Here is a 57671-nt window from a genome sequence, read left to right on the forward strand (position 1 = left end):
GAGTGGTCGGATCACATGCGCAACGTGGCTGCTGCGCTCTTTCGATTGGAGCACAATCGCGACGAGCAAGACATGCTGGAGGTGCTGGGCACGTTGGTCGAGTGGCTCAAGGCGCCCGAGCAAACCGGGCTACGACGGGCCTTCGTGGTGTGGATACGCCGCGTACTGCTGCCCAACCGGGCGCCAGGGATGGAACTGCCCGAGTTCAACGAGTTGCAGGATCTACACGAGGTACACGACATGCTGGCAGAACGCATCAAGCAATGGCCTGAACGGTGGGAAGAAAAAGGCCGCCAGGAAGGGCGTCAAGAAGGTCGCCAGGAAGGACTTCAGGAAGGACGTCAAGAAGCTGAGAAGCGCGCTTTGGAAGAAAAGCGTAATACCGCGCGTAATCTGATCGCCCGCACCGAGATGGAAGACCAGTTGATTGCGGAGATTACGGGTTTGGCCGTTGAGGAAGTGAGTCAGCTGCGTCCCGAGAATAAGCACTGACTCCCTCGTTTAATTGACCATGAACTGATGTTTGATGACGGCCTCTTTCGGGGCCGTTTTCGTTGGTGGCCGGGGCATGAGCGCGCCCATGCTGGGATGGCGAGGCTTTTCATCTTCCGGTGGGTGCGCTTTGGCGTCACGATAGGGTGTTGTGCAAAGCGAAATGGGGCTCGGCATTGATGTTCAAACGTATTCTGGTGGTGTGTACGGGCAATATCTGTCGTAGCCCGGTGGCGGCGGCGCTGTTACAGCGGCAGTATCCTGACCGGATGATCGCCACGGCGGGTCTTGGCGCGCGTGTGGGAGAGGGCGTCGAGACGCATTCCCGTGCCTTGGCGGAGGCCGAAAAGCCGGAGCTCGCCAATGCGCTCAAGGCGCATAAGGCACGCCAGATCGATGAAACGATGCTGCGCGAAGCGGACTTGGTCTTGGTAATGACGGAACGCCAACGTAGCGCGGTGGGGGAGCTGTTACCCTCGGCGTTCGGCAAGACCATGCTGTTCGGGCGTTGGCTGGCCAACCCGGAAATTTCCGACCCCTACGGCAAGAGCGATGAAGCGTTCACGCACGTGCATCGGCAATTGGTCAACGCGGCCGAGGCGTGGGCGGGGAAGTTGTAGCCTGGTATTGAGAAATTATACGTACTGAACAGTGCAGTGACGCGTAAATGCTGACGGCCCCTCTTTTGGGGCCGTTTGCGTTTGTGGGGCAAGCTTGTCGCTGCTTTAGCCGTCGGCCATGAGGTCGTCGTCGAGTTCGAAGGCGGTCAGATTGCCGATGGCGGCGTTCTTGCGATTGCCGTACCCGGTCAGCGAGGCTTGCGGTGGGCGCTGGAGGGTGCGTATCGCGGGGGTTTCGGTGGCCTGGCCAGTGTTTTCGAAGGTGCAGTCGCGGAAGGTGAGATAGTTGCTCTCATTGGCCATGAAGACACCGGGCGCTGCGTCCAAGGTGATCATGTAGCCGTGCTGGGCGAGGTCTTTCTTGAAACGGCAGCGTTCGAAGCGCACCACATGCCGCGCATTGCGTTTGTCGCTGTTGTGCAGGTAGAGGTGCCCGCCGCCGGGGGTGAAGTCGAACCGGCAGTGGCGGTAACGGTGATGCTGCGTGGTGTCGAAGATATCGAAGCGCGGTACGCCGTCACCGAGTCGGCAGGCGTCTACATCGAGCGTCTCGAAGGCTTTGATCCAGCCGGCGGATATCTCGCAGTCGTGCAGGCTGATGCGCTCGGCCGGTACATGAAAGAGCCGCGCCTGCGTGGCGCTCAGCGTGAAGTCGCGCAGGTGCGATTGGCCGAGGAGCTTGAAACCTACGAGGGCGGACTCATCGGTGTCGCCGTGTCGGCTCTGGAAGTGGGCGAGATGCAGATCGCCTTTGAAGCCGGCCGCCGAGACGATTGAGGCGTAACTGGCGCGCATGCTGTCATGGCGCGATGCGTTGAACGTCTGCCAGGTTTCGTCGAAATGGCGGATATCGATATGTCCATCGCCTGTGAGCAATAGGGAGCAGCCACTGCGCTGGGAGCCACGTAGTTTTGTACAGAGACGTTGCCCCGTTAGGTGGCTGGCCGCAAGGTCCATCTCGATACAAAAGCCTCTGTCGATGTCGCGTGACAGGCAGCCGTCGACAATGTGACGCACGGGCGTGCCATGTAGGTCTTTGAGGTAAAAGCCGATGTTGGTGGTCTCGGCGATGCAGCCACGTACCGTAAAATGTCCAACACCCAACGACGGGACGCGTCCGGTGGTGGCGACGAAGCCATAATGCGTCGTATCGCTTGAGCGACAATTGATGAAACGTACCGCGTCACTATTTTCGGCCCAGTAACCGGCGTTGAATTCGTCATCTCCGTAATCGATGCTGGCGTGATGGCCGTTTTCGGCAAAGCAGTCGATGAAATCTATGCGCTCGCTGAGTATGTGTTCCGGGCTACTGCCGTAGGTGTCGCTCACGAAACCGATGCGGGTGAAATCTCGGGCCTCGCAACCCTCGATGCTGCCGTCGCGTGAATCGACGACGAAAATACCATCGCCGTGATTGCCACGCGAGTGGTGGGTACGTACGTTCTCAAGTTTGAAGCTACTGGCTTCCACACGTAGGCAGGCCTGATGTGAGTGGCGGCATACGAGGTTGCGCGCGGAGACGTTATGGCCGCGTAGATACAGCGGTAGGCAGCCGGTGAAGGCGTTATAGTTGCGCGGCGTCCAGGTGCGAGGGTCGGCGCTGACATTGCCGTCCAAGGTGAATCCTTCGATCGAGGCGCCGTCTTGGACCTCCACCAGGCTACCCATGTTGTGTCCAGTGTAGCGCAGTGTGGTGTGTGATGGTCCCGCGCCGTTGACGTCGACGCCGTTGAAGACCAACCCCGTGCCTGATAGCGCGTAATCCCCGGCGGGGAACACCACTGCCAATCCCATGGTGGAGGCGGTCTTGGCAAGCTGTGCAAGGGGGGCGTACTGATCGCTGCCACCCCCCATGGCACCGAACATAGCGGGGGTGAGTGTGTCGTCGAGGCGCCGTAGAAAGCGCCCATTGGCCTGGTCGTGGGTGCGAAAACATGTGCCGCCGTCTTCCTCGCGCTGTTCATTGGCGTACCAAGTGAAATGCCCTCCGCCCAGCGTATCCCCCGCGTAATAGCCGACCACTTCGATGCGTTGCCCGTCCTGAAGGCGGGTAACGTCCAGTGCCTGCATCTCGGCGATGGAGTCGGCATGCAGCGTCTCTGCTCCCTCCTGCGTTGTTTTTCCCTCTTTGTCTCTTTTTTCCATACCTGCAGCGTGTTTTTCCATACCGGCCGCGTGAGTCGGCAATAAACCGGAAGCGGTCAGTACAGCGCCGCCCTGGAGTAGTCGAGTCAAGAGCCGTCTTCTCGAAGTGTTCATTTTTCCCTCCGAAATAATTGCCTAGCGTAGATGAAATTTTGTTGAGTAATAAGATGAGTATTTTACTTATTGGTGGCGTATTTTTATCATTTTAGTTGTCTTTCGTTATTCGTAGTGAAGGCGCGTTAAGTGCGTGATGAGTAGCGTTGATATTATTGTGTGGTCTCGTTTGATGTCTGTTTATTACGGCATTGTAAGTGTAAAGTGCGACTGGTTTTTGACGTACGATTTGGGTGCTTTTGCGTATGAATAATATAGGGTTCCTTAATCACTAAAACCGTCTGGCTGTAAAGATGAACACTTTGTAACTTGTTTGGCGAAAACCCGGTTATTTACGTCCTTAAGCGGGCGGCACGGGACACTGAAAAGGTGGCGTCAATCATGTTCAATAAGCATAAAATTTTGGAGAAGATGGATCGTTCGGCATGGGGGGGCGGTGAGTCGTGGGCGGCGAGTGGCCAAGCGCTAGACACGCGTTACGAACGCCGCCACTCACGCTGGTACGAGCAGTGCCTGATGGGTATGCCGTTTCACTTCATCGTAGGCTTGCCGGCGGTCGTGATGGTGCCGTCGCTGGTGGTGCACGGTGAGGGGTTTTGGCGCGACCTTCCACCGGGCCTTGCTACGACGCTATGGGCGGTGGGGGCGGCATTCCTGATCACATTGTTCGTCTTGCATCGCATGACGCGTTTTCCTGGGACGCAGGCGGTGGTCTATGTCGTGCCGCTGGTCAGTGCGGTGTTCGCGTTGACCTGGGCGTTGCTGCTTGGCGTGGCGCCTGTCGACGAACGCGTGCTGTGGGGGGGGTATGTGGCAAGCCTGCTGTGGTTCCTGGTCGGCTATGCGGCGGCACAGCGGTTCAGGCGCCCGCGCTTTGCTTTGGTTCCGCTGGGCGAGGCGCGCCACCTCACCGAGACCGAAGAGAGTCGACTGTACCGACTCGAAGTGCCGCGCCTGGGTGCGCAGCGTATCGACGGCATCATCGCCGACCTGCGCAGCGATGAGCTCAATCAGGAGTGGGTGCGGTTTCTCACCAAGTGCACTTTGCACGGCATTCCCGTGTACCAGATCAAGCAGATCGATGAGTCGCGCACCGGCCGCGTGAAGTACGAACACCTAGCGGATACGGAGCTGGTCTCCTGGTTGCCGTCACCTTTGTATAGCGCCTGCAAGCGGGGGCTTGATATCTGCGGTGCCATGCTGCTGTTGCCGTTGCTGGCGCCCATCATGTTGGCCACGGCATGGGCGATCCGCCGCGACAGTTCGGGGCCGGTGTTTTTCTTGCAATGGCGGATGGGACATCGCGGCCGACCGTTTCGAATCTACAAGTTTCGCAGCATGTATTGCGACATGAAGGGGAAGGAGTTCGCTTCCGGTGAGGATGATCCGCGCATCACGCCGGTGGGCAGGGTGATCCGCAAGTACCGCCTGGATGAGTTACCGCAGCTTCTCAACGTGCTCAAGGGCGACATGAGTTTCATCGGTCCGCGCCCCGAGCCTGTGGATCTCTCACAGTGGTACGAGCAGGACATACCGCTTTTTAGCTACCGGCGTGTCGTCAGGCCGGGCATCTCGGGCTGGGCCCAGGTCGAGCAGGGCTATGCGGCGGAAGTCGATGATATGGCCATCAAGTTGCAGTACGACTTCTATTACATCAAGCATTTTTCGCTGTGGCTCGACGTACTGATTCTACTGCGCACGTTGAAGACGATCGGTACCGGGTTTGGGGCGCGCTGAGGTGTGCCTACGTTGAATTGAGTCATTGTGTGTCGCCCCCGTCTCTGTGCGGGGGCGTTCTGTTTAAAGGATTAGTTTTCTCATTCCTCTTTGTGGTTAATTTTTTGTACTTGATGGATGAGTTTATTGGTTAAAAGGCGCGATTTAGCAACGAGTAAAACCCAATGTAAGCATTGTGTAAATTCAGCCTATGAATCGTTACACAATGCATAGAATGAAATCCGCAAGAAGAAGATTATGTAAGCAAGGTAGGACGGTGCGAAGTTCAAGAGTTTCGTGACTAAAGAGTACGTAACACACGAGATGCGTGCCGCAAGCCAAAAGTAGAGAAAGGGTTTGAAAATTAGTGTTATGGCCCGGGAGATGTGGTGTCGCTCCAGGGCGGTAGCGTGGGTAAAAGAATTTTAGGCCCTAACAACACGACGAGTGAGGGAATCGGCATGATTGCAAGCCGTATGGAATACCGTTCGGGGTGGAGAAAGCCGCTACTGGGGCTTTCTTTCGTGGTGGCGCTCTCGGGTTGTGCATTCGCGCCCGGTGGGAACATCGATTATGAAGCTGATTCGCAGGGAGAGGACATCTCCGACAATATCGAGGTCAAGGCAATTACGCCGAGTCTCGTCAAGGCGCTGGCGGCGACGGAAGACGAGTTACGCGATTCGTTGTTCGAATACACCGAGAATGCGGTGCCCGAATCCGAGATCGATTACGACTACATGATTGGACGCGGCGATGTGCTCAACGTAGTGGTGTATGACCATCCTGAGTTGACGATTCCCGCCGGTAGCGAGCGTAGCGCTGTCGAGTCGGGCAACGTAGTGCACTCGGACGGCACTATCTTCTATCCCTACATCGGCACGGTGGAGGTGGCGGGGCGCACGGTGCGTGATGTCCGCGGGGAGATCCAGCGCCGCCTGCAGGGCTACATCGCGCAACCCCAGGTGGATGTGAAAGTCGCTGCCTTCAACGCCCAGAAAGCGTATGTCACCGGCCAGGTCGACAGTCCGGGAGCGCAGCCGATCACCAATGTGCCGCTGACAGTGCTGGATGCGCTCAGCAGCGTCGGCGGTTTGACCCTGGGCGGCGACTGGCATGACGTGGTGCTGACCCGCGGTGGTGTCGAGCGGCACTTGTCAGTGTACGACATGCTAGTTAATGGCGATCTCGATCAGAACCTGTTGCTGCAGGATGGCGACGTGCTGCATGTGCCAGTGGTCGGTAACCAGCAGGTATACGTGATGGGCGAGGTCAACACACCGACCGCCGTGCCGATGCCGAATGCGCGCTTCTCGCTGACCAATGCCTTGTCACAGGCCGGGGGTATCAACGAGAGCAGCGCCGATGCTTCGGGCATCTTCGTGATTCGCCGCAATCACGATGTCGACAGCGATACCTTCGCAACCGTCTACCAGCTCAACGCCAAGAATGCGGTCTCATTCGTGCTGGGGTCGGAGTTCATCCTGCAGCCCACCGATGTGGTGTATGTCACTGCCGCGCCGATCGCGCGCTGGAACCGCGTCATCACCCAGATCCTGCCCAGTATAACGGCGATCTACCAGGTGACACAGGCCACGCGTGACATCCAGGACCTCAACGACGACTTTTAAGCCGTCATTGTCTCAAGGCCCGCCGTCGCTGCCGCCTAATGCGTTGATATGACACGGCGTCGGGCCTCGAGCCCACATTCTCTTGGAGTGGGAATTCTATGAATTTAAACGTGCCTGCCCCGCAGGCGAATAAAACCTCCGATGATATGGAACTGGGCCGCATGCTGGGCCTGTTGTTCGATGCCAAGGGGCTGGTGGTGAGCTTGATCGTGTTGTTTGCGCTGACCGGCGCAGCCTACGCATTCTTCGCCACGCCTATCTATCGAGCGGATTCCCTGGTTCAGGTGGAAACAAAAACCCCGACGAACCCCCTGGCGGATACCTCGGCCACCTCCGCCATGTTGTCGCAATTGCCACCATCGCGCACCGAGATGCAGATCATCCAGTCACGTATGGTGCTTGGGCGCGCGGTGGACCTTCTCAATCTGGATCTTAGTGTGGAACCGGTGCGCGTGCCGGTCATCGGCGGGTTCCTTCACCGCGAAAAGATTCCTGCGCCACAGTTCGCCGCCGACTGGGGGTACGCCTGGGCGGACGATAGCATCGAGTTGGACGCGATGCCGGTCGACAAAGCCTATCTAGGGCGCACCTTTACTCTCGAAGTGCTCGATGACCAGCGCTATGCCTTGCATTATCGCGGTGAGCGGTTGGGCGAAGGGCGTGTCGGCGAGGAGTCTCATTTTCTAGGCGATGCGGTGGGCGTCGAGGTGGCGTCGATTTCGGCCTCGCCAGGGTCGACCTTCAAGCTCACTCATGAACAGAGTGTCGTCGCCATCGACAGGCTGCGCGATAACTTCGGCGTAGGCGAGAGAGGCAGCGGCACAGGCATCCTGGGATGGTCTTTGACAGATCCGTCGCCGGCATTGGCTGAGCGGATATTGGCAACCATCGGTGATATCTATGTCACGCAGAATATCCAGCGTCAGTCCGAGGAGGCGCGCAAGAGCCTGGAGTTTCTGAATAAGCAAGTGCCTGAGGTGCGTGGTGAGCTTTCTAGTGCCGAGCAACAACTCAACGCCTATCGCTCCGAAAACGACAGCGTAGATATTTCTATGGAGACCCAGTCGGTGCTCGACCGTGTGGTCAACCTGGAAAGTCAGCTCAATGAGTTGGAGTTTTCTGAAGCGGAAATCTCGCGACGCTTCACGCCCAGCCACCCGACCTATGCTGCCTTGCTGGAGAAGAAAGCGCAGCTGAAGAAGGAACTGGCGTCCCTGGAAGAGCGCATCGACGGTATGCCGGAAACCCAGCAAGAAGTGCTGCGCATGCAGCGTGATGTAACGGTCAATCAGGCGATTTATGTCCAGCTTCGCAACAAGGTGCAGGAGATGCAGATCGCCGAGGCGAGCACGGTAGGCAACGTACGGGTGCTCGATGAATCAGAGTCGTTTCCGCAGCCGGTGGCGCCCGACAAGATGATGATCATCGCGTTGGCGACGGTGCTAGGGGCGGCCTTCGCCGTGGCGGTGGTAATGCTACGGGCGATGTTCAATCGAGGCCTGGAAAGCCCCGACCAGCTCGAGCAACTGGGTTTGCCAGTCTATGCCATCGTGCCCAAGTCGGACGATCAAAACAAACTCAATCGGCGCATTCGTCGTGGCAGCCGTTCGCAGAGTGTGCCGGCGGGATTGCTGGCGTGGCATCGGCCACTGGATGTCTCCATCGAGGCATTGCGCAGCCTGCGCACCAGCTTGCACTTCGCGATGCTGGATAGCACTGACAATCGCTTGATGATCACCGGGCCCAGTCCGGGCGTGGGCAAGAGCTTCATTGCCGCCAACCTGGCAGCGGTGTGCGCCCAGAACGGTCAGCGCGTGTTGGTGATCGACGGCGACATGCGCAAGGGCCAGATGCATAAGATCTTCAAGGGACCTTCCGAAGATGGCTTGAGCGAAGTGCTGGCGGGGCGTCACACCTTGGCGGAAATGGCGCGCTCCGTGGAAAGCGTCGAGGGGCTCGAGTACCTGGCGCGTGGTGTCGTCCCGCCGAATGCCTCGGAACTGCTGGCGTCGTCGCGCTTCACTGAGTTGTTGGCTACGGCTAGCGAGCATTACGACTTGGTGATCGTCGACTCGCCGCCGGTGCTGGCGGTAACTGATGCCACGGTGATCGGCAAATGCGTGGGCACAACCCTGATGGTGGCACGCTTCCAGGTCAATCCGCCCAAGGAAGTTGAGCTGGCTATGCGGCGCCTGGATACCAGTGGGGTGCGCGTCAAGGGCGCGATACTCAATGGGCTCGAGCGCAAGGCAGCTACGGCGTATACCTACGGCTATTACAACTATTCCTATCGCTGAGGGATGCCTTTCGGTGATGACGCCCGGCATTGGCTGGGCGCCTTCCGCGCGCTACCTCGCCTTGGTTGCAGGTGGTGCGCGAGAGGACAAAACGTTGCCGATTTTCTTGAGGGCTGCACTTTGCTAATTCGCTATACCGCTTATTACGGCTTGGCGCGCGGTGTGCCGGGCTTGCTGAATTTTCTCGCCATTGCGATCTATACGCGCTTGTTGTCACCCAGCGACTATGGGATCTATGCCCTGGTCGTGGTTTGGGTGGGGCTGATCAATGTGGTGTGCTTTCAATGGATTCGCTTGTCGTTGCTGCGGTTCTTCCCAGCCCACCTGGACGACCCGCGGCGTTTGTTGAGCACGCTATTGCTGGCATATACCAGCGTGGCGTCGCTGACAGGGGGCGCGGGTGTGGCCGTGTGGTTCGCGGTGGCGGACGAATCGCTGAGAACCCTGGTGCTGATCGCAGTGCCATTGATCTGGGTGCAAGCGGGGTTCGAACTGAGCCTCGAGTTGATGCGTAGTCAGCTCAACCCGCTGCGCTACGGCCTGATGGCGGGAACCCGGGCGGTCATCGCGCTGGGGCTCGGCATGCTGTTGATCACTTGGGGGTTCGGGGCGCTGGGCCCCTTGCTAGCCATGTTGTTGGGCATGCTAGTGGCGGTAGTGATGCTCGGTTCTTCATTGTGGCGTGGGGCGCGTCCCTCGTTGTCGTTGTGCCCGGATTTGAAGCCGCTTCTGGCCTATGGTTTGCCGCTGACTGCGACCTTCGCCTTGGGGTTTGTGGTCTCGAGTTCCGACCGTCTGTTGGTGGCGAGGTTGTTGAGCCACGACGCAGTTGGGATTTATACGGCGGGCTACGATTTGGTCGCGCAGGTCATCGATATGCTGTTGATGACGGTCAACCTGGCGGCGTATCCGCTGGTGGTACGGGCGCTCGAGAAGAACGGGCGTGAGGCCGCCCGGGAGCAGTTGGATCGTAACGGCGGCTTGTTATTGATGATCGCTGTGCCGGTGACGTTGGGGTTCATTACCTTGGCACCGCAAATTGTCTCGCTGATGCTTGGCGAGTCCTTCCGCGCAGGGGCGACGCAACTGGTGCCGTGGGTTGCCGTGGCCATTTTCATGAGCTGTATCCGCGCCTTTCATTTTGATCTGGCTTTCCAGTTGAGTGAAAAGACGTTCTACCAGGTATGGATTAACGGAAGCGCGGCAGTGGTCAATGTGGCACTCAATCTGATGTTCATTCCAGCCTTCGGCCTAGTGGGCGCGGCGTACGCCACGCTGATTGCATATGGCGTGGCGCTGGCGCTGAGCATACTGCTGGGGCGGCGTTTGTTCGCGATCTCGCTGATCACGCGTGACAACCTCAAGGTACTGCTGTGCGGCGCCATTATGGTGGCGTGCCTGTGGCCACTGCGTGAGGCAAGCGGGACATGGGCCTTGGTTGAGCAAGTGCTGTGGGGCGCGGCGGTTTATACCGTTAGCGTATTTCTTCTGAACGTGGCAAATGTGCGTGGGATGGTATTTGCCAAGCGACGGACGGCGAAATGAGAGACGACAATAAACGGATTGCGGTGTTCCTGCCTTCGCTGGCGGGCGGTGGCGCTGAGCGTGTGATGGTGACGCTCGCCAATGGAATTGCGAATCGTGGCGTGCCGGTGGATCTTGTCGTGGTCATTGCCGAGGGCGCGTATCTGGCGGATGTCTCGCCACGAGTGCGTTTGGTGGATCTCGGCGCTTCTCGGATGCTATTCAGTTTACCGGCGCTAGTGCGCTACCTGCGCCGCGAACGCCCGTATGCCTTACTTTCGGCGCTAAAGCACGCCAACATCATTGCGCTTTGGGCACGCAAGTTAGCGCGGTCGCAGACGCGGATAGTGATCTCAGAGCGCAATACGCTGCCGCGCGATGGGTCGAGCGAGCGTTTCGAGCGGATAGTGCCGTGGCTGATGCGCCTAAGTTACCCATCGGCGGATGCCATAATCGCGATCTCTGGTGGTTTGGCGGACGACCTGGCGCGCAGGGTGGGGCTGTCACGCGAGAGTATCGAGGTCGTCTACAACCCCATCAACCCGAGGCTCGCGCAGTTGTGCGAAGCGCCGTTGACGCACCCTTGGCTGAAAAGCGGCCAACCACCGGTAATTTTGGCCGTTGGTCGGCTTACCGTTCAGAAAGATTACCCCACCTTGATCGAGGCCTTCGCCGAGGTGCGTAAGACGCAAGCGGCGCGCCTAGTTATTCTCGGCGAAGGCGAACTACGAGAGAAATTGGAGGCGATGGTAGCGTCGCTGGGGTTGAGCGCAGATGTCATGTTCCTTGGCTTTGTTGACAACCCCTATGCCTGGATGCGCCACGCGTCATTGTTCGTGTTGTCTTCGGCGTGGGAAGGATTTGGCAACGTGCTTGCTGAGGCGATGGCCTGCGGGACGCCGGTAGTAAGCACGAATTGCCCCAATGGACCGGCGGAGATTCTTGACAATGGTGCTTGGGGACAGCTGGTGCCGGTTGGCGATGCGTCAGCGCTAGCCCAGGCGATGGTCGCAGCGCTCAGTGACGAAACGCCCCCCGATGTGCGCCACCGTGCCCGTCACTTCAATTTGCAGCAGGCGCTTTCCGGCTATCTGCATGCGCTGAAGGTGTCGCTGCCGAAGGAGCATCGCTGTGAATGATGTTCAACGCATGCTGGTACTCGGGCTCGGCCAGGCATTCAAGCTTATTTACACGGCATGTGGCGCCAGCCCGTATGAGTTCAGGCGCGTCAGTACTCCCGTAAGTTGAGGCGAACGATGAAACTATTGATACCCACCGAAGGTTCATACGGTTACAAGGTCATGTGTTTGGTACTGGCCGGCATCTATGCTTGGTTCTTGATGGGTTTGGATGTCGACGGCTATGTCGATCGCGCTAATTATCTCATCTATGCCCAGTATTCCGACGAGATATTTGTAAAGTATGCTGCTGGTAGTCTCAAGACGGTTCTCACTAACGAACCGGTATGGTTGCTTTACAATATATGGGCATCAAAGCATTTTACTCCGGAAGATACACTGCGGGTAATCATATTTTTTTCGTCTTTTTTCGTATCATTTTTGGTGTTGAGGAGTTATCCAAAGTACGCTTTGTTGCTGGTGCTTTTTATTCTCATGCCGCAGGTCTTGAAGAATAATATAGTCCACCTGCGACAGGGCGTGGGGATTACGCTTTTCTTTATCGGCTGGTGGTGTCGTTACTTGCCGCTACGCATGTTTTTCATCGGGCTGGCACCATTGGTGCATGCATCCTTTTTCTTCATTGATGCTTTGTTTCTACTCAATATTGCTTTCTCGACGTTCAGGATTTCGACCATCTGGCGGATGATATATACCCTGGGTATGGGCGTCCTGCTAGGGGCTTTAGGAATCTGGCTTGCAGATGCATTGGGGGCGAGGCAAGGCTCGAGCGCGGAATATAACGCCATGGGCTCGGAAGGGTCGGGGCTGGCGTTTATCTTCTGGGGCGTGTTCGCCGTGATCTTCTCCATGGAAGGCAAGGAGTTTCTCAAAAACAATTTCTTTCCGGCCTCTATCCTAGTCTTCTACTTGTCGACCTATTTTCTACTCCCGGTCACAGCACGTGTATTTGAAAGCGGCATGTTGATAGTACTTCTGGCGTCCTTAGGGTTGAGTGACTGGCGACGTTACGCAGCCTATTCATTATACATCTTTTACTTTTGCATGCAGTGGTATGAGGCTTTTGGCCTGCCAGGTTATGGGTGGGCTGTCGAAAGTGCAGTTTAAGTTTTTATGGCCACGATGATTATACGGCAGGTTTTTATATTTCAGGGAGAGGTGAGATGCAGCGTAATATTCCGTTGGATATTTTGAAGTTGATACTGGCCGTCATCGTAGTGATTACACATGCAGGGGTATTGTTGGGGTATAGCGAATTGGGCTATCAGTTGACGGTGCGGGGGCTCTTTCGCATCGTAGTACCGATCTTCATGATCGTCAGCGGTTATTTCTTCATTAGTGTGGTCCGCTACGGGTCGCTTGCTAGCTGGCTGAAAAAAGTAGTATCGATGTATCTCTTCTGGATGCTGGTATATGTGTTTTTTTGGCTGGATATCCCAGAGATTACAGCATATGAGATTCTGAGAATGCTGCGCGTGATGATCATGGGCTACCACCATCTGTGGTTTCTTTCCGCACTTATTGGGGCCGCCATCCTGCTGTACATGCTGCGTAACCTTTCCCTAAAAGCCCTATTGGGACTGGCATTGACACTCTATGGCATGGGGTTGTTCATCATTTATACCGGTCATTATCACTTGTTCGCCGGCACGCCATTGGATGTGCTCTTCAACGAGGTCTGGTTTTACCGCAACTTCCTGTTTTTCGGCTTCCCTTTCTTTTGTACCGGCTATCTGCTGCGTCACTGGGAAGGTTTTCGCCAATGGGATCGACGTTATTACATGCTGTGGAGCCTAGTCGGTGCGCTGCTGCTGCTGGGGGAGTCGTACCTTAATTATCTGGGACTCAACGGCCAACGGGGGTTCGACATGTACTTGAGCCTGTTGATCGTTTGTCCGGGCCTGTTCCTTTGGGTCTCGTCGATGCAGGTGCCCGGTGACAGTACGACCGTGGCGTATTACGCGACGGCGCTGTATTTCATCCATCCGCTTTTCATCTCGCTGTTCGAGGCATTTTCGTATCGGCAGGGCAACACACTGGCGCTATTGGCGCTCGTGTCGTCGCTACTGGCTGTGGCGTTGCTCAAGGGAAGTCGCAGGCGTTTGCGGTTTGCGTTCGGTGGATGAGGAGCCACCGGGCCGCTGACGTTTATTCAAGGTCATGTCCACCGATGCTTGGTCGTCACCACGCGTTGGCCAATCGAAAGGATGTAATCGCTTATGCTACCCAAACCATTGAATGTCCTACATATCATTACCGGCTTGACCGATGGAGGTGCAGAGAATTCGCTGTACCAGCTTTGCCATAACGATCGTCATAACATGCATCGCGTGGTGAGTTTGATGGACGCTGGGCAATACGGCCCGCGGCTCGAGGCAGCGGGGATCGAGGTCGTGTATCTGCATATGCCGCCTGGCCGTGTGACGCTGGGGGGGCTGTGGCGCTTGTGGCGGACCATCCGCACGTTTCGGCCGGACGTGGTGCAGACATGGATGTACCACGCTGACCTGGTAGGCGGTGTCATGGCAAGGCTGGCGGGAGTCAAGGCCATCTGCTGGGGAGTGCGTAACAGCAACTTGATGCCTGGGGTCACCAAACGCAGCACGATCTGGGTGGCCAAGGCGTGCGGAGTCTTGTCTAGCGTAGTGCCGAGCAGCATCGTGAGCTGTTCGCAGAACGCAGTAGAGGTACATCGAAAGCTGCGTTATGCGGGCATGAAGTTTGTGGTCGTGCCGAATGGGTGCAATTTATCGCTGCTAATGCCAGACCCCGAGGCTAGGGCGCACGTGCGTGCGGAGTGGGGGCTAGACGACGCCATGCCTCTGATTGGCATGGTGGCGCGATTCGACCCGCAGAAGGACCATGCCAATCTGATCGCTGCCTTGGCGCAACTCAAAGGCCTTGGGTGGAACTTCCACTGCGCGCTGATCGGTGCCGAAATGGATGCCAACAATCTCGAGTTGACCGAGTTGTTGGAAGATCATGGCGTGCGCGACCGGGTGCTGCTGGTCGGGCGGCGCAGCGATATCCCGGCAGTGATGAACGCGCTCGATATTCATGTGCTGTCGTCGCGCTTCGGTGAAGCTTTCCCAAATGTGCTGTCCGAGGCGATGGCCTGCGGTACGCCGTGTGTATCCACCGATGTCGGTGATGCGGCCTTCATTGTTGGTGATACGGGCTGGATCGTCCCACACAGTGATCCTAGAGCCTTGGCGGATCATCTGGCTTTGGCGCTCGACGAGTACGCGGATGCGCCAGCATGGCAGGCGCGTAAGCAGCGTGCGCATCAACGTGTCGTCGATTCCTTTAGCGTGCAACGCATGATCGACGGCTATAACACTTCCTGGCATCAGGCATGTCTCGCATGAATGCTAACTGGATGACTCAATTGGCGCGCGCCGAGGGTGAGCCGCTGCGTCCGTCGGCTTTTGTGATCTCCCTGGATTTCGAATTGCACTGGGGTATGTCGGATATCGTGACTACGCCCGAGCACCCATATGTGCGTCGTTTGCTCGGCGCGCGGCGTGCGGTACCGGCGATGCTGGATCTTTTTCGCGAGCGCCATATTCGTGCGACCTGGGCCACGGTGGGCTATCTGTTTGCTGAGGACCGCGAGACGCTGACGCGCTTCTCTCCTGTGCGGCGCCCGCGCTATTCCAACCCGGCGCGTGATAATTATCGGCTGGAGATCGGTGACGATGAGGCCAACGATCCTCTGCATTACGCTCGTTCGCTGGTCGATCTGATCGCGCAGACGCCGGGCCAAGAGATCGCCTCGCATACCTTTTCTCATTACTACTGTCATGAAGAAGGTCAGACGCCGGCGGACTTTAAGGCCGATCTTGAGGCAGCTATGGCTATTGCCAAGCATACCGGACACCAACCTGGTTCATTGGTCTTGCCGCGTAATCAGACCGATGAGGCCTATTTGGCACCGATGCGCGAGGCGGGCTTTCGTTGCTATCGCGGCAATCCACGACGTGCGGGGTTTCAGCGTCAGTTTTACGATGCTGCGCCTACGCGTGCACTGCGGCTGCTGGATAGCTACGTCAACCTGACCGGGCACCACGGCATCAAATGGCGTGATCTCAAGGGCGACCCGCTGAATATTCCGGCCAGCATGTTCTTGCGTCCACGCCGTTGGCTGCCGCAGTTGGATGCGTTGCGTATACGGCGCATCAAGAAAGCGATGCGCCGTGCTGCCAAGCGCGGAGAGATATTCCACCTGTGGTGGCACCCGCATAACTTCGGTGGCGATACTGATGCTAATCTGCGCGACCTTGCCGTCATCATCGGCTATTTCCAGGTTCTTTCTGTCGAATATGGCATGCGCTCGATGTCGATGCACGATGTGCTGGTACGGCATGAGCAGGTCACGACAGCCCCCTCGACGACCTAGTCCCTAGGCGCCCGCCGTACACACGGCCTGCGCCTTCACAACGATTAACCATTGCCAACGCGCTTTAGTGCGATGGCCAGGGGCCTTTTGTCTTTACGAACAGGTCTTCACGAACGCGTCTTCGAAACGTGCCTAACAAACGATCTCCACTGTAGAGGAGTTGTTTCCATGAACGATAAAACGATTGTGCTGGTTTCCAACACGTCTTGGTCTCTCTACAACTTCTGCCAGGGGTTTTTGAGGGCGCTAGAGAGACGCGGCTTTCGTGTGGTGTGTTTGGTGCCCGATGACGACTATTCGCAACGTTTGCTCGATGAATTCGACGTCACCCTTCACAGCATGCCCATGGACGGCAAGAGCACTTCTCCTACGCGGGAGGGAAAGTGTCTGTTCTGGTTGTATGGGCAGTTGCGCGAGCTGCGGCCCGCCTTTGTTTTCAACTTCACGATCAAGGCCAATCTCTATGCGGGATTAGCGTGCCGCGCCCTGAGAATTCCGTATGCCAACACCATCACCGGACTTGGGACGGCTTTCCTGCATGACAGCCACTTGTTTCGCCAAGTGCGACGGCTTTATGGCTTCGCCAATGCCGGGGCGAGGCGGGTGTTTTTCCTCAATCCGGATGACAGAGAGGTCTTCGAGCGCCAAGGCATGTTGCAAAAAGTCGACTGGGGGATGTTGCCGGGCGCGGGGGTTGATGTAACGCGCTTTGCATTCACGCCGTTGCCCCTGGATGGGCCCTTCACCTTTGTTTTGATCGCACGGCTACTAGGCGACAAGGGCGTGCGCGAGTACACCGCGGCGGCCGAGCAAGTGCGTTTGGACAATCCCGAGACGCGTTTTTTGATCGTTGGGCCCAAGGGCGTCAGCAATCGCACGGCGATCGAGGACGACGAGATTGAAGCTTGGCGCGAGCGGGGTGTCGTCGAATACGTCGGTGCTCAGGACGATGTGCGGCCCTGGCTTGCCCAATCTCATGTGCTGGTGCTGCCGTCCTACCGCGAGGGCTTGCCGACCACCGTATTGGAGGCGGGCGCGATGGGGCGGCCGACCATCGCCACTGATGTGCCGGGGTGTCGCCATGCCGTGACCGACGGCGAAACCGGTTGGCTGTGTCGCGTCAAGGACGTTGAGTCGCTGGCGGCGCGTATGCGCGCGTGTCTGGTGATGACGCCGTGGACGCTTTCCCGCGTGGGCGTGGCGGCACGTCGGCGCGCTGAAAAGGAATTCTCGCAGGACATCGTCGTGGCGGGATATCTGGCCTGTCTCGAGGTCGATCTGATGAATCACCAACACATGAAAATGGAGGCGTAATGACGATTTTAGTGACGGGTGGTGCGGGCTACATCGGTTCACATATGGCGCTGCGGCTCATGGAGGCCGGCCACGACGTGGCCGTGATCGACAACCTCTGTAATGCCTCGCGTGAGTCGCTGGAGCGCGTCTCACAGTTAACCGGCAAAGAAGTTGTCTTCATCGAGGGCGACATACGCGATCGTTCGCTATTGGATTACGTCTTTGCGGACTTCGAGATCAGCGATGTGTTGCACTTTGCTGGGCTCAAATCCGTGGGAGAAAGTGTCAACGAGCCATTGGCGTATTTCGAGAACAATGTAGCGGGAACCATCACGCTGTGTCAGGCCATGACGGCGGCGGGGGTCTTCCGTCTGGTGTTCAGTTCTTCGGCGACGGTGTACGGCGATGCCACGCGCATGCCGTTGAGCGAAAGCGCGCCCACCGGACAGCCGACCAATGCCTACGGACATTCCAAGCTGATGGTCGAAGAGGTGCTACGCAAGCTGGCGCGGTCTGACCCACGCTGGTCGATCGCACTGCTGCGCTACTTCAATCCTGTGGGTGCGCATCCCAGCGGGCTCATCGGCGAGGACCCATCGGGCAAGCCCAATAACCTGCTGCCGTTTATCTCCCAAGTGGCAATCGGGCGACTACCGGCGCTATCGGTCTTCGGCGATGACTATCCGACGCCGGACGGTACCGGCGTGCGCGACTATATCCATGTCATGGATCTGGTCGAGGGGCATCTGGCGGCGATGCGCGTATTGACAGACCGTTCAGGGGCGAATGTCTGGAACTTGGGAACCGGTCAGGGGTATTCCGTGCTCGAAATGGTGCGCGCTTTCGAGATGATTTCGCAGCGCGATGTGGCGTATCGCATCGTGCCGCGCCGCGATGGGGATATCGCCGAATGCTGGGCCGATGCCTCGCTGGCAGCAAATGAGTTGGGCTGGAAGGCTCAGCGCGGTCTGACCGAGATGATCACCGATACCTGGCGCTGGCAGTCGAACAATCCCGAAGGCTATCCAAGCAAACGCGTGGTGAGACGAGACGGTCTCAGTAAACCCGGCGGCATGGCCAACGCCTTGCCGAAGATCTACCTCATTGATACCGCACGCGCCAACCGGGTGGCCTCGTGACAATCCGACAAGTGAAAGAGGGGCGCGGCCACGCCGCCGCGCTCTAATACCTGGTAATTGTCAATTTCAGTACCAAGGGGGCGTCCCATGTCCAAGGTTTTATATGCTTGTAGTCGAAACTCTAGTTTCAGTTCTAGTACAAAGGAAAAGTTAAATAGAATTTGTAACCAGCTTGTCCCAGACAATATCGATGTCCCGAAACCTCATATAGTACGTGTCGAAGATGACTTGGCATATGCTGTATGCATGGATAGTGGTGCCCTCCAAGAGTCGGGAGGGAGCTTGCTTCTGGGGTTTCTGTATGAAAAAAACAAAGTGAGTTGGGATAAGCCTAAAACATGCTATCCAGATGGTAATTATGCCTTGTTTAGGGTCGATGAGGCTGAACTTGAAGTGGTAAGCGATTGTGTTGGGACTAGAACGGTCTGGTATTACCATAATGAAGAGATTTTTATTGCATCAACATCGCAACGCGCAATAGTCATGTTTCTTGGGACATTTGAGTTTGATGAAAGAGTGATCCCGTGGATGCTGTCGACAGGCTCGCTGGGCCCCCAGTTTTCTTGGGATAAAAGAATTAAGCGCCTGCCGGTCGATAGTTCATTATCGTTGGACAAGAAGTCATGGCTTGTCTCTATTACCCAAGCTCCCATTGATTTTTCTGTGGTTGATCGTGAGACGGAAGACCATAAGAAATTATTGGCTGATTCGATCGGCCAAGCTTCAGAGTCTCTTGAGAGAATCGATTTTGAGCGATGGGTGTTACCGTTATCCGGAGGCTATGATAGTCGAGGAATTTTGTTGTTTATAAAGAAAACTATAGGGGCTCCAGATAACCTGAAGGCGATAACATGGGGCTTAGAGAAGTCGCAGTATGAAAAAGGCAATGATGCCTATGTGGCTAAGGAGTTAGCTCGCTCCGTGGGGGTTCAGCATAAATACTACCATACAGATATTTCTCCCGAGCCGCTCGAGGTGATTTTCGATCGATTCCTTTTTTGCAGTGAAGGTCGTGTTGATCATATTGCTGGGTACATGGATGGTATGGATATCTGGAAACAACTCCATGATGAGGGTGTAAATGGGGTCATCAGAGGTGATGAGGGTTTTGGAGAGTTCCCCGTTTCATCAGAACTGACCGTGAGAGCAACAGTCGGTTGTGGTCTATGTTCCGATTACAAAAACTTATCGCAAGTGATCAATGAGTTTGGATTCCCTCCTCAAGAAATGCCAATTGAATTACGCCAAAAAGAGGGGGAGACATTTGATGCATGGGTTGATCGGCTCCACCAGCAATATCGTATTCCCACCGTTCTTGCGGCCCTGTCTGATATCAAGTTCTCGTATTTAGAGCAAATCAACCCCCTGCTTTCCAGGTCAGTACTTGATGCCGTTAGAAGCTTGCCCGACGATCTTAGGATGGATAAGTATCTGTTGAAGAACATCGTTGAAACTATGGAGCCGAGTATTCCATTTGCCGTTAAAATCGCAAATGGTAATCCTGAAAACATTCTTCGAGAGAAAGCGTGTGTCGACCTTATGAAGTCAGAAATTAGTAGCGATTATTCAGTTGGTCTGTTCGGCTCCAGGTTTATAGAGAGAGTTGTTGGTGAAGTTAAGGTTGACGATAACGAGTCGAGGAAGCGGAGCAGGAGCATAAAAGGGCTAGTAAGCTCGTTTTTGCCTATCGCAATAAAGAATCGACTGCGTGATACAGTAGCTCGCCCAACAGTCGATGGTAACGTTCTCGCGTTTAGAGTCTTGATGATTATAAAAATGCATAAAATGCTAACGCTAGACGCTTATAGAGTGGCCAGATCACAACAGTATCCGATGGGCGAGGTTCGTGCTGCTGCTAGTTAAAGGCTAGTTGGGGTCTGGGTTGAGGCTTCTCTTATTAATATTCCGGGGTGAGGTGAGATATTTCATAGAACTCCGGCGAATTTAGTTTCACATAATGATAACGAGGCTATTGTGAGCGGATTTCTAGAGGTTCGCGGTCGATTAAATAAGATAGCAAGTCAATGTCTCGGCGCGGGGATTTTATATATGCGTTCGGTCATAAGGCTGATGAGGCCACACCAGTATCTCAAGAATGGTTTTGTGCTGGTTGGGCCGTTATTTGCTCATCAGTGGGATCTGCTTACTCTCTCTCAAGCGCTGTTGGCCTTTCTGGCCTTCTGCTGCATGGCGAGTGCGGTGTATGTACTCAACGACATCATGGACATCGAGGCGGATCGAGCCCACCCGGTGAAATGTCGTCGTCCCTTGCCGAGTGGTGCCATTTCCACGCGTATGGCCAAACGACTGCTTGTTGGGCTGATAGCCGCATCGATGATGCTGGCACTGCTGGTTAGCGGCTGGGTCGCTCTGTTTGTGGCAACCTACTTTGTCATCAACATCTTTTACTCTTGGCGCCTCAAGCACATCGTGATCCTCGATGTATTCTTGATCTCGTCCGGTTTCATGCTGCGGATTCTGGCTGGCACGGTGGGGTTAGGCATCGCGCCATCCGCGTGGCTGCTGCTGTGCGGTTTGATGGTCACGCTGTTTCTGGGCTTCTCCAAGCGACGCGCCGAACTACTGATGCTTGAGAGTAACGAGCACTGCAACGGAGGGCTGACCCGACGTGTATTAGATGACTATAGCCCGGCCATGCTCGAGCAGTTCATCGCTGTCACGGCTGCATGCACGGTGCTTGCCTACGGCCTCTATACTGTGTCCCCGAAGACGATCGCCCTACATGGCAGTGATGGATTGATCTACACCTTACCCTTCGTGGTGTATGGCATCTTTCGTTATCTTTACCTGCTGCATCAAAAGTCCAAAGGCAATGATACGGCCAAAGACCTGGTTATCGACCGCCATCTGTTGGCCACGGTCGTGGGCTGGGTGGGGTCGACTCTGTGGGTCCTAACATGACGGCGGCAGTGAGTTATCTGGAAGGGTGGCGGCTGCGGGCGCTGATCCTCTCCATCGTGGCCGCCACCGCCGGCTATTTGGCGTTTTCCCTGTGGGGAGGCTGGAATGAGGTAGTAGCCGCCTTCGTGCAGATTGGCTTGGTAGGCACGCTGATCGCCCTGCTCTTGTCGCTGATGAACTACGCCCTGCGGTTCTGTCGCTGGCAGCTCTACTTGTCGCAGCTGGGGCATCGCGTAGCCTGGTCGCCGAGTCTGCGAATCTATCTCAGTGGCTTTGCCCTGACCACCACGCCCGGTAAGGCGGGGGAGGCTTTCAGGGGCGTACTCCTCAAGCAGCGCGGGGTACCGTTCCCGGTGACCTTCGCTGCCTTCATCAGCGAGCGACTTTCCGACCTCGTTGCCATCGTGCTGCTCACACTGGTGGGGCTGGCCCAATACCCCCAGGCGCGGAGCATTGTGCTTGCCGGGGTACTGGGGATCGTGGTGGTGCTGGCTTGCCTGTCGAGCAAGACCCTGCTGGACCGGCTGCATCGTTGGGCCTCGGCTCGCCAGGGCAAGCTGATGGCCTTGGTGACCCATGTCAGCGAGATGCTGGGGGGCGCGCGCCGCTGCCATCGCCCCGGCCTTCTAGGCATAGCCACCGTGATCAGCGTGATCGCTTGGGGGGCGGAGGCACTGGCTTTCTATTGGATGCTGGGCTGGCTCGATGCCGACATCTCGCTTTCGTTCGCCATCTTCGTTTATGCGCTGTCGATGCTGGCCGGCGCCCTGAGTTTCCTACCGGGCGGTCTGGGGAGCGCTGAAGCGGTGATGGTCTCGCTGCTGGTCCTCAAGGGCATGGCGATGCCCGCCGCCATCGCGGCGACCGTATTCATTCGCCTGGCAACGCTGTGGTTTGCCGTACTAATCGGCCTGGTGGCCTTGATCCGCAGCCGTCATGGTGAAGCGCCTGCGGAGGAGACCGCATGACCGCCCCACGTTCATGGAACCGTCTGCCGCGTGTGGCTCCCGACGCCGTCCATGCGTTAACCCAACGCTACGCTGGCGTGCCGGATGGTTTGCCAAGGCCATTACTGGCCCATGGTAATGGGCGTAGCTATGGCGATGTGTGCCTGACCGAACAGGGCACGCTGCTGCTTACCCGAGGGCTCGACCGCTTTATCGAATTTGACCCGCAGCAGGGGATACTGCGCTGTGAGGCAGGCGTCACCCTAGCCGAGCTCCTCGCACTGGTGGTGCCCCAAGGCTGGTTCTTGCCCAGCACGCCGGGGACGCGCTTGGCCACGGTAGGTGGTGCCGTGGCCAACGACGTGCATGGCAAGAACCACCATGCCGTAGGCAGCTTCGGCCACCACGTGCGCGCCCTGGAGCTGTGGCGCAGCGATGGCAGCATTATCGCGTGCCGGCCCGAGGACGACAACGGCTGGTTTTCGGCAACTATCGGCGGGCTGGGCCTGACTGGGCTGATTCGCTGGGTCGAGCTGCAGCTGATGCCTATCCAGAACCCCTGGATGTGGGTCGAGTCGCAGCGCTTCGCCAATCTCGACGAGTTTTGGGCACTCAACCGTCGTGCTGAGGCCCGCTGGCCCTATACCGTGGCCTGGATCGACTGCTTGGCCAAAGGTAAGGCGCAGGGCCGGGGGATATTGCTGGCCGGCCAGCATGCGGCGGCACAGGCCGAGCTGCCGGCGTTCAAGGAAGGCGGCAAGCGGATCCCCGTCGATCCACCATTCTCGTTGGTCAATGGGCTGAGCCTGCGCGCCTTCAATACCCTTTATTACCGGCAGCCAGTCAAGCCCCAGGGGGCGCTGACTCATTATGTGCCGTACTTCTACCCGCTGGATGCCATTCAAGGTTGGAACCGCATTTATGGGCGGCGTGGTTTCTACCAGTACCAGTGCGTGATTCCGCCCCGCGAGGCCGAGGCTGCTACCGCGGCGCTGCTCGATACCATCGCCAGGCGCGGGGAGGGGTCGTTTCTTGCCGTGCTCAAGACCTTCGGGAACAAGCCCTCGCTGGGCATGCTGTCGTTTCCGCGCCCCGGCACCACTCTGGCCCTAGACTTTCCCGACCGGGGCGACAAGACCCTGCGCCTTCTCGAGGAGTTGGATGCCATCGTGCGCGAGGCCGGTGGCACCCTCTACCCCGGCAAGGACGCCCGTATGCCGGCGAGCTTGTTTCAGGCTGGCTATCCCCAATGGGAAGCCTTCAGCGCTTACGTCGACCCCGGCTTTTCTTCCCGTTTCTGGCAGCGAGTGACCCCATGAACTCTCTCAATCGTGTGATCCTCTTCGGGGCGACGTCCGCCATTGCCGAGCAGACCGCCCGGCAACTGGTTGCCCAGGGCGCCTCCCTCTACTGCGTGGGACGCAACCGCGACAAGCTGATGGCGCTTATTGATGATCTCAAGGTAAGGGCCAGCGACCACCAGCAAATCGATGGGGATGTGGCCGATCTGACCGACAGCGATCAGCATGCTCGGCTTATTGACGCTGGTGAACGAGCGCTGGGCGGCATCGATGGCGCGCTGATTGCCCACGGCACTCTGCCGAACCAGCAGGCCTGCCAGGCGGATGTTACCCAGACACGCCAGGAGATCGAAACCAACGCCCTGAGCGTGATCAGTCTGCTGACCCTGCTGGCCAACCGCCTCGAGCAGCAGCAGTACGGTGTGATCGCCGTGATCAGCTCGGTAGCCGGCGAGCGGGGGCGGCAGAGCAACTATGTCTATGGCGCCGCCAAGGGCATGGTCACGTTGTTTCTCCAGGGCCTACGCAACCGGCTGGCCAAGAGCAATGTCGACGTGGTGACCATCAAGCCCGGTTTCGTCGATACCCCTATGACCGCCGAGCTCGATAAGGGTGGGCCGCTGTGGGCCAAGCCCGAACAGATCGCCAAGGGCATCATCAAGGCCATGCAGAAGGGCAAGGGCGAAGTGTACCTGCCATGGTTCTGGTGGGGCATCATGCTGATCATCAAGCATATCCCTGAAGCTATCTTCAAACGGATGTCGTTATGAATCAGTTTCCTGAGTTCGATGCTCGTCCCGTCGCGTTTTTTGACTTCGATGGAACCTTGACGACCGGTGATTCATTGATGCCGTTTCTCAAGTTCGTCGTCGGCACACCGATCTACTACGCCAAGCTTGCACTTCTGAGCCCAGTACTCGGTGCTTATTATGCGAAGCTACTGCGTAACGACATCGCCAAGCAAATCGTGCTCAAACAGTACTTAGGGGGGTACCACATTGATGAACTCTTTACACTTGGAGAGCGTTTCAGTGAAGAAGTGATCCCCACCATGCTGCGCCCAGAAGGCATGGAGCGTCTCAGGTGGCACCAGGCCCAAGGCCATGAGTGCGTGCTGGTGAGTGCTTCGATGAATGTTTACCTGAAGTCTTGGGCTAAGCGAGAGCATTTTTCGGAGGTTATCTGCACAGCGCTAGAAGTTGGCAAGGAGGGCCATGTATCAGGCAAGTTTCAGGGAAAGAATTGTCATGGTAAGGAAAAGCTGAAGAGGGTGATGAAGTGGCAAGCCAATTGTAGCCCAATAGAAATGTACGCATATGGTGATACATCTGGAGATATACCAATGTTAACTTATGTTGGGAATGGGTTTATTTTGACACAAAAAACATTCAGAAGGGTTGTTTGATCATGGATAATACTAGCTACTTGGTTGTGAATCGGGGGGTGAAGCTTTTTCCGTTAGGGGTTTTTTTATCTGTTTTTGTTGTTTGGTTGCTCTTGTATTTATTTCTTGGGGTCCACCACAAGCCAGCTGCTGGCGATGAAATTGACTATATCAATCGAGGCATTGAGTTCTTCGAGAATGGGTGGTCTGCGTTTTCAGATGGATGGCGGCCTCCGCTTTTGCCGTTACTTATAGCATTTTTGAATCTCTTTGTAGATGCGGGGTCCTTGCTTAACTTGGCAAGAATAACAAATATTGCATTTGTTAGCATTGTCCCAGCCCTGTGGTTTTATGAGTATATGGTAAGTGGTAAAAGAAGAAGTTTTCTTTTAATGGCAATGTTTACTTCGGCTTGGCCAGCATATTATCTCCTTGCGTTTACTGTATATGCAGAGGCTGCTTCATTTCTTTTTTTGAATATCCTTATTATTCTCACGCTTAGAATGAAAAGCTCGGACAAGTTTCTGGCCCTTTATTTTATAGGGTTTCCTCTATGCTTGGCGGTGCTCTTCCTTTTTAAAGCAAATAATGTGTTGATATCTGTTCCCTTTGGTCTTTATGTTTTATTTTTTGGGGCTGGTGGTTTTGTTAAAAGGTTTTTGAGGGTGTCTGTCCTCGCGTTAATTACTGTTGTAATGATTTCTCCATGGTTGGTTTTTTTGAAAAGCGAAATGGGGGAGTGGGTTGCTACAACAACAGGTGGGTATAACCTCCTCGTGGGGACTGGGTACCATTCATTCGGTATGGCGCCCGACAACGATGCAATACATAGAGAGTACTTGCTGAATGCATATGGAGGAGAGTACCCTGGAATCTCTTCTGAAGAGGTCGCTTTAATAAATAGCCAGCCGAGCAAGTATTTGATGGACAAGGTCTCTAAAGATATTGCTTTTCGTATATGGTCTGAAGATACTAGAAGAATGCTGAATCTTTCTTTTAGGAAGGTAATGCATTCATATGGCATGTCTTTCAGAGGGATGGGGGACTTCGTTGTATTTTCTTTGCTCTTGGTCTCTATCGCTGCATCTGTTATGCTTTTATACAAAAATAAGTTTATTAATATAGTCTTTCTTCATTGGTCAATGGCTTTGGTGGGGTGTGTTGTTTCTTTCTTTTGGTTGCCTAATATAAGGTTCAAGATTTTCTATTTTGACACTACGGCGCTCTACCTTATAGCATGCTTGTTATCTGTTATGATTAGTGGTTTTAAGAGCTCTAAGCCTGAATTAAAGAATTAAGCGCAGCACTCACAGTGTTCAGTGCTTATGCGTTCGCCAGTGAACACTTGTGCCGGCATCCGATACCTCGGTCGTTTCCTGGTACGGCTGTTGAGTTTATCCACCAAACGCCAAACTGTAGAGTCCCTTCCCCCCGAATGGACTGATGTAGAAGCAGCTCTTGCTGCCAGTCGAGGTTAACTGTCGAGTCTCTACACTCGATTATCTTGGCGGACATCTTACCTTCAACCGTGTCTGCCCCTGACGCCGGTGCCCTTGTGCACCGGCGTTTTTTTATGCCTTGGCGGTTCGAGCGCATGCCTGTCACAACGCTCATGCAATGAGACGAATCGGTGGTGGGGGCTCAATCGGTGGCACGGGGTTTGCTCACTGAAGCCGCTGGGATACGCTTGTCGCCCACCACTAAATAATGACGCGGGGCCGGCGAGGCACAATGCGAATATGGCCGAATCGCATGAGACGACTACTCAAGACATTGCTACCCAAGACATTGCTGGGGCGTTTGATCCTGGGCACCGGAGTGGGCTGGAGTGTGTTGGTCATCGCTATCCTGTGGGTATCGCTGCGCGGTGGCAGCGATTTGGCAGAAGATATCAATCGTTCGCACCTGGAATATGAGGGCGATCTGATCGCGCGTAATATTCAGCACTCCGTCGAGCTGCGACTTGATGCGTTGGAATCTATCGCGACCTCAATGTCCGGGCGCCTACAGCTCAATGGATCATCGCTGCACTACAATGAGCAAATGCGACTGAGCCGTCGCTCGGCTTTGCTGGAGCTGTTCGATTCAGCTTTCGTGACCGATGCGAGCGGCGAGGTCAAAGCCTTTGCGCCAGCGTTGTCAGGCGCCGTGGGCTTGAATGTGGCCGACCGCGAGTATTTTCGCTTCGTTCAGGAGGTGGGGCGTTCCTTCGTGGGCCGCCCGATCATCAGTAAACTCCACGATAGACGTCCGCTGGTGGTGATGGGGGTTCCGCTTACGGATGCACAGGGCCGTTTTGCCGGCATGCTGGGCGGCGTGGTCAATCTGCGCGACGGGCGCTTCTTCCTCGATTTGCGCAGCTTGCGCATCGGCGAGGAGGGATATGCGGTGTTGATGACCAGCGATGGCACGGTGCTCAGCCATCCCGATAGTTCCCTTATCATGCAGCATGTCCCTTCCACACTGGAGAGTCCGGTGCTGGCGCAGGCACTGGATGGCTGGCAGGGCACCGGTACCGGTCGTCTCACCAACGGTGAGCCGGCGTTGATGAGTTACCACCAAGTCTGGGAACCGGGCTGGGTGGTGGGTGTCTTCCTGCCGCAAAGTCAAACGCATCAACCGATTATCGATTACGTGCGTCGCCAATGGTGGGTAGCCGTGGCCGTCGTGCTGTCGATGCTGCCCTTGTTGTGGTGGTTGCTGCATCTGGGTCTCTCACCGCTGCGGCGCTTGGCGCGTCAGATCGCGCAGGTGGGGCGTGGGGATATCGCGCGTATCTCCCTGGATACCTCGCTGGAGGAACTGCGGCGTATCGCTCATACCTTCAATAGCGTGGAGTATGAGCGCAATCGCGAGCGTGCGGAGCGACGCAGTCGCCAGGCCTATCTCGATGCGGTGTTGAGTTCGTCGCCGTTGCCGATGTTCCTGGCCGATATCGAGGGCCGCATCAGCTACGTCAATCCGGCCCTGGAAGCCTTGACGGGGCTTTCGGCGGCGTCGTTCCGGCATCGCGCCTGGTTGCGTCGTCTGCATCCCGAGGATCGCTCGGTGCTGTTTGCGCTGTGGCGCGACGCGGTGGATGGCGGCCACGAGCTGCATCGCCAGTTGCGCTTTGAGTGTGGCGATGGGGGCATGATGTGGCTGGAGCTTTATACCAGTCAGGTCAAGAACGGAGAAAAGCCGCAAGGCGTGGTGGGCTTCATCAAGGATATTACCCATCTGCGCGCGCAGCAGAAGCGCCAGCTCTGGGAAGCCGAGCACGACCCGCTCACCGGGTTACTCAACCGGCGCGGTTTCGAACGACGTCTCGACGAGACCTACCGGCGTTTCCGCGAATATGGCGAAATGGCGTCGTTGATTCTCTTCGACCTGGATAGTTTCAAGCCGATCAACGATGAAGGCGGTCATGCCTTGGGCGATGAAATGCTGCGTGCCATCGCTCGGTGTCTGGAAGGTTGCGTGCGCCGCGACGACCACTTGGCGCGCCTGGGCGGCGATGAGTTCGCCATCCTGCTGCCTGGGTGTGGCAATCCACAGGCCATACGCATCGCCGAACAGGTTCGCCACGCAGTCAGCGAATTGTCGGTGCTGCGCAAGGACAAGCGCTACCGTGTCACCGCGAGCCTGGGCATTTCATGCCTGGGCGCCGACGATAGCGATGCTCAGGCGATGGTGACGCGTGCCGATACCGCGAGTTATGACGCCAAGGCCAAGGGTAAGAACCGCATGATGAACGACGCGCGTTGCGAGTGACGCCGCGCCTTTATACGCAACACGAAAGAGGAACGACGAGACGATGAAGCACGATACTCTGGTGTTGGGCGCGGGCATGGTAGGTGTCGGCGTGGCGTATCATCTTGCGCGGCGTGGTCGCCGGGTGGGGTTGGTGGATCGTCGCGCTCCGGGTCGTGAAACCTCCTACGGTAATGCCGGCATCATCCAGCGTGAAGCGGTGGCGCCGCATGCTTTTCCGCGTGACATGCACACGCTGTGGCGTGTGCTGGGCAATCAGGGCGTAGATATTCGCTACACGCCGCGTGGCGTGATGCAGGCGGGACGTGCCCTGTGGCAGTACTGGCAGAACAGCGCGCCCAATGCCTATGCGCGGATCGTCCCCGAATATGCCTCGCTGATCGAGTTGTCGATCACGACACATGCGGAGATGATCGAGGCATCGGGCGCCGAGGCGTTGATCCGCCGCGACGGATGGATGGAGGTCTTTCGTACACCGGGGGCACTGGAAGCGCGTTTCAGCGAGGTGCGGGCGCTCGGCGAGCGTTTCGGCCTGGCGCATGACACCTTGGATGCGGGTGAATTGCGCGAGCGTGAGCCCGATCTGGATGCTCAGGCCATCGGGGCCGTGCATTGGCGCGACTCCTGGAGCGCGGCCGATCCCGGCGCTTTGGTGGCGGCCTACGCGCGGGCTTTCGAGGCCGAGGGCGGAGAATGCCTGCAAGGCGAGATCCAGGCGATTGCACGCCATGGTGAGGGCTGGCGCGTGACTACGGACACGGGTGCCTTCGAGGCTCGCGATATCGTACTGGCGCTGGGGCCCTGGGCGGATGAGTGGCTGACCACGCTGGGGTATCGCCTGCCGTTGTTCGTGAAGCGTGGCTATCACATGCATTACGCCACGCGTGAAGAGACGACATTGCACCATTGGTTGCTGGATGCCGAGACTGGCTATCTGCTGTCGCCGATGCGAGCGGGCATTCGCCTGACTACGGGGGCGGAGTTGGCGCCGCGCGATGCGCCGCCTGGGTACGCGCAACTCGAAGCCGCGGAAACGGCGGCGCGTGGCTTGTTCCCGCTCGGGCAGCGTCTCGAGTCGCGCCCTTGGAAGGGCGCACGCCCGTGTACACCGGACATGAAGCCCATAATCGGTCCCGCGCCGCGTCACAAGGGCCTTTGGTTCGCCCTCGGTCATGCCCATCAGGGCTTCACGCTGGGGCCGGCGACCGGACAACTCCTCGCCTCGATGATGGAAGGTGAGGTGCCGGCCATTGAGATGGGGCCCTTCAGTGCCGAACGCTTCCTGTAGGATTTTCTCAGGTTTCTCGATTCAACTTTTCTGATCTACTGCCGATAGTGACCGCATAAGTACCGAGGGCGAGCCGATAAGCCCCCACGTTAGCGTGCATCACTATCAAGAGGCAGGGATACATGAAGTTTTATGGCAGGTGGCTGGCGGACCTAGGGTCGCCGGTGCGTGTGGCGTCGTTGGTGAATGTGGCGTCGCTGATGAGCGTCGTGTCGCTCGCGTTGCTGGCGACGCCGTCCATGGCGGAGGTCAAGGTCGGGATGGTCGCGCCCTTCAGCGGGGCGGCGTCATCGCTTGGCAAGGGGATGCGCGAGGGCATCGAGGCGCGCTTCGCCGAGATCAACGCGTCGGGCGGTGTGAATGGCGAGACGCTGACGTTGGTGACACGCGATGACGGTTATGAGCCGTTGCGTTCGGCCAAAGCGACACGCGAGCTTCTGCAAGACGACGATATATTGGCGATGCTGGGCAATGTTGGCACGCCGACCGCCATCGTCAACCTGCCCATTCTGCTTGACCACGAGATGCCGCTGATCGGGGCGTTCACCGGCAGCGGCGTCTTGCGTCAGTCTCCGCCGGATCGCTATGTCTTCAACTATCGCGCGAGTTACGCCCAGGAAACCGCGACGATGATCGAAGGTTTGCTGTTGGCCGGCATTGCCCCCGAGGAGATCGCCTTTTTTACTCAGGCCGATGGTTACGGCGATGCCGGTTATCAGGGCGCGCTGCGCTCGTTGGCCAACCATGGTTATTCCCATCCCGAACGCTTGGCGCATGGGCGCTATACGCGCGGCACGCGCAACGTCCATCGCGGGCTCGCCAATGTCTTGCAAGCGCCCGTCACGCCGCGTGCGGTGATTATCGTGGGCACCTACGGACCGGCGGCGGATTTCATCCGCGAAGCCCGCAAGGATCTGCCCAATGCGTTGTTTCTCAATGTCTCCTTCGTGGGTAGTCAGGCGTTGCTCGATGAACTCGGCGATGCCGCCGAGGGCGTGATCGTGACCCAGGTAGTGCCGCCTTACGAAGCCGAATTGCCGGGCGTGAAGGCGTACCGCAAGGCATTGCAAGCCGAGGATGCCAGCGCTGGCGGCGATTTCGTCTCGTTGGAGGGGTATCTGGCGGCGTCGTTGTTCATCAAAGGGCTCGATGCGGCCGGCGCCGATGCCGACCGCGAGGCGCTCGTCGATGGCCTGGAAGGCTTGGGTGACATCGATCTCGGTATTGGCAAGTCACTGACGTTGGGCCCCAAGGATCATCAAGCGAGTAATTCGGTGTGGGCCACGCGTATTCACGATGGCCAATTCGAGTTGATCGATTGGTTCACCCTGCTCGATGACGCCGCGGCCAAGGAGTAACCCCATGAAAAAGAGTTTGAGCCTACGGGCGATGTTGATCGGGTTGTTCGTGGCCGCGGTGCTCGGCGCGGTGATTCCCGCGGCGGCTGGCTTTTTGTCCAACCAGCGGTTGATCGAGGCGCAGCATCTATTTACCGACGAGATATTGCCGCAACAGGCGGCCAGTCGCGACATGAGCGATGCGTTGACGCGTTATCGTCAACGCCAGTCGGATCTACTGGCCGCCGACAGCGAGGCTGATTTCGATGGGGTCGTCGAGCAGGCCGAGGCCGATGAAGCCTTCACGGCGGGGCGTGAACGCCTCGCCGCATTGATCGGCGACGATAACCAGGCATTGTTCGAGACATTGGATAGCGATTACGCCGACTTGCGCCAGGCCGATACCGCGCTGGAAGAGGTGCGCCGCGAAGATGTGGCGCTGACCACCTCGATGCGCGCGCGCATCGCCGAGATGCAGGAAAAGATCGCCGAAGTATTGACCGATGCCGAATCGATGGCGGGACGTGCGACCCTCGAGGACGTACGTCAGCAACGCGCTCTGATTCGGCGTATCCAATCGATGCAAGAAGACGGGCTGTCGATGGTGCCGATGTCGATGCTCGATACGCTGACGGAGCAACGTGCCAACATCGCCGGGCTCAGCGGCGATGTGCAGATGCTGGTCGCCCAATTGGCCGATCAGGGACGTCAATTGATGCAGGTCGATAGCCACGATGCGTTGGTCGATCTGCGCTATAACCAGATCGCTCAGCAGATTTCGCGGATTCATCAGGCGTTGGCGAGTATCGAGAGCGCGGTGGGGGCAACCTCTGCACAGCAGCAAAGTGCCGGTCAGTTGGAAGACGTGGTGACCGAACTGAATGAATTGATGCTCACGGGCGATAATTCCGTTTATGCATTGCGCGATCGCCAGCTCGGCTTGCGCGAGCGCTCTCGCGAGGCCCTGGCTGGTGTTTCCCAGGCGATGGACGGCATGGGCGAGAGCTTGGAGCGCGTCGAAGCCTATGCGACCGAGCGCGCCGATGAGGCCGCCGAACAAGCCGCCGCGACAGCACAGGCCGGGCGCGTATTGCAGCTTGTCGTGTTGCTGATCGTGATCGTGATCCTGGCGGCGGTGGGCTGGCGTGTGATGACACGTGTGCTCAAGCCTATCGGTGAGATGCGTCGCCAGATGGAAAGCATCAGCGGGGCGGCGGGACAAACCGGTGACTTGTCGATGCGTTTGAAGGTGCGCCACGGCGATGAAATCGGGCATACCGCGCAGGCCTTCAATCAGATGATGGTGACCTTCGAGCGCCTGATTGCGCGGATTCGCGACGGGGCCGAATCGGTAGCGTCCAGCAGCCGTCAGATCGCCTCGGGCAATCAGGATCTGGCGCAACGCACCGACGAGCAGTCCTCATCGCTGGCCGAGACGGCGGCGAGCCTCGAGGAAATCACCGCGACCGTGAAGCAAACCGCCGACTATGCTCACCAGGCGCGCGACATGAGCCATGGGGTCGGCCAGCGTGCCCGTGAGGCGGGCGACGTGGGAGACCGCACGCATAGCGCGATGCAGGAGATTCGTGAGTCCAGTGCCAAGATTTCCACGATCGTCGAGGCGATCGACTCCATTGCTTTCCAGACCAATCTGCTGGCCTTGAACGCCTCGGTGGAAGCGGCCCGCGCCGGTGAGAACGGCCGTGGTTTCGCCGTCGTCGCCGACGAGGTGCGTCGTCTTGCCAGTCGCAGTGCCGATGAGGCCGAGCAGATTCGCCACCTGGTCAAGGACAGCGTGGCCAAGGTGGGTGAGGGTGCCAACCTGGTCGAAGAGACGGGAGGGCATTTGCGCGAAATCGTCGATAGCGTCGACAAGGTGTCGGAGTTCGTCTCCGAAATCGCCGAGGCCACGCAAGAGCAGTCGACGGGGATCGACCAGATCAATCAGGCGATTGCCCAGCTCGACCAGGTGACCCAGCAGAATGCCTCGCTGGTGCAGGAAGCCTCCTCGGCCAGCCTGTCGCTGGATGAACGGGCCAACGACATGCATGTGCTGGTGGGACGCTTCAAGGTCAGCAATGCGGCCTACGCGGAAGACGCCGACACGGACGACAGCGCCTCGCCCAAGGCGTTACCCGCAACGTGACCGGATCTTGCCAGCCCCGTCCGGGCTGGCATGAAAAACGCCTTCACCGCTCTAGGCAGTGAAGGCGTTTTTTGTGATGCCGCAGGACGCCGACGGGTTGTTTAAGCGCCGAAGGTGCCGGCCAGCATGCCTTGTGCTTGAGTGTCGATGGCGAATAGCGCACCGGCATCGGGTTGCGCCGCGAGGGCTGCGTCGTCGAGCCCCTTGCGTGCGGTGGTGATATACAGGGTGGAAAGGTCTGGGCCGCCGAAGGTGCAACTGGTGATGTTGGCGACGGGCATGGGGATTTCTTCGCGCAGTTGGCCCTGACTATCGAATATGCTGATACGCCATCCGCCGAATTGGCAGACCCAGAGATTACCCTCGCGGTCGGTGGTCATGCCGTCGGGGCAGCCCTGATCCTCGGGGATGCGGATGAAAGGCTCGCGATCCGAGAGGTTGCCATGTTCATCCACGGCGAACCGATAGATGAGGCGTTCTAGCGTGTCGGTGTGATAGAGCCAATCACCCTGAGGCGAGAGTACCGGGCCGTTGGTGACGATATACCCGCTATCCTGGCGTTGGCAGTCGCCGTCGGGGCGCACGCGATAGAGCGAGCCGCTGGTGTGGCCCTCGGCGTCGTCCATGGTGCCGCACCAGAGATTGCCGCTGGTATCGACGACGGCATCGTTGAAGCGGTTGCCGGGAAGCTCGGGCTCGGGTGTCAGCCACTTTTCGAGCGTACCGTCAGGCAGCTGCAGGCGGGCGATAGCGTGTCGCAGTGTGACGATGAATCCACCTTTGGCGTGACGATGCACGCTGGTGATTTCCTCGTCGAACGACCACTGGCGAACGTTACCGCTGGCTAGACACTGTAGTTGGTGGCCTTTGATATCCACCCAGTAAAGCGCTTGTTCCGTATCGTCCCATAGCGGCCCTTCGCCGAGGATGTTGTGGGCCGGATGGACGACGCGCGGTGTTGCCTGTGGGGCTATGAGTGTGGGCATCGTGACTCCTTAGGCAGTTTGGCGCTAAAAACACAAAACCGGTGTCGGAGTTTCCTCCGACACCGGAATGATGGCAACTATGCGATGGCAATTATGCGTAAGCCATGTCTTCGAGTTCACGACCCTTCGTTTCGCGGACGAACTTGATGACGAAGAAGATCGAGATGACCGCGCAGATGGCGTAGAAGCTATAAGCGCCGGTCAGGCCGATGGAGGCGAGCATGATCGGGAAGGTCATGGTGATGGCGAAGTTGCTGACCCATTGGAACAGACCCGCAATGGCAAGCCCCGAGCCACGTACCTGGTTGGGGAACATCTCGCCGAGCATGACCCACATGACCGGCCCCCAGGAGCTATTGAAGAAGAACACATAAGCGTTGGCGGCGATCAGTGCGAGCACGCCATTGCCTGGAGAGAGATTCAGGCTACCGTCGACCATCTCGGCGGTGGAGAAGGCATAGACGAGAATGGACAGCGTGATAGCCATGCCGACGGAGCCGCCCCACAGCAGAGGCTTACGCCCAATGCGGTCGATCAAGGCGATGGCGCCGAAGCAGGCCGCGATACTCACCGCGCCACTGATGACGTTGATCAGCAAGGCATCGCCTTCGGAGAAGCCCACGGCTTGCCAGAGAACGGCACCGTAGTAGAAGACGACGTTGATCCCCACCAACTGCTGGAACACGGCCAGACCGATCCCGACCCAGACCAAGTTGATTACCTTGCCGGTCTTGGGATTGATCAAGTCGCTAAAGCGTGGCTTGCGCTGCTCGGAGAGCGAGTCGCGGATTTGAGCCAGGCGCTCTTTGGCGTCGCTTTCATTGTAGATCATGTGCAGCACGCGTTCGGCACGATCGTCGCGACGCGCGCTGACCAGATAGCGCGGGCTTTCCGGAATGAACAACAGCGCCACCAGGAAGATCGTCGCGGGGATCAGTTCCATCCAGAACATCCAGCGCCAAGCGGTAAAGCCGAACCACAATTCGGAGGTGGAGCCCCCGGCGACGTTGGCCAGCAAGTAGTTATTCAAAAACGAGAAGAAAAGCCCCGAGATGATGGCGACTTGCTGGATGGTAGCGAGGCGTCCACGCAAGTGTGCGGGAGCGATTTCGCTGATGTAGGCCGGTGCCATGACACTCGCGGCACCCACGGCCAAGCCACCCAGGATGCGATAGATGACGAATTCCAGTGAGCCACCGGCGACACCCGAGCCCCAGGCGCTGACGATGAAGAAGACGGCGGCGACGAGCAGCAGGGTGCGTCGACCGTACTTATCGGCCAGGCTGCCGGCAAAGAACGCGCCCACTGCACAACCCAGCAGCATGGAGGCGACATTGAAACCGGTGCCGACGCTGTCGGAATTGAACGAGGATTGCAGGCCATCGACGGTGCCGTTGATGACCCCGCTGTCGAAGCCGAACAGGAAGCCGCCGATGGCGGCGACACAGCATGTTAAAAAGACAATCAGGGAACGTTGCGAATCGCTATATGTTGGCATGATGTGCTCCGTTGTTGTTGGTGGCGGCTGCTAGTGGCTAGGGTTTACAGCCAGCCGGCATCGACCCAGTAGTTGTGAGCGGTGCAGGCAGCGGCGTCATCCGACGCCAGGAACAGCGCCATCGCGGCCACGTGATGAGGGTGAATGCGTACCTTGAGCTTTTGCTCGGCGACGATTTGTTCCTCGTCATCGGGGCTATACCAGCGTGATTGGCGTGGTGTCTTGACGTTGCCGGGGATGATGCAGTTGACACGAATGCCGTCGCTGCCCAGATCGCTCGCCAGGGCTCGAGTCAGACCTTCGATACCGGCCTTGGCGGTTTCGTAGAGCAGCATGTCGGACTGCCCCAGGTGCCAACTGATCGACCCCAGGTTAATGATCGCCCCCTGGCCTTGACGACGCATGGCGGGAGCCACCTCACGAGCGGCGAGCACCAGGTGGCGCAGGTTGACGTTCATGCGGTCTTCCCAGTACTCGGGCGTGATGTCCTCGAGCTTGTGGCGGTCGTCGTTGGCGGCGTTGTTGATCAGCACGTCGACGTGACCGATGTCGCTCAGCGTGTCGCGGAGTTGGTCGGGCTGGGTAAGGTCGCAGTAGTGGAAATGCGGCGCACCACTGCATTTCTCGACCAGTTCGTTCGCGAGCGCCTCAGCGACATCCAGGAAATGGACGTTCGCGCCCTGATTCACGAAGGCTTCGACCAAGCCGGCGCCGATGCCGGAACCGCCACCGGTGATGACGACCGTCTTGTCCTTGAGGCTGGGATAAATTGCGGAACTCATGCAGGACCTCTATCGCATTGGGAGCGAGCTGTCGTTAGGCGATCTTTCATTCTTTAGTTAATAGATTTAACTAAGTGGATGATCGTTCAGAGAGGCGGTGATTTCCATGCGACGATAGTCATACGCTTTACTGATAGAAGGCCATGGGCATTACACGAACAGCAGGCCTCCAAGACAGGGGCGACAGCGTATCGGCTGTGATAGAGACTGATACTTTTAGGCAAACGTTGGCGATGCATTGTCAATTTCGTCGAGTCACCGCGGCGAGGGGCAATAATTTGTTATATTGCGGAACCCGATCCGCATTTCAGCGAGGCACCTTGTATTGCCATGGTTAGTACCTTTGCCCCTCAAGCCGCCGGTGATCTCAATTTTCTCAAGAAGCTCAATCGCAGCTCGATTCTAGGTACCGTGCGCCGCTATCCCGGTGCGACACGTGCCGATATCGCGGCGCGTACGCAGCTGACCAAGGCCACCGTGGGGGGCGTGGTGCAAGCGCTTCTGGAGCGCGGCTGGCTACGGGAAGGCGAGTTGCAGCCACGTGGCGGAGGACGTCCGGGGCGGGCCCTGTATTTGGACGACGCCCATCATGTGCTTTTGGGGGCGGATATCGGCGTGAGGGGATTACGTGTCGTGGCGTGCACGCTGGGCGGCGAGGTGCTTCTGCAGCGTTATGTCACCGAGGCTCCCACGACACCCGAGGAAACGGCAACGCGCTTGGCCGAGATGTTGCGCGTCCTGCGCGGCGACCCCGTCATCGCCGATCGGCACTGCTTGGGCTTGGGTGTGACGGTGCCGGGGCCGGTCGCCCCGGATCAGCCCATCCTGCGGCTCGCGCCCAATCTAGGGTGGATCGATGTCGCTTTCCTTGAGGTGCTTCGCCCGCACCTGCCCGACCTCGACGGTGCCTGGCTACTGGATAACGAAGCCAACGCCGCGGCCTTCGGCGAGTTTTACTTCCACGACGGCATTCCTCCGGAGTCCATCGTCTACATCAGCGCCGGGAGCGGTATCGGTAGCGGCCTTGTCACCGGCGACAATTACCCTCTGGTGCCACGTGGCATACAAGGACTGGTGGGCGAGATCGGTCACACCATCGTGCAGCCGGGGGGGCTTTATTGCCACTGTGGCAATCGCGGCTGTGCCGAAACCCTGGTCAGTGGTTGGGCGATTCGCGCTGCGTTGGGCATCGCCGATACCGAGAACCTGGAAGCGGCGATAGCGGCGCGGGGCGACGATGCCGACGTCAATGCTGTCCTGCGGCGTGCCGGTGAAGCGCTGGGTACCCTGATGCTCAATCTGCATCACACGCTCAATCCGGCCATGTTGGTACTCGGCGGATCGCTAATGCATCTGGGCGAGCGCCTGATCGAGCCGGCGCTGGCCTATTTCGAAGCCCACCAGAATGACTTGCTGCGAGGGACGCAGCGCGTCCCTATCAAGGTGATTCACGACAGCACCTTCACCGCCGCGCGGGGTGCCGCCGCCCAGGTCATGGCCAAGGCGGCGCTTGAGGCGTAAGGCTGGCTGTCGCTGCGTTCAGAAAAGTGCCCGTGTTCAGACAGTGCCCGTGTTAAGAAAAGTGCCTGTGCTCAGAAAATCAAGTTGGGCAGCGTCATGGAGACGGCAGGCACGAAGGTCACCATCAGCAGTATGCCGACCAGTAGCAGCCAATAAGGCATGATGGCACGGATGAAGTCGGGCACCCTGACGCCGGTGATACTGCAGGTGGTAAACATGACCGTGCCGAGGGGCGGCGTGATCGTACCGATGGACGCATTGAGGATGAAGATGATCCCGAAATGCACCGGGTCGATGCCGAACTGGGCCGCCACGGGTGCCAGCAAGGGCGATAGCACGATGAGAATGGCGTTGCCTTCCAGAAACATACCCAGCACCAGCAGGATGACATTGGCGAGAAGCAAGAACGCTACCACGCTGCCCACCTGGGATGAGAGCAGCATGGCGATATCCTGTGGGATGTGCTCCCAGGTCAGAAAGCGCGCGAATCCCGACGCCACGGCGATGATGAACAAGACGTTGACCGATGCGAACAGCGATTCCCGCGTGGCCACCGCGACGCTGCCGACGTTCATTTCCTTGTAGACGAACATGCCCACGATCAAGGCATACAGCACGGCCATGGCGCCGGCTTCGGTCGGTGTGAAAACGCCGACACGAATGCCGCCAATGACCACCACAGGCAGCAGCAGGGCAATGATGCCGGCGCGCGTCACACTGACCCATTCACGCCGTGAGACCCGCTCCTTGTGTGGCGGTTGATAACCCAGTCGGCGGCACTGACGCGATACCAGCACCATCATGCAGACGGCCATCAGGACACCGGGCACCACGCCGGCCAGGAACAAACGACCGATCGAGACGTTGTTGACGTAGCCGTAGACGATCAGCGCGATCCCCGGCGGAATGGTCGAGGTCACCAATGAGGAGGCGGCGGTAACGGCGGTGGAAAACGGCTTGGGGTAGCCGCTTGCCGTCATGCTGGGCACCAGCAGCTTGGCGTTCATGGCGGCATCGGCGATGTTGGAGCCGGAGAGCCCTCCCATGAAGGTGCTCAGCAGCACGTTGGCCTGGGCCAGTCCGCCATGCAGGCGCCGGGTCATGAGTTCGGCCAGTTTCAGCAGGCGGTCGGTGATGCCGGAGTAGTTCATGAACACCCCCGCCATGATGAAGAACGGGATCGCCAGCAGCGAGATGGACTCCAGCCCCCCGGCCAGGCGCTGGATGAGCAGCATGGTGGGCTGATCGGCGCCGAACAGGAAATACAAGAACGTCGACAGGAACAGTGCGAAGGCGACGGGCGTGCCCAGCACGAAAAGAAGCAACAGCGCAGCGAGTGCTATGCCTACGGCCATGGGAAGTATCCTTTAAGTATCGCGAGCCAGGCGGACGAGGCAGTGGTAGGCCATGATGACGGCACTGACCGGAATGGCGACGTGGATCCACATGTACGGGATCTGCAGCATGGGCGTGCTGCGGAAATTGGAATAGGGCAACAGTTGCAGCCCCCAGTAGCCGAGCACGATGGCGGCGATCAGCACCATGCCGACGTTGAAGAGACGGTCGTTCCAGCGGGCGAGCGACGCCGGCAGGTTTTCCGACAGCATGCCGATGAGTACGTGTTCGTTGCGCCGCACTAGGGCGCTGGCGCCGAGAAAGGTGGCCCATACCATGAGTAGCTGCAGGACCTCCTCGGTCCAGGCCAGCGGGGTGTTGAAGATATAACGCATGAAGATGTTGCTGATGGCGACGAGAAAGATCGCGAAGAGCGCCGCGCTGGCCAACACTTCATCGAGTCGCATGATGCGGTCGATCCAATGGAATACGCGTTTCATTTGAGACTCCTCGGTCACGGCAATTCACGGTGTTGCCGTCCGTGATACGCGTGCCGGCGCCACGGAGTTATGTGGCGCCGGCGGTCGTTCAACGCTTATCCGTTGATGATCTGGCGAACCTGTTCGTACAGGCCATCGCTCCACTGCGGGAAGGCAGCGGGAATCTGCTCTGCGGCGCGTTCGCGGAACGGCTGCGTATCCACTTCGTGGACCTCGACGCCGGCATCCTTGAGCTTCTGCAGGGCGACGTCGCTCTGCTTCTCGACCAGTTCACGCAGGTGCGCGGCCATGTCTTGCCCGGTCTCGGTCAGGATCTGCCGGTTTTCTTCGCTGAGCTGGTCCCAGAACGCCTTGCCGGTGACGAACGGTGCCACGGTGTTCATGTGGCCGGTCAGGTTGAGGTGCTTGACGACTTCGTGGAACTTGCCGCCGAACAAGACCGGTGTGGGATTTTCGACCCCGTCGACCATGCCCTGGGCCAGTGCCGGATACACGTCGCCCAGCGACATGGGCGTGGGCGTGGCGCCCATCGAGCGCATGGCCTCGACGTACATCGGCGAGTTCTGCACGCGGATCTTCACGCCATCGAGTTCTTCGGGCGTGGTGGCGGGCTCGCGAGAGAGCAGGTGGCGCGTGCCGTACACGGTGTTGGGGATGACGATGTGATAACCGGCATCCTCGACCTTCTGGCTTTGCTCGGCGAACCACTCGGAGTCGAAGACCTTGAGCTTGTCGTCGAAGTTATCGGCGAGGTAGGGCGCGTCGAGCACCGACAGGTCGGGCACCGAGCTCATGAAATTACTGTAGGCGGTGATCGTGATGATCGGTGAGCCGAAGCGCGCCTGCTCCATGACGTCGGTCTCGGAGCCGAGTTGGCTGGCGGGGAAGGCGCTGAGCGTGAGTTCGCCGTCGCTGGCTTCCTCGACGTTTTCCGCCCATTCCTTGACGGCGACATCGACCGGTTCGCCCGGCTGGTTACCGTAGGCGACGCGGATCTCGGTGGCAGCCTGGGCGAGATTCAAGCCGCCGAGGCCGGCGATGGAGAGGCTGGTGGCGATGAGTGTGAGCTTCTTGAAACGCATTGTCGTGCTCCTTGATTGTTGTCGGTCGTGCGGTCGGGTTACCGGGAGTGCGTCGTGGATTGTGCGCTCGATATGGCGTCATCGAGCCGCGGCGTGGCGATGCCTCGTCGGCGCGCCGATTCGACCACGGGTTGCAGACGTCGCTGGCACTTCATGGCGTGGTGCTGGGCGATGTCCTGCAGGGCGTGATCGAGATAAGGGTTGGCGAAACGCTCGAGCGTCGCGTCGCGATAGGCCTCGAGAGAGGGCCGTTCGAGGTGTTCCGCCAAGGTGGGCAGCACTTCGTCGTCGAGTACCTGGCGCAGCTCCGCGGCCCATGCCGGATCGTTCATGGCCTCCCGCACGAAGCGGATGCGCGATTGCGGCGCACGCTGCCAGCGGTGGACGAGATAGGTGTGCGCCAGATTGAGAATATGCAGCTTGCGCATCTCATAGGGGGCCAGGGACGTCACGCGCTGCACATCGGAATGCTGGCAGGGCAGTTCGAGCCCGGGCTGATCCTCGATGGCCCAGAGCGCGTACGGCTCGGCGACGGCGCCGACTGGCTCCAACGCCGCCGAAACGATGCGATCGACGAGGGTGTTGGCCCATAGACAGCGGGTCGTCAGCCAGGTATCGAAGTCGGCATCGGCGTAGTCGCGCTGCGCCAGTTCCCGGACCAGGGCCAGGAGCTGCTCGCCGTTGCGGCTGACCAGCTCGCATGGCAGCACGGTGAGGCCATCACGTCCCGCGTTGTAGCGCGCGTAAAGTAGCTTGGTGAGCTTGGCCGGGAAGCTTTGCGGCACCTCTTCCAGCGCACTGTCATCGTCGATTCGATAACCGCTGTCGCCGGTATTGGAGATCACGAAGCGTGCATGCTCGACGAAGTGCCGCTCAAGTTCGGGCCACTGCTCGTCGGCGATCAGACAGCCGGCGACGCTGGTGACGGTCTCGCGGGTATCGATGTCGCGCCCGTTGCGACGACCGCGAATCGCCAGTGGATAATGCCGGTGCGCATCCAGATCGCGGGCTTTTTGCTTGCCGGCCTCGCGCGGGGAGGTCTGTACGACGAGGATTCTGTCGCGCGTGTGCCCGGCTTCTCGCGAGGCATGCACGAACGCTGCGACATGCCCCAGCAAGAAGCGGCTGGTGCCGAATTGCACGATACCGGCGTCGGCGAGCGATGGCGCTGTCACAGGGAGACTCCACGTTTCCAGGGGATGAAATCGAGCTGCGAGAGGCGCATGGCCTTGGTGCGATAGCGCCCCGAGGCGGTATCGATGCACAGGTGCAGGAGTTCATCGGCGAGCTCGGCGATTTCCGCCTCGCCGCGGATGATGGGCCCGGCGTCGAAGTCGATGACATCGTGCATGCGCTGCGCCAGCTCGCTGTTGCTGGCGAGCTTCAAGACCGGCGTGATGGGGTTGCCGGTGGGCGTGCCGAGGCCGGTGGTGAACATCACCAGGTTGGCGCCGGAGCCGACCAGGGCCGTGGTGGATTCGACATCGTTGCCCGGCGAGCAGAGCAGGTTGAGGCCCTTGCGTACCTGGGGCTCGGTGTAATCCAGTACGTCGACGATGGGGCTGTCGCCGCCTTTCTTGGCCGCGCCGGCAGACTTCATGGCGTCGGTGATCAGGCCGTCTCGGATGTTGCCGGGCGAAGGGTTCATCGAGAAGTGCGCGCCCACCGAGGCAGCGTGCCGCTGGTAGGCCTCCATGAGCTGTTGAAAGCGCGAGGCCGTGGCGTCGTCGCGGCAGCGCGCCAGCAATTCATGCTCGACACCGCATAGCTCGGGGAACTCGCTCAGGATGCCGCTACCGCCCAAGGTCGCCAGGCGGTCGATGACGGCGCCCACCAAGGGATTGGCCGAGAGGCCGGAGAAGCCGTCCGAGCCGCCGCATTCGACGCCGATGGTGAGCTCTGAAAGTGGGGCGGGACGCCGTTCGACGGCATTGGCGACCTTGAGACCGTCGAAGATGCTGCCCAGCGCCTGACGGATCAGTTCGGGCTCTGTGTTGGTGGCCTGCTGCTCGAAGTAGTGAACGGGACGCAGACCCTTGGGGTCGCGCTTGGCCACCGCCTCCTTGAGCATCTCGATCTGGGCCTTCTGGCATCCTAGGCTGAGGACCGTGGCGCCAGCCACGTTGGGGTGACAGATGTAACCGGCCAGTAGCTGGCACAGCGACTGGGCGTCGTCGTCGGTGCCGCCGCAGCCCAGCGTGTGGGTCAGAAAGCGCACGCCGTCGACGTTCGGGAACAGAGACGCGTCGGGCGTCGGGGCTGGGGCCGCCTGCGCATCGCCGTGGAGCATGCGGCGGGCCATGTGCTTGTAATCCCGGTAGGGGTCGTCGCCGATGGCGTCCTCGACGCACTGGCGCAGTACCTCGATGTTGCGGTTCTCGCAGAAGACCAGGGGGATGACCAACCAATGGTTGGCGGTGCCCACGCGGTCGTCGGGGCGGTGATAACCATCGAAGGTTTGCCCGGTGAAGGCACTGACGTCCGGGGCATCCCAATGTTCGCGATGGCCTTGAGGCTTGGCATTGGCGGTGGAATGCTCGACGTTGGACGTGGTGATGGCGGCGCCCGCGGCGATGGGCTGGACGACACGTCCCACGGTTACGCCATACATCACGATGAGTTCATCGGGTTGCATGGCGTGCAATGTGAACTTGTGCTTGTGCTGTACGGCTTCGGAGAGCCGCAGTCGATGGCCATTGTCGTCGATCTCCATGCCTTCGGAGAGATCGCGCAGTGCCACGCGCACATTGTCGTGGGCATGGACACGCAGACTGGGCTGCTGAAGCTGGTCGGAGGCGATGGTCTGGGTCATGCCGAGCGACCTCCTTCAGCGGGGGCGTCATCGAACGTCACCATTGCCTTGATGACACCGGTTGTCGGGTCGCACCACTGCGGCATCAGCGAGGGCAGGTCGGCATAATGGCCGCGATGGGTGATCATTGCCGTCGACTGCATGCGGCCTTCTTCCATCAGGCGGGCCACCGTTTCGAAGTCTTCCCGCGTGGCATTGCGACTACCCAGCAGGCTGAGCTCCCGCTTGTGGAAGTCGGGGTCGTTGAAGGTGATGTCGGCCTTGACCACGCTCACCAGCACATAGCGCCCACCATGGCCTGCAAAGTCGAAGCCGCGATTCATAGCGGCAGGGTTGCCCGTGGCGTCGAACACGACATCGGCCAGGGCGCCGTCATTGTGGCGCTCGATGGCAGCTTCCACGTCGTCATCCAGCGCATGCAGCACGCCATCCACGCCTAACGTGTCGCGACAGAAGGCCAAGCGATCGCGGTTGGTATCCACCACCAGCACCCGGGCTCCACGGCTCTGGGCGATTTGCACGATACCGATGCCGATCGGCCCGGCGCCGACCACGACGGCCAGCTCGTCGGCTTCGATGCCGCTGCGGCGCACGGCGTGCGCGCCGATGGAAAGACACTCCACCAGCGCCAGCTGTTCGGCATCGAGGGTGCTCGAGGTGACTAGGTGATCCACGGGCACGCTGAGAAACTCCGCCATGCCGCCATCGCGATGCACGCCGATGACCTGCATGTGCTGGCAGCAGTTGGTTTGTCCCTTCCGGCAAGCGCGACATTCGCCGCAATGTAGATAAGGAATGACGTAAGCGCTGTGGCCGACGAGCGCTTCATCGACGCCTTCCCCGACGCCGACGATGTCACCGGAAAGTTCGTGGCCCAACACGCGGGGATAGGTGAAATAGGGCTGGTTGCCGCCGTAGGCGTGAATGTCGGTGCCGCAAATACCCACGCGACGAATCTTGAGCATGGCCTCGCCCGGAGCGCATTGCGGATCGGGCACGTCGCGCAATTCCATGTCTTGAGGCTGTGTGCAGACGATCGTGTGCATAGAGCTTCCTTCGTGCATCGCTAGGCAAGATGGTCAGGCCAGTTGCCTAGCGGTATTTTGATCCAGAGGTCAGGCCAATTGGCTAACAAGATGCCCAAGCGATGGACCTGACTTCAAGCGTTTTAGTAGTAACGAGGCCTAGACATAGGTCGTGGTCGCCTTTGGTCTAACGCCACTCTATGAAGGTCGAGGCCGCCGCACGGCGGCCTCTGGCACGATCAAGCTTGCTTGGTACGTTGGCACTGTTCGCCGAGCCCTTCGATGCCCAGGCGCATGGTCTGACCGGACTTGAGGAAGACCTGAGGTTTCTGGCCGGCGCCCACGCCGGGGGGCGTGCCGGTGGAAATGACATCGCCGGGCTGCAGGCTCATGAAGCGGCTCAGATACGCCACCAGATAGGGGATCTGATAGACCATGGTGCGGCTGTTGCCGTCCTGGTAGCGCTTGCCGTCGACGTCCAGCCACATGTCGAGCGCCTGGGGATCGGCGACCTCGTCGCGGGTGACCAGCCACGGGCCGAGCGGGCCGAAGGTGTCGCAGCCCTTGCCCTTGTCCCAACTGCCGCTGCGCTCGAGCTGGAATTCCCGCTCGGAGACATCGTTGATTACGCAGTATCCGGCGACATGATCCATGGCGTCGGCCTCGTCGATATAGCGACCAGGCTTGCCGATGATGACGCCCAGCTCGACTTCCCAATCCGTCTTGTGCGAGTCGCGGGGAATTTCCACGTCATCGTTGGGGCCGCAGATGGCACTGGTCCATTTGTTGAAGACCACCGGTTCCGGCGGCACCTCGGCGCCGGTTTCGGCGGCGTGGTCCGAGTAGTTGAGGCCGATGCAGATGAATTTGCCGACCTGCCCTACACAGGGCCCCAGACGAGTGCCTTCGGGTACCTCCGGCAGGCTTTGGGGATCGGCTTGGGCGATCTGGGCCAGGGCGGTGTCGGAAAGCGACTCGCCGGCGACATCCTTGATGAGCGACGAAAGATCGCGAATTTTGCCGTTGTCATCCAGCAGGCCGGGCTTTTCCTGGCCCTGGGGGCCGAAACGTAGCAGTTTCATGACGTGTCCTCGTGTGGGTCGATGGTATGTATGTCGGGTGTCAGTTGGCCCAGCCGCCGTCGATCAACTGCGCGGTGCCGGTGATGAACGCTGCTTCGTCCGAGGCCAGAAAAGTCGCCAGTGCGGCGATTTCTTCCGGTCTTCCGAGTCGTCCCATGGGCTGGCGGTCGATGAATTCCTGAAAAACCGCCGCTTTATCGCGCCCTTGTTGCTGGGCCTGGGCCTCAATGCGCTGATGCAGCGAGGGCGACTCGACGGTGCCGGGGCAGATGGCATTGCAGCGGATGCCTTGCGTCATGTAGTCGGCTGCGACCGACTTGGTCAAGCCGATGACGGCGGCCTTGGTGGTGCCGTAGGCAAAGCGGTTGGGGATGCCTTTGATGCTGGAGGCCAGCGAGGCCATGTTGACGATACTGCCGCCGCCTCGATTGAGCATGCCAGGAAGAAAGGCCTGAATCATATGGAACATGGCGGTTACGTTGAGGCCGAAGCTTCGCTCCCAGCTTGTGTCGTCGCATTCCAGGATCGAGCCGCCCGGCACCGTGCCGGCACAGTTGAATAGAATATCGAGCTCGCCTAGTTCATTGGCCAGCGTGTCGATTTCAGCGCGTTGGGTGACATCCAGCCGATAGACGTTGGCTCCCTCGAGGTCGGCGAGCAGGCGGGTATCGATATCGGTGGCGATGACGTTGGCGCCTTCCGCAAGGAAGCGCTCCACCGTGGCGCGACCGATGCCTTGGCCAGCGGCGGTAACCAGTGCCGTCTTGTTTTGAAGTCTCATGGTGTGGCGAATCCCTGCTGAACGTGGGAACATGACGCGGCCAGCCATTCGAAGATCCAGAGGCCTGACCAATGATTGGGCCATCATCTACTGGGCTAGGTCTCGGCGGCAAGTCAATTGCCATCAACTTTAGTCGCAACGCGGTACGGAGAGACGATGCGATGCCGATTCAAACCATTCGCTCACAACGCTTGTACCGGCAGATCGCCGATCAGTTACAGCAACTGATTCGCGATGGTGAGTTCCCCCCGGGGTCACTATTACCGCCCGAGCGGGACCTGGCACAGCAATTAGGTGTCAGCCGCGCGTCGGTGCGTGAGGCGCTGATCGCCCTGGAAGTCGTGGGCATCGTCGAGGTGCGCGTGGGGCATGGGGTATTGGTAAAGGAAGTCGATGCCATGCCGCCGGGTTCGGTGATGCAAGCCGCAGCACGCAAGGAGCCATGGGCACTCGACCCTGAGTTCGCCAGTGAGATCGAGCTCAACCTCGACGAGGAAATACCCCCGTTTTCCCTCTTGCAGGCGCGGCGTTACCTGGAGCCCGAGAATGCGGCGTTGGCGGCGATGAACGCCAGTGACGAGGACCTGACGGCGATTCGCGCGGCGTTGACGCGCAATATCTACGATAACAATCACGGTGGTGGCAATCTGGCGGGGGACCGGCTGTTGCACATCCGCATCGCCGAAGCCTCGGGCAACGCCGCCTATGCGCTGTTGATCAAGCACCTGTTGGGTCACCAGTACGGGGTCATGTTCCGGCGCCTGCAGGAGTTGTTCATGGAGACCGGCATGCCGCAGCGCTCACAGGAAGACCACGAGCGCCTGGTGGCGGCGATCGAGGCGCGCGACCCCGCAGCGGCGAGGCAGGCCATGGAAGTCCACCTCGATCATGTGCTGCGGGTGTTTTTCGCGGAGTAGCTGTCATGTTCCCTAGATATCGGGACACCTAAGATCAACGCGGCAGGATGCGGCCGGCGGTCATCAGGCCCTCTGGGTCGAAGAGGTGTTTGAGACCTTTCAAGAGCGTGTATTCGGTCTCTCCCAGGTCTTCGAGGAAAGGCACTTGCTTGACGCGCCCGATGCCGTGTTCGGCGCTGATGCTGCCATGGTGCGCATCGACGATATCGAACAAGACTTCTTCCAGCTCATGCAATAGCGCCTTTTTGGCCTCGAGGTCGAGGTTCGCGGGCGGCAGAAGGTTGAAATGCAGGTTACCGTCGCCGATGTGGCCGTAGGCGATGACCTGTGTCTCCGGCGAGCGCTGGGCCATGGCCTGATTGGCGGCGTCACAGAACGCCGTCAACGACGAAATGGGCAACGAGATATCGGTGCGCAGGTGTTCGCCGCGCATTTGCTGGCCTTCCAGCATGCTCTCACGAATCTGCCATAGCTGCGCTGCCTGCGTCTCGCTGCTGGCGAGTACGCCATCCAGCACATTTTCCTGCTCCGAACCCGTCTCGAAGAGATGTTCGATCATCGTGTCGAGATCCGCCGGGCCGCTGGCCGAGACTTCCATCAAGACATAGACCGGATGCGCTTCGTCGAGTGGGTCGGGGAGGTCCGGCGCCGCTTCGAATGCCAACTCCATGCACACGCGAGGAATCAACTCGAACGCCGAGAGTAGATCGCAACAGCTACGGCGTGCCTGGGCGTAAAGCGCCAATGCCGACGCGATATCGGGCACGGCGATCAGCGCGGTGCGGCTGGTCTGCGGCCGAGGTGCGAGCTTGAGTACGGCGCCGGTGACGATGCCCAGCGTGCCTTCGGCACCGATGAACAACTGCTTGAGGTCGTAACCGCGGTTGTCCTTGTGCAGGGCATGCATGCCGTTCCACAGGCGGCCGTCGGGCAGCACGACCTCGAGCCCCAGCACCAGCTGGCGCATCATGCCGTAGCGCAACACATTGAGCCCGCCGGCGTTGGTGGAGACGTTGCCGCCTATCTGACAGCTCCCTTGGGCGCCCAAGGCGAGCGGGAAGTAGCAATCCGCCTCTTCGGCGGCATCCTTGACGTTTTGCAGGATGCAGCCACTATCCACGCTCATGCTGAAATTGATGGGGTCGAGATGACGAATTCGGTTCAGCCGCTCGAGGCTGATCATGAGTTCGCCGCGCTCGGGATCGGGTTGCGCGCCGCCGACGAGGCCTGAATGCCCCCCTTGAGCCACCATGGGAATCTGGTGGCGATGACAGAACGCGACGATGTCGGCGACCTGTTCCGGGGTGGAGGGACGGGCGATCATCCAGGGATCGCCGCCTTTGTCGCCGGCCCAGTCGGTGGTATAGCGAGCAAACTCCGCGGGGTCGTCGATGACCCCGCTGCTACCCAGCAAGTCGCTGAGAAAGCGATGCAGTTCTGCCGTGTCGATGGGCATAGTGAGGTCTTGCTCCACTGTCATATCACTTGTACCAGAACGCTATTTATACCAGAGCACTACTTATACCAAAGCACCAGGCCGGGGAAGGCCAGGAACGCGATAAGCAGCGCGATCAGCGTGAAGTAGTAGGGCAGCAGGCTCTTGACCAGTTCTTCGAGCTTGACCTTGCCGACTCCGCAGCCGACATAGAGCACGGTGCCCACTGGCGGTGTGATCAGGCCGATCCCGAGTACGAACGACATCAGGACGCCGAAGTAGACCGGGTCGATGCCGAGCTTGACGACCACGGGCGTCATCAGCGGCGCCAGAATGACCATGGCCGGTGTGAGGTCCATGAAGAAGCCCACGACCAACAGGAACAGCGTCAGAATACCCAGAATGAAGTACTTGTTCTGGGATAGCTCCGAGAGCATGACGACGATCTGCTGTGGGATCAGGTTGGCGGTCAAAAGCCACGCCAGGACGCTGGCAAACGCCAGTAACAGCAAGACCACTCCGGTCAAGCGGCCGGTGGAAACGCACAAGCCAAAGAAGCTCTTCAAGGTGAGGCTGCGATACACGAACATCGAGACCACCACGGCATACAGCAGGGCGATTGCGGCGCTTTCGGTGGGCGTGAAGACGCCGCTCAAGATCCCGCCGACGATGATGATCGGCAGCAGCAACGCGAGTACCGAATCCTTGAGGGCGGCGAGCAGTTCCTGGAAATCGAACGGCTGTGCGGAGCCGGTCTTCTTGGACTGGAAATACGTCGCCATGGCGAGGCCCAAGGTGATCAGAATCCCCGGTACGATACCGGCCATGAACAGCTGCGAAATCGAGGTGCCGGTCACGACCCCGAAGAGAATCATCGGGATAGACGGTGGAATGATGATGCCGACCACCGAAGCGGCGACGACGATGGCGGTGGCACGCGGCCCCGAATAGCCGTGTTGCTTCATCGGGTTGATCATCATGCTGCCCACCGCAGAGGCGTCCGCCACGGCGGAGCCGCTGATACCGCCGAAGAACATCGAAGTCAGCACGGTCACTTGGCCCAGACCGCCGGCGACGAAGCCGACCATGGCGCTGGCCAGACGTACCAGACGCTTGGCGATACCGCCTGAACTCATGACCTCGCCGACGAGAATGAACAAAGGAATAGCCAGCAAGGGGAACGAGTTAAGCCCGTTGACGGCTTCCGATACCAGCGAGGAGAGGCCGTAGTCGGCGAAGTGAAAGATGAACAGGCAGATCGCGGCCAGGCCAAACGAGATCGGCATGCCGATCACAATGCAGGCGAACAGCCCTAAGAGAATGCTCCATAGGATCATGCCGCACCTCGCTTGAAGACTTTGTAGAGAAAAATGGTGTTACCGATGGTGGTGAGTACGGCCATGATCACCATCGCGCTATACAGGACGGTCTTGGAGATGCCCAGGAAGGGGGTCGTCCCCACATAGCCTGAAATAATGTTGTTGAAGCCGAGAAAGATACTGATGCACACGGCATAGATGATCGCCGCTGCAAGCAAGGCGAAGATCTTCTGCAGTATGGGAGGTGCCTTGTCCTTGAATAAGGTCACGGCGACGTGTTCGTTGGTTAGACTGGCGATGCCCGCGCCGAGTAGCACCATCCAGATGAAGAACAAGCGTGAAATTTCCGCTGCCCAGGCAAAGGAGTAGCTGAATATGAAGCGCCCGAAGACGTTCATCGAGACGGTAACGACCACGCCAATGACGAGGAGCCCGATGATGACGTCCAATCCGCTTATCAGCTTGTTCAAGTAGGCGTTACCCGAACGTGACTTCATGAAGCCTCCAAGGAGGGGGTGCTTATCGTGTTGATGCCAAAAGCAGGGAAGGGCGTGGCCGACCTTCCCTGCGTACGTGTGTTACTGAGGATAGATGATGCTTATTCTTGCTCTTGTGCCTGCTGCACCTGCTCGCGGATATCGTCGATCAGCTCGCCGCCGATCTGGTCGCGCCAATCCTTATAGACCGGCTCCAGTGTGTCCTGGAAGACCTTGACCTGCTCGGGGCTCAGCTCGGTGATCTGCATGCCTGAATCTTTCAGGTCCTGCTTGATCTGATCGTTCAGCGTACGGCTAACTTCACGCTGATAGTCGCCCATCTTGGTGGCTGCGTCGCGCACCAGCGCTTGATAATCTTCCGGCAGACGGTCCCAGAAGCGAGCGGAGACCAGGGTGATGAACGGCGTATAGACGTGGTTGGTTTCAGTGGCGTAGTCCTGCACTTCGTTGAACTTGGACGACTCGATGGTGATCCAGGGGTTTTCCTGGCCATCGACGACACCTTGCTCAAGCGCCGTGAACAGTTCCGCGAAGGACATCGGCGTGGGGTTGGCGCCCAGTGTCCGCCAGATATCCAGGTGAAGATCGTTTTCCATGGTGCGGATCTTCAGGCCATCGAGATCTTCCGGCTTTTCGACGGGATGCTGACTGTTGGTCAACTGGCGATAGCCATTCTCGCCCCAGCCGATAGCAACCAGGCCCTGAGAGGACGCGTCTTCGAGCATTTGCTGGCCGATCTCGCCATCGAGTACGGCATCCGCCATTTCCGGCTGGGGGAACAGGAACGGCAGGTCGAATACGGCGAACTGCGGGAACATGTTCACTAGCGGCGAGGTGGATGGCATGGTCATTTCCAGCGTGCCCGCCTGCAGTGCGCTGGTGGCTTCGCGGTCATCGCCTAGCTGGGCACCGGGGAAGAGATCCACTTGGATATGCCCATCACTGCGTTGTTCGACGATCTTCTCGAAATACTGAAGGCCGCGATATTGCGCGCCGGATTCCGTGGTACCGATGCTGAATTTGATCTTGAAGTCGCCATCGGCTTGAACCTTGTCGCCTGTGACGTCGGGCAGTGCGGGCATTTCGGTCGCCGCGGAGGCACTGAGTGCGGTCAAGCCAAGAAAGGCGCCGCCGACGACCGAAACAAAGCGTGTCGTTGTGGTTGTTGTCATCTTGTCCTCCTGGAACTGATGATTAGTGCTGGCATGTGTGTCACGAATGACACCGGTATCATCGCGACCTGCACCAGAAACCCTTGCCTACTGATGGGTCACGCGATGTCCTTGGCAGAGAGTGTGTCTGCTCTTGAGCATCTTAATGTTGAACATACACCTAGATGCCCCCTGTTGAGACTTCATCGTTAGTCGTAGATGGCCAATTAATTTTCGCTGGAAGCCTCATGCCAGGCCTCTCCGTCGGGATAGCGATGACGTTCGAGAGAGTCATCATGCATGGTGATGCTGTAGCCGGGGGCTTCGGGAACCTGATAACGGCCTCGGTGAATGCGCACCGGATCGACGAAGTGTTCATGAAGGTGGTCGACGTATTCGAGGATGCGACCGTCCAGCGAGCCGGAGACGGCGATATAGTCGAACAGCGAAATGTGTTGCGTGTACTCGCACAGCCCCACGCCACCGCCGTGCGGGCAAACCGGCACGTCAAACTTGGCGGCCATCAGCAGCACCAGGATCACTTCGTTGAGTCCGCCCAGCCGCGCGGCATCGATCTGGCAATAGTCGATGGCATCGGCCTGTAATAGCTGCTTGAACATCACGCGGTTATGGCAGTGCTCGCCGGTGGCGACACCCATGGGGTCGAGCCGGCGACGAATTTCGGCATGGCCGAGGATGTCGTCGGGGCTGGTAGGCTCCTCGATCCACAGTGGATCGAATTCCGCCAGGTCGCGCATGTTGGCGATGGCTTCGTCCACGTCCCACATCTGGTTGGCGTCCATCATCAGCTCGCGGTCCCAGCCGATTTCATCACGCAGTATGCGGGCGCGCTGGCGATCCTCCTCGAGGTTGCCGCCGACCTTCTGCTTGAAATGGGTCCAGCCTTCGGCCAGCGCTTCGCGCGCCAGGCGTCGCATCTTGTCCTCGGAGTAGCCGAGCCAGCCGGCGGAAGTGGTATAGCCGGGGTAGCCCTCGGCGCGCATGTGGGCTTCGCGTTCACTTTTGCCGGCTTCCTTGCGCTTGAGCAAGGCGATGGCTTCCTGCGGCGTCAGCGCGTCGGTGACGAAGCGGAAATCCAGGCACTGGACCAATTGCTCGGGGGACATGTCCGCCAGCAGCTTCCAGACTGGCTTACCTTCGCGCTTGGCCCATAGGTCCCACACGGCGTTGACGATGGCCGCCGCCGCCAGGTGCATGACGCCCTTTTCCGGTCCCAGCCAACGCAGTTGGCTATCACCGCTGGTGAGGTCGCGCCAGAAGGTGCCCATATCGGCGGTGATCGCTTCGAGATCGCGTCCCACAATGCGCGAGGCCAACGCCTCGACACCCTTGACGCAGACATCGTTGCCGCGCCCGATGGTAAAGGTCAGGCCATGGCCTTGATGGGCATCGTCGGCATCGGTGGTCAGGGTCACGTAGGTGGCCGAATAATCCGGCGCTGCGTTCATGGCGTCTGAGCCATCGAGCTGCCGCGAGGTGGGAAAGCGAATGTCACGCGCTTGTAGGTGGGTAATCGTGGTCATGATCTAGCGTCCTGAAGAGAGAGCGGTCTGCGCCGCGTCAACGAGTGTTATTCAGGATCAGACTAAGGCGAACTATCAATAACAGGCCAATCGCAATTTTATTGTGGCGATTTCTTCTGGTTATCGCGTGATGCGAGGGCTCGCGGGGCTGCTTCTGGTGCGTTAAGATTTTAATTGAACATTGTGTGCAATATTCAATATTGTGACGTTGGTCTAATCGACGTTTTCCGAGCGGCGTCTGAGAGTACGTTTAGAACCAATGTCCCGAAATCGATGCGTCCCACCGTGGCGGCGAGGCGTGTCCTTGTTACCGAGGTCCATCATGCAGCTCATCAATACGACACCGTCGGTCATCCGACTCAACGCGACCGATAACGTGGGGGTCGCCACGCGTGCCGTGCCGGAAGGCTTGCCGCTCGGCGTCGACGAGTGCGTGGCACGTCACAATATCGATGCTGGACATAAGGTGGCGCTGACGCCGCTCGCCAAGGGTGACAGCGTCATCAAGTACGGTCAGGTCATCGGCCGGGCGAGCCGTAATATCGCCGTCGGCGAGCACGTGCATACCCATAATCTCGACATGCTCGAGCGCGATACGGCGCTGGAGGGCTTCGAGCCTTTTCCGCGTACGCCGGCGAGTGACACGGGGCGCACTTTCATGGGCTATCACCGCCCCAACGGTCAGGTGGGCACGCGCAACTATATCGGTATTCTGTCGACCGTGAACTGCTCGGCGACCGTGGCCAAGGTCGCCGCCGAACGGCTCAATGCGGAGGGTGAAATCGCGGCATTGGGTTTCGATGGCGTGGTGCCGATTACCCACGGTTCGGGCTGCGCGATGAATACCGAGTCCGAGGGATTCGCCTTTCTCGAGCGCGTCATCGCGGGCTATGCGCGGCATCCCAACTTCGCGCACGTGGTGATCATCGGGCTGGGGTGTGAAACCAACCAGGTCAAGCAGTTGGTGGAGAAGTCGGGCCTGGAGGATGCCGCGCGCCTGGCCTACTTCAACATTCAACAGGTCGGCGGCACGCGCGCGAGCATCCAGATGGCCTGCGACAAGGTGCTGGACATGGCGCGCAGCCGCGAACGCGATGAGCGACGCCCCGCGCCGCTCCATCACTTGAGCGTGGCGTTGCAATGCGGTGGCTCGGATGGTTATTCGGGTATCACCGCCAACCCGGCGCTGGGGCACGCCGCTGATCTACTCGTGCGTCACGGGGGCAGCGCGATCTTGAGCGAAACGCCGGAGATCTACGGCGCCGAGCATTTGTTGCTGGATCGCGCGGTGGACGTGGACGTCGCGCGGAAGCTGCTGGAACGCATCGCCTGGTGGAAGCATTACACCGAGATCAACGGCGCGGAACTCAACAACAACCCCTCGCCGGGCAACAAGGCTGGAGGCTTGTCGACGATTCTGGAAAAATCCCTGGGCGCGGTGGCCAAGGGTGGGGCATCGAGCCTCAACGATGTGCTCGAATACGCCGAGCCGCTCAAGGTGCCGGGCTTCAATTTCATGGACAGTCCCGGTTATGACCCGGTCTCGGTCACCGGACAGATCGCCTCGGGCGCGACCGTGGTGTGCTTCACCACCGGGCGTGGCTCGGTCTCCGGTTTCAAGCCGGCGCCATGCCTCAAGCTGGCCACGAATACGCACATGTATGAGACCATGAGTGAGGACATGGACCTCAACTGTGGGGCCATCATCGACGGTGAGGTCTCGGTGGAGGAGATGGGCGAGGCGATTTTCGAGCGGATCGTCGCCGTTGCGTCCGGCGACGCCAGTGCCAGCGAATCGCTGGGCTATGGCAGCAATGAATTCGTGCCCTGGATGGTCGGCGCGATCACCTGACGAACGCCGCGCTGCCATCACGTTCAGGAGCGCTCGAACCGCGTGCACGCATCAATCGGGGAGTACGACAGCCGCATGGCCAGATCGTTGAAGGATCAACTTTATCGGGTAGTCCGCGAGGCCATCGAGGATGGGCGTCTCGAGCCGGGGTTGGTGCTGCTGGAAGGACATCTCGCCGAGCACTTCGCGATGAGTCGTTCGCCGGTACGCCAGACCTTGGCACGCCTCCATGCGGAAGGGCGAGTCTGTCGCTTCGAAGGGCGCGGCTACCAAGTCGGCGCACAACCCGGCGACGCGGTGCGCCGCTCGCTGGGAAAGAGCGATTTCCGCGCTTCGCGTATCGAACGCACGGATACGTGGCGTGCGCATGCCGAGGGCGTAGAGCGCGACGTGGTGCTGTGCTCGATGAAAGGGCGCTTCGAACTCAACGAACTGCAACTGGCGCGCTCGTTGTCGGTGAGTCGGACCCTGACGCATCGCATCCTGCTGTATCTGCAGAGCATCGGGGTGGTCGAGAAGGTCAAGTACAGCAGTTGGACGGTGGTGCCGCTGGACGACACGCGCCTGCACGATCTTTACCAGGCACGGCGTCAGCTAGAACCGTTCATGATGACCCGTGCCGCCGAGACGTTGAGCGACGCGGACATCCAGCGTTATCTGACGCGCCTGGATAATGCCGCGCGCGATTACCCCCAGGTGCCCAGCGCATTGCTCGATGCCCTCGAGAATGACCTGCACCATGAGGCACTGATGCGCGGCAACAACGCCGAAATCATGACCATGTTGCGTCGCACGCGGCCGATTCTATTGATTAGCAAGCACCTATTGGGCTCGTCGATCGAGCTGCCCAGCGTGGCGCCGTTTTTCGACGAGCATCGATATGTGTTCGAAAAGGCCCGTGCCCGTCACGGTGAAGGCGCGGGACGCGCGCTTGAAGAACATCTGGCACGCTCCGAATCTCAGGTGCAGGCGCGTCTGGCCGATTTTCGCGATGCCGGCGCGATTGAAGTGCCGGATTATCTGCGCGAGGTCGCGCCTTCCTGATCGGCGACCTGCCGCCGGTCAGCTCGGGCGTTCGCCGTTGCGCCGGCGCAGCTCGCGTATCAAGGCGCTGTGGTCAAGCTCGCCGTCGCCGTGCGCGACCAGATCCCTGAACAAGCCATCCACCAAGCGCGATACCGGAAGCTCAAGCGATAATTCATCCGCGAGTTTTTGCGCGGTTTGCGTGTCCTTCCACTGCCATTTGGCGGGTCCGCCGGGGCGGAAATCTTCCCTGAGCATGCGTTCGCCGTGGACTTGAAGGATGGTCGAGTCGGCAAAGCCGCCCAGCAAGGCCTCGCGCACTTTGGCGGGGTCGGCACCGCCGCGTTCGGCGAGCAGCAAGGCTTCGGCCACCGTGGCGATAGTGTTGGCGACGATCGTCTGATTGGCCAGCTTGGCGAGTTGGCCGCTACCCGCGGGGCCGACATGCACGTCGCGTCCGAGGTGCGAAAAAAGCGCTCTCGCTTGCGCGTAGGTGGCCGCTTCGCCGCCGACCATGATCGCCAACGTGCCGTCGATGGCGCCGCGTTCGCCACCGGACACCGGTGCATCCAGATAGCCGACGCCCGCTGCCTCGGCGGCCTGGGCCTGGCCCCTGGCGGCCTCGACCGGGATCGAACTCATCACCACCAGAGTCGCACCAGGCGCCATGTGGGCGATCACGCCGTCGTCACCTAGCAAAACGTCGTCGCATACCGGTCCCGAGCTGAGCATGACCATGATGAGATCGGCGTCGGTGGCGGTGTCGTTCGCCGAATGGGCTACTTCGATACCGTGCTCGTGCAGTGTCTCTGTCTTGTCGGGCGTGCGGTTCCAGGCGCGGACCCGATAGCCCGCCTCGGCGAGACGGCGAGCCATCGGCGCGCCCATGAGGCCGGTGCCGATCACGCCGATGGTGTTGATATCGTGCATGCGCTTATCTTG

At 59.1% G+C, this 57671-nt stretch carries 45 protein-coding genes and 1 pseudogene; 28 read left to right on the top strand and 18 right to left on the bottom strand.

Annotated elements, in window-relative coordinates; all coding sequences use genetic code 11:
- Both OP494_RS13745 and OP494_RS13750 read left to right on the top strand, forming a co-directional pair.
- Positions 1–492: pseudogene (locus tag OP494_RS13745) on the top strand (transposase); the annotation flags it as partial.
- Positions 493–671: 179 nt separating this feature from the next.
- Positions 672–1112, top strand: coding sequence for a low molecular weight protein-tyrosine-phosphatase (locus OP494_RS13750; RefSeq protein WP_246923350.1), 441 nt, complete (start codon positions 672–674; stop codon positions 1110–1112).
- Positions 1113–1217: 105 nt separating this feature from the next.
- On the opposite strand, the gene OP494_RS13755 is transcribed toward OP494_RS13750, so the two are convergent.
- Complete coding sequence (locus OP494_RS13755) at positions 1218–3347, bottom strand: right-handed parallel beta-helix repeat-containing protein (RefSeq protein ID WP_280541562.1); 2130 nt, start codon at positions 3345–3347, stop codon at positions 1218–1220.
- A 405-nt stretch (positions 3348–3752) separates the two neighbouring features.
- Between OP494_RS13755 and OP494_RS13760 the strand changes: the two genes are divergently transcribed.
- The 22 genes from OP494_RS13760 to OP494_RS13865 all read left to right on the top strand — a co-directional run bounded on the left by OP494_RS13760 (position 3753) and on the right by OP494_RS13865 (position 33587).
- Positions 3753–5108: an exopolysaccharide biosynthesis polyprenyl glycosylphosphotransferase gene (locus tag OP494_RS13760; protein WP_280541564.1), complete on the top strand. Its 1356-nt coding sequence runs from the start codon at positions 3753–3755 to the stop codon at positions 5106–5108.
- Positions 5109–5548: 440 nt separating this feature from the next.
- The gene (locus OP494_RS13765) at positions 5549–6715 is read left to right on the top strand and encodes a polysaccharide export protein (RefSeq protein WP_280541566.1); all 1167 of its coding nucleotides are present in this window, start codon (positions 5549–5551) and stop codon (positions 6713–6715) included.
- A 98-nt stretch (positions 6716–6813) separates the two neighbouring features.
- Complete coding sequence (locus OP494_RS13770; protein WP_280541568.1) at positions 6814–9012, top strand: polysaccharide biosynthesis tyrosine autokinase; 2199 nt, start codon at positions 6814–6816, stop codon at positions 9010–9012.
- A gap of 120 nt (positions 9013–9132) precedes the next feature.
- Complete coding sequence (locus OP494_RS13775) at positions 9133–10557, top strand: oligosaccharide flippase family protein (protein WP_280541569.1); 1425 nt, start codon at positions 9133–9135, stop codon at positions 10555–10557.
- A complete protein-coding gene (locus tag OP494_RS13780; RefSeq protein ID WP_280541572.1) occupies positions 10554–11675 on the top strand; it encodes a glycosyltransferase in 1122 nt (373 codons plus the stop codon). The genes OP494_RS13775 and OP494_RS13780 overlap by 4 nt, the downstream gene beginning before the upstream one ends.
- Positions 11676–11792: 117 nt before the next feature.
- The gene (locus OP494_RS13785) at positions 11793–12782 is read left to right on the top strand and encodes a hypothetical protein (protein ID WP_280541575.1); all 990 of its coding nucleotides are present in this window, start codon (positions 11793–11795) and stop codon (positions 12780–12782) included.
- A gap of 56 nt (positions 12783–12838) precedes the next feature.
- Positions 12839–13801, top strand: a complete 963-nt coding sequence (locus OP494_RS13790; protein ID WP_280541576.1) for an acyltransferase — start codon at positions 12839–12841, stop codon at positions 13799–13801.
- 93 nt (positions 13802–13894) lie between these two features.
- On the top strand, positions 13895–15043 hold the full coding sequence (locus OP494_RS13795) for a glycosyltransferase (RefSeq protein ID WP_280541579.1): 1149 nt from the start codon (positions 13895–13897) through the stop codon (positions 15041–15043).
- On the top strand, positions 15040–16074 hold the full coding sequence (locus tag OP494_RS13800; RefSeq protein WP_280541581.1) for a polysaccharide deacetylase family protein: 1035 nt from the start codon (positions 15040–15042) through the stop codon (positions 16072–16074). The genes OP494_RS13795 and OP494_RS13800 overlap by 4 nt, the downstream gene beginning before the upstream one ends.
- 168 nt (positions 16075–16242) lie before the next feature.
- On the top strand, positions 16243–17388 hold the full coding sequence (locus OP494_RS13805; RefSeq protein ID WP_280541583.1) for a glycosyltransferase family 4 protein: 1146 nt from the start codon (positions 16243–16245) through the stop codon (positions 17386–17388).
- Positions 17388–18509 (top strand): UDP-glucose 4-epimerase GalE, encoded by a 1122-nt coding sequence (gene galE / locus OP494_RS13810; protein ID WP_280541585.1) that lies wholly within the window; start codon positions 17388–17390, stop codon positions 18507–18509. Before OP494_RS13805 ends, galE begins: the two co-directional genes overlap by 1 nt.
- Before the next feature lie 87 nt (positions 18510–18596).
- Positions 18597–20372 carry a hypothetical protein gene (locus tag OP494_RS13815; RefSeq protein ID WP_280541586.1) on the top strand — a complete coding sequence of 592 codons (1776 nt, stop codon included), beginning with the start codon at positions 18597–18599 and terminating at the stop codon, positions 20370–20372.
- A gap of 111 nt (positions 20373–20483) precedes the next feature.
- Positions 20484–21431 (top strand): decaprenyl-phosphate phosphoribosyltransferase, encoded by a 948-nt coding sequence (locus OP494_RS13820; protein ID WP_280541588.1) that lies wholly within the window; start codon positions 20484–20486, stop codon positions 21429–21431.
- On the top strand, positions 21428–22399 hold the full coding sequence (locus OP494_RS13825) for a lysylphosphatidylglycerol synthase transmembrane domain-containing protein (protein ID WP_280541590.1): 972 nt from the start codon (positions 21428–21430) through the stop codon (positions 22397–22399). Before OP494_RS13820 ends, OP494_RS13825 begins: the two co-directional genes overlap by 4 nt.
- Entirely contained in the window at positions 22396–23697 is a 1302-nt protein-coding gene (locus tag OP494_RS13830; RefSeq protein ID WP_280541591.1) for an FAD-binding oxidoreductase, read from the top strand. Before OP494_RS13825 ends, OP494_RS13830 begins: the two co-directional genes overlap by 4 nt.
- Positions 23694–24449, top strand: coding sequence for an SDR family oxidoreductase (locus OP494_RS13835; protein ID WP_280541593.1), 756 nt, complete (start codon positions 23694–23696; stop codon positions 24447–24449). Before OP494_RS13830 ends, OP494_RS13835 begins: the two co-directional genes overlap by 4 nt.
- Positions 24446–25084 carry an HAD-IB family hydrolase gene (locus OP494_RS13840; RefSeq protein WP_280541595.1) on the top strand — a complete coding sequence of 213 codons (639 nt, stop codon included), beginning with the start codon at positions 24446–24448 and terminating at the stop codon, positions 25082–25084. Before OP494_RS13835 ends, OP494_RS13840 begins: the two co-directional genes overlap by 4 nt.
- Positions 25085–25086: 2 nt before the next feature.
- Positions 25087–26361 carry a hypothetical protein gene (locus tag OP494_RS13845; protein WP_280541597.1) on the top strand — a complete coding sequence of 425 codons (1275 nt, stop codon included), beginning with the start codon at positions 25087–25089 and terminating at the stop codon, positions 26359–26361.
- Positions 26362–26815: 454 nt separating this feature from the next.
- Positions 26816–28816, top strand: a complete 2001-nt coding sequence (locus OP494_RS13850; protein WP_280541598.1) for a diguanylate cyclase — start codon at positions 26816–26818, stop codon at positions 28814–28816.
- A 43-nt stretch (positions 28817–28859) separates the two neighbouring features.
- Positions 28860–30104 (top strand): FAD-dependent oxidoreductase, encoded by a 1245-nt coding sequence (locus tag OP494_RS13855; RefSeq protein ID WP_280541600.1) that lies wholly within the window; start codon positions 28860–28862, stop codon positions 30102–30104.
- 122 nt (positions 30105–30226) lie between these two features.
- Positions 30227–31462, top strand: a complete 1236-nt coding sequence (locus tag OP494_RS13860) for an ABC transporter substrate-binding protein (RefSeq protein WP_280541602.1) — start codon at positions 30227–30229, stop codon at positions 31460–31462.
- A gap of 4 nt (positions 31463–31466) precedes the next feature.
- Positions 31467–33587, top strand: coding sequence for a methyl-accepting chemotaxis protein (locus OP494_RS13865; protein WP_280541604.1), 2121 nt, complete (start codon positions 31467–31469; stop codon positions 33585–33587).
- Between the two features lie 101 nt (positions 33588–33688).
- Here the strand turns inward: OP494_RS13865 and OP494_RS13870 are convergent, their stop codons facing one another.
- The 3 genes from OP494_RS13870 to OP494_RS13880 form a co-directional block, all read right to left on the bottom strand.
- Positions 33689–34573: an SMP-30/gluconolactonase/LRE family protein gene (locus OP494_RS13870; RefSeq protein WP_280541606.1), complete on the bottom strand. Its 885-nt coding sequence runs from the start codon at positions 34571–34573 to the stop codon at positions 33689–33691.
- Positions 34574–34664: 91 nt separating this feature from the next.
- The gene (locus tag OP494_RS13875; RefSeq protein ID WP_280541608.1) at positions 34665–36071 is read right to left on the bottom strand and encodes a sugar porter family MFS transporter; all 1407 of its coding nucleotides are present in this window, start codon (positions 36069–36071) and stop codon (positions 34665–34667) included.
- A 44-nt stretch (positions 36072–36115) separates the two neighbouring features.
- Complete coding sequence (locus tag OP494_RS13880; RefSeq protein WP_280541610.1) at positions 36116–36853, bottom strand: SDR family oxidoreductase; 738 nt, start codon at positions 36851–36853, stop codon at positions 36116–36118.
- Positions 36854–37183: 330 nt separating this feature from the next.
- On the opposite strand from OP494_RS13880, the gene OP494_RS13885 reads away from it, so the two are divergent.
- Entirely contained in the window at positions 37184–38374 is a 1191-nt protein-coding gene (locus OP494_RS13885) for an ROK family transcriptional regulator (protein WP_280541612.1), read from the top strand.
- Between the two features lie 71 nt (positions 38375–38445).
- Here OP494_RS13885 and OP494_RS13890 read toward each other — a convergent pair whose 3' ends face one another.
- The 8 genes from OP494_RS13890 to OP494_RS13925 form a co-directional block, all read right to left on the bottom strand.
- The gene (locus OP494_RS13890) at positions 38446–39729 is read right to left on the bottom strand and encodes a TRAP transporter large permease (RefSeq protein WP_280541614.1); all 1284 of its coding nucleotides are present in this window, start codon (positions 39727–39729) and stop codon (positions 38446–38448) included.
- Positions 39730–39741: 12 nt separating this feature from the next.
- Positions 39742–40209 carry a TRAP transporter small permease gene (locus OP494_RS13895; RefSeq protein ID WP_247620104.1) on the bottom strand — a complete coding sequence of 156 codons (468 nt, stop codon included), beginning with the start codon at positions 40207–40209 and terminating at the stop codon, positions 39742–39744.
- Between the two features lie 95 nt (positions 40210–40304).
- The gene (locus tag OP494_RS13900) at positions 40305–41291 is read right to left on the bottom strand and encodes a C4-dicarboxylate TRAP transporter substrate-binding protein (RefSeq protein ID WP_280541618.1); all 987 of its coding nucleotides are present in this window, start codon (positions 41289–41291) and stop codon (positions 40305–40307) included.
- Between the two features lie 38 nt (positions 41292–41329).
- Positions 41330–42466, bottom strand: coding sequence for a mannitol dehydrogenase (locus tag OP494_RS13905; protein ID WP_280541620.1), 1137 nt, complete (start codon positions 42464–42466; stop codon positions 41330–41332).
- Positions 42463–44103 (bottom strand): altronate dehydratase family protein, encoded by a 1641-nt coding sequence (locus tag OP494_RS13910; RefSeq protein ID WP_280541621.1) that lies wholly within the window; start codon positions 44101–44103, stop codon positions 42463–42465. The genes OP494_RS13905 and OP494_RS13910 overlap by 4 nt, the downstream gene beginning before the upstream one ends.
- Entirely contained in the window at positions 44100–45149 is a 1050-nt protein-coding gene (locus OP494_RS13915; protein WP_280541624.1) for a zinc-binding alcohol dehydrogenase family protein, read from the bottom strand. The genes OP494_RS13910 and OP494_RS13915 overlap by 4 nt, the downstream gene beginning before the upstream one ends.
- 218 nt (positions 45150–45367) lie before the next feature.
- Entirely contained in the window at positions 45368–46210 is an 843-nt protein-coding gene (locus OP494_RS13920) for a fumarylacetoacetate hydrolase family protein (protein ID WP_280541627.1), read from the bottom strand.
- A gap of 40 nt (positions 46211–46250) precedes the next feature.
- Positions 46251–46991, bottom strand: coding sequence for an SDR family oxidoreductase (locus OP494_RS13925; protein ID WP_280541630.1), 741 nt, complete (start codon positions 46989–46991; stop codon positions 46251–46253).
- A gap of 161 nt (positions 46992–47152) precedes the next feature.
- On the opposite strand from OP494_RS13925, the gene OP494_RS13930 reads away from it, so the two are divergent.
- Complete coding sequence (locus OP494_RS13930; RefSeq protein ID WP_280541632.1) at positions 47153–47908, top strand: FadR/GntR family transcriptional regulator; 756 nt, start codon at positions 47153–47155, stop codon at positions 47906–47908.
- A gap of 34 nt (positions 47909–47942) precedes the next feature.
- Here OP494_RS13930 and OP494_RS13935 read toward each other — a convergent pair whose 3' ends face one another.
- From OP494_RS13935 to OP494_RS13955, 5 genes are all read right to left on the bottom strand, one after another.
- Positions 47943–49388: an FAD-binding oxidoreductase gene (locus OP494_RS13935; RefSeq protein WP_280541634.1), complete on the bottom strand. Its 1446-nt coding sequence runs from the start codon at positions 49386–49388 to the stop codon at positions 47943–47945.
- 35 nt (positions 49389–49423) lie between these two features.
- On the bottom strand, positions 49424–50680 hold the full coding sequence (locus OP494_RS13940; protein WP_280541636.1) for a TRAP transporter large permease: 1257 nt from the start codon (positions 50678–50680) through the stop codon (positions 49424–49426).
- The gene (locus OP494_RS13945; RefSeq protein WP_280541637.1) at positions 50677–51159 is read right to left on the bottom strand and encodes a TRAP transporter small permease; all 483 of its coding nucleotides are present in this window, start codon (positions 51157–51159) and stop codon (positions 50677–50679) included. The genes OP494_RS13940 and OP494_RS13945 overlap by 4 nt, the downstream gene beginning before the upstream one ends.
- Before the next feature lie 101 nt (positions 51160–51260).
- Positions 51261–52331, bottom strand: a complete 1071-nt coding sequence (locus OP494_RS13950; protein WP_280541638.1) for a TRAP transporter substrate-binding protein — start codon at positions 52329–52331, stop codon at positions 51261–51263.
- A gap of 206 nt (positions 52332–52537) precedes the next feature.
- Positions 52538–53854, bottom strand: coding sequence for an L-fuconate dehydratase (locus OP494_RS13955; protein ID WP_280541641.1), 1317 nt, complete (start codon positions 53852–53854; stop codon positions 52538–52540).
- Positions 53855–54176: 322 nt separating this feature from the next.
- Here OP494_RS13955 and OP494_RS13960 point away from each other — a divergent pair, with 322 nt between their 5' ends.
- A complete protein-coding gene (locus tag OP494_RS13960; protein ID WP_280541643.1) occupies positions 54177–55706 on the top strand; it encodes an altronate dehydratase family protein in 1530 nt (509 codons plus the stop codon).
- A gap of 42 nt (positions 55707–55748) precedes the next feature.
- Positions 55749–56750, top strand: a complete 1002-nt coding sequence (locus OP494_RS13965) for a GntR family transcriptional regulator (protein WP_348521704.1) — start codon at positions 55749–55751, stop codon at positions 56748–56750.
- Between the two features lie 18 nt (positions 56751–56768).
- On the opposite strand, the gene OP494_RS13970 is transcribed toward OP494_RS13965, so the two are convergent.
- The gene (locus tag OP494_RS13970; protein WP_280541645.1) at positions 56769–57659 is read right to left on the bottom strand and encodes an NAD(P)-dependent oxidoreductase; all 891 of its coding nucleotides are present in this window, start codon (positions 57657–57659) and stop codon (positions 56769–56771) included.
- Positions 57660–57671 lie beyond the last annotated feature (12 nt).

The sequence above is a fragment of the Chromohalobacter sp. 11-W genome (assembly GCF_029889905.1).
Classification (GTDB): Bacteria; Pseudomonadota; Gammaproteobacteria; order Pseudomonadales; family Halomonadaceae; genus Chromohalobacter.

Excerpts from the sequence above, each read along its gene's own strand:
- OP494_RS13950 (WP_280541638.1), bottom strand. The coding sequence starts at position 52,331 with ATGACAACAACCACAACGACACGCTTTGTTTCGGTCGTCGGCGGCGCC.
- OP494_RS13750 (WP_246923350.1), top strand. The coding sequence starts at position 672 with ATGTTCAAACGTATTCTGGTGGTGTGTACGGGCAATATCTGTCGTAGC.
- OP494_RS13885 (WP_280541612.1), top strand. The coding sequence starts at position 37,184 with ATGGTTAGTACCTTTGCCCCTCAAGCCGCCGGTGATCTCAATTTTCTC.
- OP494_RS13760 (WP_280541564.1), top strand. The coding sequence starts at position 3,753 with ATGTTCAATAAGCATAAAATTTTGGAGAAGATGGATCGTTCGGCATGG.
- OP494_RS13805 (WP_280541583.1), top strand. The coding sequence starts at position 16,243 with ATGAACGATAAAACGATTGTGCTGGTTTCCAACACGTCTTGGTCTCTC.
- OP494_RS13815 (WP_280541586.1), top strand. The coding sequence starts at position 18,597 with ATGTCCAAGGTTTTATATGCTTGTAGTCGAAACTCTAGTTTCAGTTCT.
- OP494_RS13865 (WP_280541604.1), top strand. The coding sequence starts at position 31,467 with ATGAAAAAGAGTTTGAGCCTACGGGCGATGTTGATCGGGTTGTTCGTG.
- OP494_RS13920 (WP_280541627.1), bottom strand. The coding sequence starts at position 46,210 with ATGAAACTGCTACGTTTCGGCCCCCAGGGCCAGGAAAAGCCCGGCCTG.
- OP494_RS13840 (WP_280541595.1), top strand. The coding sequence starts at position 24,446 with ATGAATCAGTTTCCTGAGTTCGATGCTCGTCCCGTCGCGTTTTTTGAC.
- OP494_RS13935 (WP_280541634.1), bottom strand. The coding sequence starts at position 49,388 with ATGACAGTGGAGCAAGACCTCACTATGCCCATCGACACGGCAGAACTG.
- OP494_RS13790 (WP_280541576.1), top strand. The coding sequence starts at position 12,839 with ATGCAGCGTAATATTCCGTTGGATATTTTGAAGTTGATACTGGCCGTC.
- OP494_RS13780 (WP_280541572.1), top strand. The coding sequence starts at position 10,554 with ATGAGAGACGACAATAAACGGATTGCGGTGTTCCTGCCTTCGCTGGCG.
- galE (WP_280541585.1), top strand. The coding sequence starts at position 17,388 with ATGACGATTTTAGTGACGGGTGGTGCGGGCTACATCGGTTCACATATG.
- OP494_RS13895 (WP_247620104.1), bottom strand. The coding sequence starts at position 40,209 with ATGAAACGCGTATTCCATTGGATCGACCGCATCATGCGACTCGATGAA.
- OP494_RS13835 (WP_280541593.1), top strand. The coding sequence starts at position 23,694 with ATGAACTCTCTCAATCGTGTGATCCTCTTCGGGGCGACGTCCGCCATT.
- OP494_RS13930 (WP_280541632.1), top strand. The coding sequence starts at position 47,153 with ATGCCGATTCAAACCATTCGCTCACAACGCTTGTACCGGCAGATCGCC.
- OP494_RS13955 (WP_280541641.1), bottom strand. The coding sequence starts at position 53,854 with ATGACCACGATTACCCACCTACAAGCGCGTGACATTCGCTTTCCCACC.
- OP494_RS13880 (WP_280541610.1), bottom strand. The coding sequence starts at position 36,853 with ATGAGTTCCGCAATTTATCCCAGCCTCAAGGACAAGACGGTCGTCATC.
- OP494_RS13765 (WP_280541566.1), top strand. The coding sequence starts at position 5,549 with ATGATTGCAAGCCGTATGGAATACCGTTCGGGGTGGAGAAAGCCGCTA.
- OP494_RS13800 (WP_280541581.1), top strand. The coding sequence starts at position 15,040 with ATGAATGCTAACTGGATGACTCAATTGGCGCGCGCCGAGGGTGAGCCG.
- OP494_RS13970 (WP_280541645.1), bottom strand. The coding sequence starts at position 57,659 with ATGCACGATATCAACACCATCGGCGTGATCGGCACCGGCCTCATGGGC.
- OP494_RS13875 (WP_280541608.1), bottom strand. The coding sequence starts at position 36,071 with ATGCCAACATATAGCGATTCGCAACGTTCCCTGATTGTCTTTTTAACA.
- OP494_RS13900 (WP_280541618.1), bottom strand. The coding sequence starts at position 41,291 with ATGCGTTTCAAGAAGCTCACACTCATCGCCACCAGCCTCTCCATCGCC.
- OP494_RS13770 (WP_280541568.1), top strand. The coding sequence starts at position 6,814 with ATGAATTTAAACGTGCCTGCCCCGCAGGCGAATAAAACCTCCGATGAT.
- OP494_RS13870 (WP_280541606.1), bottom strand. The coding sequence starts at position 34,573 with ATGCCCACACTCATAGCCCCACAGGCAACACCGCGCGTCGTCCATCCG.
- OP494_RS13945 (WP_280541637.1), bottom strand. The coding sequence starts at position 51,159 with ATGAAGTCACGTTCGGGTAACGCCTACTTGAACAAGCTGATAAGCGGA.
- OP494_RS13825 (WP_280541590.1), top strand. The coding sequence starts at position 21,428 with ATGACGGCGGCAGTGAGTTATCTGGAAGGGTGGCGGCTGCGGGCGCTG.
- OP494_RS13855 (WP_280541600.1), top strand. The coding sequence starts at position 28,860 with ATGAAGCACGATACTCTGGTGTTGGGCGCGGGCATGGTAGGTGTCGGC.
- OP494_RS13940 (WP_280541636.1), bottom strand. The coding sequence starts at position 50,680 with ATGATCCTATGGAGCATTCTCTTAGGGCTGTTCGCCTGCATTGTGATC.
- OP494_RS13860 (WP_280541602.1), top strand. The coding sequence starts at position 30,227 with ATGAAGTTTTATGGCAGGTGGCTGGCGGACCTAGGGTCGCCGGTGCGT.
- OP494_RS13925 (WP_280541630.1), bottom strand. The coding sequence starts at position 46,991 with ATGAGACTTCAAAACAAGACGGCACTGGTTACCGCCGCTGGCCAAGGC.
- OP494_RS13795 (WP_280541579.1), top strand. The coding sequence starts at position 13,895 with ATGCTACCCAAACCATTGAATGTCCTACATATCATTACCGGCTTGACC.
- OP494_RS13785 (WP_280541575.1), top strand. The coding sequence starts at position 11,793 with ATGAAACTATTGATACCCACCGAAGGTTCATACGGTTACAAGGTCATG.
- OP494_RS13830 (WP_280541591.1), top strand. The coding sequence starts at position 22,396 with ATGACCGCCCCACGTTCATGGAACCGTCTGCCGCGTGTGGCTCCCGAC.
- OP494_RS13960 (WP_280541643.1), top strand. The coding sequence starts at position 54,177 with ATGCAGCTCATCAATACGACACCGTCGGTCATCCGACTCAACGCGACC.
- OP494_RS13890 (WP_280541614.1), bottom strand. The coding sequence starts at position 39,729 with ATGGCCGTAGGCATAGCACTCGCTGCGCTGTTGCTTCTTTTCGTGCTG.
- OP494_RS13845 (WP_280541597.1), top strand. The coding sequence starts at position 25,087 with ATGGATAATACTAGCTACTTGGTTGTGAATCGGGGGGTGAAGCTTTTT.
- OP494_RS13915 (WP_280541624.1), bottom strand. The coding sequence starts at position 45,149 with ATGCACACGATCGTCTGCACACAGCCTCAAGACATGGAATTGCGCGAC.
- OP494_RS13910 (WP_280541621.1), bottom strand. The coding sequence starts at position 44,103 with ATGACCCAGACCATCGCCTCCGACCAGCTTCAGCAGCCCAGTCTGCGT.
- OP494_RS13850 (WP_280541598.1), top strand. The coding sequence starts at position 26,816 with ATGAGACGACTACTCAAGACATTGCTACCCAAGACATTGCTGGGGCGT.